This window comes from Thalassiella azotivora (assembly GCF_054781695.1).
Genome location: NZ_BAAGTX010000009.1, coordinates 1 through 56,683, shown reverse-complemented (window position 1 = coordinate 56,683; position 56,683 = coordinate 1). Strand labels below are relative to the sequence as shown.

57 protein-coding genes, 1 pseudogene and 1 riboswitch (1 of these 59 cut by a window edge) are annotated in these 56,683 nt (G+C 74.2%); of the genes and pseudogenes, 24 read left to right on the top strand and 34 right to left on the bottom strand.

Features of this window, described 5'->3' with window-relative positions; all coding sequences use genetic code 11:
- The 5 genes from ACYVQV_RS07790 to ACYVQV_RS07770 form a co-directional block, all read left to right on the top strand.
- On the top strand, positions 1-823 hold the 3' portion of the coding sequence (locus ACYVQV_RS07790; RefSeq protein WP_461022709.1) for a LysM peptidoglycan-binding domain-containing protein. The gene continues 644 nt to the left of window position 1, outside the view; only the last 823 of its 1,467 coding nucleotides appear in the window; its start codon lies beyond the left edge, outside the window; the stop codon is at positions 821-823.
- Between the two features lie 110 nt (positions 824-933).
- Positions 934-2,865 (top strand): Stk1 family PASTA domain-containing Ser/Thr kinase, encoded by a 1,932-nt coding sequence (gene pknB, locus ACYVQV_RS07785; RefSeq protein ID WP_461022708.1) that lies wholly within the window; start codon positions 934-936, stop codon positions 2,863-2,865.
- A gap of 13 nt (positions 2,866-2,878) precedes the next feature.
- Positions 2,879-3,826: a DMT family transporter gene (locus tag ACYVQV_RS07780; RefSeq protein WP_461022707.1), complete on the top strand. Its 948-nt coding sequence runs from the start codon at positions 2,879-2,881 to the stop codon at positions 3,824-3,826.
- Between the two features lie 97 nt (positions 3,827-3,923).
- Positions 3,924-4,616 carry a hypothetical protein gene (locus ACYVQV_RS07775; RefSeq protein ID WP_461022706.1) on the top strand — a complete coding sequence of 231 codons (693 nt, stop codon included), beginning with the start codon at positions 3,924-3,926 and terminating at the stop codon, positions 4,614-4,616.
- A gap of 64 nt (positions 4,617-4,680) precedes the next feature.
- Positions 4,681-5,577, top strand: coding sequence for a class I SAM-dependent methyltransferase (locus tag ACYVQV_RS07770; RefSeq protein ID WP_461022705.1), 897 nt, complete (start codon positions 4,681-4,683; stop codon positions 5,575-5,577).
- Here the strand turns inward: ACYVQV_RS07770 and ACYVQV_RS07765 are convergent.
- Positions 5,505-6,053 (bottom strand): GNAT family N-acetyltransferase, encoded by a 549-nt coding sequence (locus ACYVQV_RS07765; RefSeq protein WP_461022704.1) that lies wholly within the window; start codon positions 6,051-6,053, stop codon positions 5,505-5,507. The two genes, ACYVQV_RS07770 and ACYVQV_RS07765, sit on opposite strands and share 73 nt — an antisense overlap.
- Positions 6,054-6,354: 301 nt before the next feature.
- Positions 6,355-7,764: an aminotransferase-like domain-containing protein gene (locus tag ACYVQV_RS07760; RefSeq protein WP_461022703.1), complete on the bottom strand. Its 1,410-nt coding sequence runs from the start codon at positions 7,762-7,764 to the stop codon at positions 6,355-6,357.
- A 78-nt stretch (positions 7,765-7,842) separates the two neighbouring features.
- On the opposite strand from ACYVQV_RS07760, the gene ACYVQV_RS07755 reads away from it, so the two are divergent.
- Positions 7,843-8,571: a pyridoxamine 5'-phosphate oxidase family protein gene (locus ACYVQV_RS07755; protein ID WP_461022702.1), complete on the top strand. Its 729-nt coding sequence runs from the start codon at positions 7,843-7,845 to the stop codon at positions 8,569-8,571.
- Positions 8,572-8,661: 90 nt separating this feature from the next.
- Here the strand turns inward: ACYVQV_RS07755 and ACYVQV_RS07750 are convergent, their stop codons facing one another.
- From ACYVQV_RS07750 to ACYVQV_RS07740, 3 genes are read right to left on the bottom strand one after another with little or no spacing between them, the layout of a single operon-like run.
- Positions 8,662-9,264, bottom strand: a complete 603-nt coding sequence (locus ACYVQV_RS07750) for a molybdopterin-dependent oxidoreductase (protein ID WP_461022701.1) — start codon at positions 9,262-9,264, stop codon at positions 8,662-8,664.
- A complete protein-coding gene (locus tag ACYVQV_RS07745; RefSeq protein WP_461022700.1) occupies positions 9,261-10,322 on the bottom strand; it encodes a threonine aldolase family protein in 1,062 nt (353 codons plus the stop codon). The genes ACYVQV_RS07750 and ACYVQV_RS07745 overlap by 4 nt, the downstream gene beginning before the upstream one ends.
- Positions 10,323-10,358: 36 nt before the next feature.
- On the bottom strand, positions 10,359-11,699 hold the full coding sequence (locus ACYVQV_RS07740) for a class II 3-deoxy-7-phosphoheptulonate synthase (RefSeq protein ID WP_461022699.1): 1,341 nt from the start codon (positions 11,697-11,699) through the stop codon (positions 10,359-10,361).
- Positions 11,700-11,805: 106 nt separating this feature from the next.
- On the opposite strand from ACYVQV_RS07740, the gene ACYVQV_RS07735 reads away from it, so the two are divergent.
- Positions 11,806-13,017 carry a pyrophosphate--fructose-6-phosphate 1-phosphotransferase gene (locus tag ACYVQV_RS07735; protein WP_461022698.1) on the top strand — a complete coding sequence of 404 codons (1,212 nt, stop codon included), beginning with the start codon at positions 11,806-11,808 and terminating at the stop codon, positions 13,015-13,017.
- A 66-nt stretch (positions 13,018-13,083) separates the two neighbouring features.
- Here ACYVQV_RS07735 and ACYVQV_RS07730 read toward each other — a convergent pair whose 3' ends face one another.
- Positions 13,084-13,467 (bottom strand): VOC family protein, encoded by a 384-nt coding sequence (locus ACYVQV_RS07730; RefSeq protein WP_461022697.1) that lies wholly within the window; start codon positions 13,465-13,467, stop codon positions 13,084-13,086.
- Between the two features lie 81 nt (positions 13,468-13,548).
- Here ACYVQV_RS07730 and glpK point away from each other — a divergent pair, with 81 nt between their 5' ends.
- Positions 13,549-15,063: a glycerol kinase GlpK gene (glpK, locus tag ACYVQV_RS07725; RefSeq protein ID WP_461022696.1), complete on the top strand. Its 1,515-nt coding sequence runs from the start codon at positions 13,549-13,551 to the stop codon at positions 15,061-15,063.
- Positions 15,064-15,085: 22 nt separating this feature from the next.
- Here the strand turns inward: glpK and ACYVQV_RS07720 are convergent, their stop codons facing one another.
- A complete protein-coding gene (locus ACYVQV_RS07720; protein ID WP_461022695.1) occupies positions 15,086-15,643 on the bottom strand; it encodes a pyridoxamine 5'-phosphate oxidase family protein in 558 nt (185 codons plus the stop codon).
- A gap of 113 nt (positions 15,644-15,756) precedes the next feature.
- On the opposite strand from ACYVQV_RS07720, the gene ACYVQV_RS07715 reads away from it, so the two are divergent.
- The 3 genes from ACYVQV_RS07715 to ACYVQV_RS07705 are packed head-to-tail and all read left to right on the top strand — an operon-like array spanning position 15,757 to position 17,713.
- Positions 15,757-16,650 (top strand): NAD-dependent epimerase/dehydratase family protein, encoded by an 894-nt coding sequence (locus ACYVQV_RS07715; protein WP_461022694.1) that lies wholly within the window; start codon positions 15,757-15,759, stop codon positions 16,648-16,650.
- A 49-nt stretch (positions 16,651-16,699) separates the two neighbouring features.
- A complete protein-coding gene (locus ACYVQV_RS07710) occupies positions 16,700-17,293 on the top strand; it encodes a hypothetical protein (protein ID WP_461022693.1) in 594 nt (197 codons plus the stop codon).
- Positions 17,294-17,341: 48 nt separating this feature from the next.
- A complete protein-coding gene (locus ACYVQV_RS07705; RefSeq protein ID WP_461022692.1) occupies positions 17,342-17,713 on the top strand; it encodes a hypothetical protein in 372 nt (123 codons plus the stop codon).
- 18 nt (positions 17,714-17,731) lie between these two features.
- On the opposite strand, the gene ACYVQV_RS07700 is transcribed toward ACYVQV_RS07705, so the two are convergent.
- Together ACYVQV_RS07700 and ACYVQV_RS07695 are read right to left on the bottom strand one after the other, a co-directional pair.
- The gene (locus ACYVQV_RS07700; RefSeq protein ID WP_461022691.1) at positions 17,732-18,157 is read right to left on the bottom strand and encodes a PH domain-containing protein; all 426 of its coding nucleotides are present in this window, start codon (positions 18,155-18,157) and stop codon (positions 17,732-17,734) included.
- 58 nt (positions 18,158-18,215) lie between these two features.
- Complete coding sequence (locus tag ACYVQV_RS07695; RefSeq protein WP_461022690.1) at positions 18,216-19,361, bottom strand: winged helix DNA-binding domain-containing protein; 1,146 nt, start codon at positions 19,359-19,361, stop codon at positions 18,216-18,218.
- A gap of 176 nt (positions 19,362-19,537) precedes the next feature.
- Between ACYVQV_RS07695 and ACYVQV_RS07690 the strand changes: the two genes are divergently transcribed.
- Positions 19,538-20,167 carry a hypothetical protein gene (locus ACYVQV_RS07690; protein WP_461022689.1) on the top strand — a complete coding sequence of 210 codons (630 nt, stop codon included), beginning with the start codon at positions 19,538-19,540 and terminating at the stop codon, positions 20,165-20,167.
- Between the two features lie 21 nt (positions 20,168-20,188).
- On the opposite strand, the gene ACYVQV_RS07685 is transcribed toward ACYVQV_RS07690, so the two are convergent.
- Together ACYVQV_RS07685 and ACYVQV_RS07680 are read right to left on the bottom strand one after the other, a co-directional pair.
- The gene (locus tag ACYVQV_RS07685; protein ID WP_461022688.1) at positions 20,189-20,425 is read right to left on the bottom strand and encodes a ferredoxin; all 237 of its coding nucleotides are present in this window, start codon (positions 20,423-20,425) and stop codon (positions 20,189-20,191) included.
- Entirely contained in the window at positions 20,419-21,630 is a 1,212-nt protein-coding gene (locus ACYVQV_RS07680; protein WP_461022687.1) for a cytochrome P450, read from the bottom strand. The genes ACYVQV_RS07685 and ACYVQV_RS07680 overlap by 7 nt, the downstream gene beginning before the upstream one ends.
- Positions 21,631-21,853: 223 nt before the next feature.
- On the opposite strand from ACYVQV_RS07680, the gene ACYVQV_RS07675 reads away from it, so the two are divergent.
- Both ACYVQV_RS07675 and ACYVQV_RS07670 read left to right on the top strand, forming a co-directional pair.
- The gene (locus tag ACYVQV_RS07675) at positions 21,854-22,156 is read left to right on the top strand and encodes a helix-turn-helix domain-containing protein (RefSeq protein ID WP_461022686.1); all 303 of its coding nucleotides are present in this window, start codon (positions 21,854-21,856) and stop codon (positions 22,154-22,156) included.
- Complete coding sequence (locus ACYVQV_RS07670; protein WP_461022685.1) at positions 22,153-23,385, top strand: type II toxin-antitoxin system HipA family toxin; 1,233 nt, start codon at positions 22,153-22,155, stop codon at positions 23,383-23,385. The genes ACYVQV_RS07675 and ACYVQV_RS07670 overlap by 4 nt, the downstream gene beginning before the upstream one ends.
- Before the next feature lie 37 nt (positions 23,386-23,422).
- On the opposite strand, the gene ACYVQV_RS07665 is transcribed toward ACYVQV_RS07670, so the two are convergent.
- The 7 genes from ACYVQV_RS07665 to paaA form a co-directional block, all read right to left on the bottom strand.
- Positions 23,423-23,905 carry a dihydrofolate reductase gene (locus ACYVQV_RS07665; protein ID WP_461022684.1) on the bottom strand — a complete coding sequence of 161 codons (483 nt, stop codon included), beginning with the start codon at positions 23,903-23,905 and terminating at the stop codon, positions 23,423-23,425.
- Entirely contained in the window at positions 23,902-24,696 is a 795-nt protein-coding gene (locus ACYVQV_RS07660) for a thymidylate synthase (RefSeq protein WP_461022683.1), read from the bottom strand. The genes ACYVQV_RS07665 and ACYVQV_RS07660 overlap by 4 nt, the downstream gene beginning before the upstream one ends.
- A 135-nt stretch (positions 24,697-24,831) precedes the next feature.
- Positions 24,832-26,001 (bottom strand): 1,2-phenylacetyl-CoA epoxidase subunit PaaE, encoded by a 1,170-nt coding sequence (gene paaE / locus ACYVQV_RS07655; protein ID WP_461022682.1) that lies wholly within the window; start codon positions 25,999-26,001, stop codon positions 24,832-24,834.
- A 1-nt stretch (position 26,002) separates the two neighbouring features.
- On the bottom strand, positions 26,003-26,527 hold the full coding sequence (paaD, locus tag ACYVQV_RS07650) for a 1,2-phenylacetyl-CoA epoxidase subunit PaaD (protein ID WP_461022784.1): 525 nt from the start codon (positions 26,525-26,527) through the stop codon (positions 26,003-26,005).
- Positions 26,528-26,532: 5 nt separating this feature from the next.
- Positions 26,533-27,366 carry a 1,2-phenylacetyl-CoA epoxidase subunit PaaC gene (gene paaC, locus ACYVQV_RS07645; protein ID WP_461022681.1) on the bottom strand — a complete coding sequence of 278 codons (834 nt, stop codon included), beginning with the start codon at positions 27,364-27,366 and terminating at the stop codon, positions 26,533-26,535.
- Complete coding sequence (paaB, locus tag ACYVQV_RS07640; RefSeq protein WP_461022680.1) at positions 27,363-27,650, bottom strand: 1,2-phenylacetyl-CoA epoxidase subunit PaaB; 288 nt, start codon at positions 27,648-27,650, stop codon at positions 27,363-27,365. The genes paaC and paaB overlap by 4 nt, the downstream gene beginning before the upstream one ends.
- A complete protein-coding gene (paaA, locus tag ACYVQV_RS07635; RefSeq protein ID WP_461022679.1) occupies positions 27,647-28,726 on the bottom strand; it encodes a 1,2-phenylacetyl-CoA epoxidase subunit PaaA in 1,080 nt (359 codons plus the stop codon). The genes paaB and paaA overlap by 4 nt, the downstream gene beginning before the upstream one ends.
- 145 nt (positions 28,727-28,871) lie before the next feature.
- On the opposite strand from paaA, the gene ACYVQV_RS07630 reads away from it, so the two are divergent.
- From ACYVQV_RS07630 to ACYVQV_RS07615, 4 genes are read left to right on the top strand one after another with little or no spacing between them, the layout of a single operon-like run.
- Entirely contained in the window at positions 28,872-29,477 is a 606-nt protein-coding gene (locus ACYVQV_RS07630) for a GNAT family N-acetyltransferase (RefSeq protein WP_461022678.1), read from the top strand.
- Positions 29,474-30,196, top strand: coding sequence for an AzlC family ABC transporter permease (locus ACYVQV_RS07625; protein WP_461022677.1), 723 nt, complete (start codon positions 29,474-29,476; stop codon positions 30,194-30,196). The genes ACYVQV_RS07630 and ACYVQV_RS07625 overlap by 4 nt, the downstream gene beginning before the upstream one ends.
- Complete coding sequence (locus tag ACYVQV_RS07620; RefSeq protein WP_461022676.1) at positions 30,193-30,498, top strand: AzlD domain-containing protein; 306 nt, start codon at positions 30,193-30,195, stop codon at positions 30,496-30,498. Before ACYVQV_RS07625 ends, ACYVQV_RS07620 begins: the two co-directional genes overlap by 4 nt.
- 1 nt (position 30,499) lies before the next feature.
- On the top strand, positions 30,500-31,723 hold the full coding sequence (locus ACYVQV_RS07615; RefSeq protein ID WP_461022675.1) for a heparan-alpha-glucosaminide N-acetyltransferase domain-containing protein: 1,224 nt from the start codon (positions 30,500-30,502) through the stop codon (positions 31,721-31,723).
- Positions 31,724-32,015: 292 nt separating this feature from the next.
- Here ACYVQV_RS07615 and ACYVQV_RS07610 read toward each other — a convergent pair whose 3' ends face one another.
- From ACYVQV_RS07610 to ACYVQV_RS07560, 11 genes and pseudogenes are all read right to left on the bottom strand, one after another.
- The gene (locus ACYVQV_RS07610) at positions 32,016-32,477 is read right to left on the bottom strand and encodes a hypothetical protein (protein ID WP_461022674.1); all 462 of its coding nucleotides are present in this window, start codon (positions 32,475-32,477) and stop codon (positions 32,016-32,018) included.
- 7 nt (positions 32,478-32,484) lie between these two features.
- Positions 32,485-33,234 (bottom strand): 4-hydroxy-tetrahydrodipicolinate reductase, encoded by a 750-nt coding sequence (gene dapB, locus ACYVQV_RS07605; protein WP_461022673.1) that lies wholly within the window; start codon positions 33,232-33,234, stop codon positions 32,485-32,487.
- Between the two features lie 126 nt (positions 33,235-33,360).
- Positions 33,361-33,825 (bottom strand): annotated as a pseudogene (gene ribH, locus ACYVQV_RS07600) (6,7-dimethyl-8-ribityllumazine synthase); the annotation flags it as partial.
- Entirely contained in the window at positions 33,822-35,141 is a 1,320-nt protein-coding gene (locus tag ACYVQV_RS07595) for a bifunctional 3,4-dihydroxy-2-butanone-4-phosphate synthase/GTP cyclohydrolase II (RefSeq protein WP_461022672.1), read from the bottom strand. The pseudogene ribH and the gene ACYVQV_RS07595, both read right to left, overlap by 4 nt.
- Complete coding sequence (locus ACYVQV_RS07590) at positions 35,134-35,850, bottom strand: riboflavin synthase (RefSeq protein WP_461022671.1); 717 nt, start codon at positions 35,848-35,850, stop codon at positions 35,134-35,136. Before ACYVQV_RS07590 ends, ACYVQV_RS07595 begins: the two co-directional genes overlap by 8 nt.
- Positions 35,851-36,918: a bifunctional diaminohydroxyphosphoribosylaminopyrimidine deaminase/5-amino-6-(5-phosphoribosylamino)uracil reductase RibD gene (ribD, locus tag ACYVQV_RS07585; protein WP_461022783.1), complete on the bottom strand. Its 1,068-nt coding sequence runs from the start codon at positions 36,916-36,918 to the stop codon at positions 35,851-35,853.
- Between the two features lie 171 nt (positions 36,919-37,089).
- Positions 37,090-37,216: riboswitch (FMN riboswitch) on the bottom strand.
- A gap of 174 nt (positions 37,217-37,390) precedes the next feature.
- The gene (locus ACYVQV_RS07580; RefSeq protein WP_461022670.1) at positions 37,391-38,737 is read right to left on the bottom strand and encodes a M16 family metallopeptidase; all 1,347 of its coding nucleotides are present in this window, start codon (positions 38,735-38,737) and stop codon (positions 37,391-37,393) included.
- A gap of 1 nt (position 38,738) precedes the next feature.
- The gene (locus ACYVQV_RS07575) at positions 38,739-40,979 is read right to left on the bottom strand and encodes a polyribonucleotide nucleotidyltransferase (RefSeq protein ID WP_461022669.1); all 2,241 of its coding nucleotides are present in this window, start codon (positions 40,977-40,979) and stop codon (positions 38,739-38,741) included.
- Between the two features lie 242 nt (positions 40,980-41,221).
- On the bottom strand, positions 41,222-41,491 hold the full coding sequence (rpsO, locus tag ACYVQV_RS07570; RefSeq protein ID WP_461022668.1) for a 30S ribosomal protein S15: 270 nt from the start codon (positions 41,489-41,491) through the stop codon (positions 41,222-41,224).
- 130 nt (positions 41,492-41,621) lie between these two features.
- The gene (locus tag ACYVQV_RS07565) at positions 41,622-42,674 is read right to left on the bottom strand and encodes a hypothetical protein (protein WP_461022667.1); all 1,053 of its coding nucleotides are present in this window, start codon (positions 42,672-42,674) and stop codon (positions 41,622-41,624) included.
- Positions 42,671-43,663, bottom strand: a complete 993-nt coding sequence (locus ACYVQV_RS07560) for a bifunctional riboflavin kinase/FAD synthetase (protein WP_461022666.1) — start codon at positions 43,661-43,663, stop codon at positions 42,671-42,673. Before ACYVQV_RS07560 ends, ACYVQV_RS07565 begins: the two co-directional genes overlap by 4 nt.
- A 248-nt stretch (positions 43,664-43,911) precedes the next feature.
- On the opposite strand from ACYVQV_RS07560, the gene ACYVQV_RS07555 reads away from it, so the two are divergent.
- Genes ACYVQV_RS07555 through ACYVQV_RS07530 form a run of 6 tightly spaced genes read left to right on the top strand, consistent with a single transcriptional unit; the run spans position 43,912 to position 50,781 of the window.
- Complete coding sequence (locus tag ACYVQV_RS07555) at positions 43,912-44,703, top strand: ABC transporter ATP-binding protein (RefSeq protein WP_461022665.1); 792 nt, start codon at positions 43,912-43,914, stop codon at positions 44,701-44,703.
- 56 nt (positions 44,704-44,759) lie between these two features.
- Positions 44,760-45,533, top strand: a complete 774-nt coding sequence (locus ACYVQV_RS07550; RefSeq protein ID WP_461022664.1) for an ABC transporter ATP-binding protein — start codon at positions 44,760-44,762, stop codon at positions 45,531-45,533.
- Complete coding sequence (locus tag ACYVQV_RS07545; protein ID WP_461022663.1) at positions 45,530-47,395, top strand: AMP-dependent synthetase/ligase; 1,866 nt, start codon at positions 45,530-45,532, stop codon at positions 47,393-47,395. Before ACYVQV_RS07550 ends, ACYVQV_RS07545 begins: the two co-directional genes overlap by 4 nt.
- A 4-nt stretch (positions 47,396-47,399) precedes the next feature.
- Complete coding sequence (locus ACYVQV_RS07540; protein ID WP_461022662.1) at positions 47,400-48,290, top strand: branched-chain amino acid ABC transporter permease; 891 nt, start codon at positions 47,400-47,402, stop codon at positions 48,288-48,290.
- Positions 48,287-49,396: a branched-chain amino acid ABC transporter permease gene (locus ACYVQV_RS07535; protein ID WP_461022661.1), complete on the top strand. Its 1,110-nt coding sequence runs from the start codon at positions 48,287-48,289 to the stop codon at positions 49,394-49,396. The genes ACYVQV_RS07540 and ACYVQV_RS07535 overlap by 4 nt, the downstream gene beginning before the upstream one ends.
- A gap of 59 nt (positions 49,397-49,455) precedes the next feature.
- Positions 49,456-50,781 carry an ABC transporter substrate-binding protein gene (locus ACYVQV_RS07530; protein WP_461022660.1) on the top strand — a complete coding sequence of 442 codons (1,326 nt, stop codon included), beginning with the start codon at positions 49,456-49,458 and terminating at the stop codon, positions 50,779-50,781.
- Positions 50,782-50,871: 90 nt separating this feature from the next.
- On the opposite strand, the gene ACYVQV_RS07525 is transcribed toward ACYVQV_RS07530, so the two are convergent.
- The 5 genes from ACYVQV_RS07525 to infB all read right to left on the bottom strand — a co-directional run.
- On the bottom strand, positions 50,872-52,134 hold the full coding sequence (locus ACYVQV_RS07525; protein WP_461022659.1) for a S49 family peptidase: 1,263 nt from the start codon (positions 52,132-52,134) through the stop codon (positions 50,872-50,874).
- 99 nt (positions 52,135-52,233) lie between these two features.
- On the bottom strand, positions 52,234-53,139 hold the full coding sequence (gene truB / locus ACYVQV_RS07520) for a tRNA pseudouridine(55) synthase TruB (RefSeq protein WP_461022658.1): 906 nt from the start codon (positions 53,137-53,139) through the stop codon (positions 52,234-52,236).
- Complete coding sequence (rbfA, locus tag ACYVQV_RS07515; RefSeq protein WP_461022657.1) at positions 53,136-53,741, bottom strand: 30S ribosome-binding factor RbfA; 606 nt, start codon at positions 53,739-53,741, stop codon at positions 53,136-53,138. The genes truB and rbfA overlap by 4 nt, the downstream gene beginning before the upstream one ends.
- Before the next feature lie 166 nt (positions 53,742-53,907).
- Positions 53,908-54,204: a DUF503 domain-containing protein gene (locus tag ACYVQV_RS07510; RefSeq protein ID WP_461022656.1), complete on the bottom strand. Its 297-nt coding sequence runs from the start codon at positions 54,202-54,204 to the stop codon at positions 53,908-53,910.
- A 93-nt stretch (positions 54,205-54,297) separates the two neighbouring features.
- Positions 54,298-56,683 (bottom strand): translation initiation factor IF-2 (infB, locus tag ACYVQV_RS07505; RefSeq protein WP_461022655.1); only part of this gene is annotated, 2,386 nt, incomplete at its 5' end.

Below are 56,683 nucleotides of genomic sequence, written 5' to 3'. Positions count from 1 at the left end.
CGTCCGCGCCGGGGACACGCTGAGCCACATCGCCGTCCGCTCCGGCACCACCGTCGCGGCGCTTCGCGCCGCGAACCCCGGGTTGGACGCACGCGGCACGATCCGCGTCGGCCAGCGCCTCACGGTGCCGGGCGGATCGGGCGCCTCCGCACCGGCGTCCGCCCCCGCGGCCACCCCGACGTCGCGCTACACGGTCCGCAGCGGGGACACCCTCAGCCACATCGCGGCCCGCACCGGCACCACCGTCGCGGCGATCCGCGGCGCCAACCCGCAGCTCGACGCCCGCGGCACCATCCGCGTCGGCCAGACGATCTCGCTGCCGTCCGGCACGGCCGCGCCGATGGCGAACAGCTTCGCCGGGCGGACCTACCCCGACTCCACCGTCGCGGCGGCCACGGCCAACCGCGACGCGCTGGCGTCCCGGTCCGTGCCCAGCCGGGAGCAGATGCGGCAGATCATCGCCGACACGGCCCGGCGGTACGGGGTCGACCCGGCCCTGGCCCAGGCCATCGGCTTCCAGGAGTCCGGCTTCAACCAGCGGGCCGTCTCGCCCGCCAACGCCGTGGGGGCGATGCAGGTGATCCCCTCCTCCGGCACCTGGGCCTCGCAGATGGCGGGACGGCGGCTCGACCTGCTCGACCCGCACGACAACGCCCTGGCCGGCGTCCTCATCCTGCGGGCGAACCTGCGGGCCGCCGACGACGAGGCGCAGGGCATCGCCGCGTACTACCAGGGCCTCGCCGGGGTGCGGAAGAACGGGATGTACCCCGACACCCGCCGGTACGTCGCGAACGTCCAGACGCTCGCGGCCCGCTACCGCTGACCTCCCCCGGCAGGGGGCGCCCCTCTGACACGGCGCCCGGCGGCTCCTCGGACACCGCGCGCGGCGCCGCCTCCCCGGAGGCGGCGCCGCGTCGCCGTACACTCGCCGGCGTGGACAGCACGATCGCGGACCCCCTCGTCGGCCGGGTGGTCGACGGGCGGTACGCCGTCACGTCCAAGATCGCCCGTGGCGGGATGGCCACGGTGTACCTGGCCACCGACACGCGGCTGGAGCGCGAGGTGGCGCTCAAGGTCATGCACCCGCACCTCGCCGACGACGACCAGTTCGTCGCCCGCTTCCACCGCGAGGCCAAGTCCGCGGCCCGGCTCTCCCACCCGAACGTCGTCGCCGTGTTCGACCAGGGCGAGGACGGCGGCGCCGTCTACCTCGCGATGGAGATGGTCGACGGCCGGACCCTGCGCGACCACCTGACCCGGCACGGGCCGCTGTCCCCCGGGCAGGCGCTGGAGGTCCTCGACGCCGTCCTGGACGCCCTGGCCGCCGCCCACCGCGCCGGGATCGTGCACCGCGACGTCAAGCCCGAGAACGTGCTCGTCACCGACGACGGGCGGATCAAGGTCGCCGACTTCGGGCTCGCCCGCGCGGCGACCACCTCCACCAGCGGTGCCACCACCGGGATGCTGATGGGCACGGTGGCCTACCTGTCCCCCGAGCTGGTGACCCGGGGTGTGGCCGACGCCCGCAGCGACGTGTACGCGGCCGGGATCCTGCTCTACGAGGTGCTCACGGGCCGGCAGCCGATCACCGGCGACGTGCCCATCCAGGTCGCCTACCAGCACGTGAACTCCGGCGTGCCAGCGCCGTCCGGTGTCGACCCGGGCCTGCCGCGCGAGCTGGACGACCTGGTGCTCTGGGCGACCGCCCGCGACCCCGACGAGCGCCCCGCGGACGCCGGCGCGCTGCTCGGCGAGGTCCGGGCGCTGCGCCGCGGGCTGCCCGAGTCGGTGCTCGACCGCGACCCCGACCCGCAGGACGTCCCGGCGGTCGGAGCCGGCGACGACGTGCCCGGTGCGGGCGCGACCATCGCGATCCCCCGCGAGCGGCGTGCTCTGGCGCTGCCGGTCGACGAGGAGGACGACGGCGGGGTGGACGGCGGTGTGGCGCCCGGTGACTGGGGCTACGGGCCCGGCGGCCACCGTCGCCGGCGTGGCCTGGTGGCGCTCGTCGCGGTGCTCCTCACCGCCCTGCTGGCCGGCGTCACCGCCTGGTTCTTCACCGCCGGCCCCGGCGCGTACACCACGACACCGGACGTCGTCGGCCAGCCGGTCGCCCAGGCCGAGCAGGTGCTGCGCACCTCCGGGCTGGAGCCCGAGCAGGTGCCGCAGTACCACGAGGAGATCCCCGCCGGGACGGTCATCCAGACCCGGCCGGGGCCCGGCGGCGACGTCCGCAAGGGCGGCGGCGTCGAGCTCGTCGTCTCCCAGGGGTCGGCGTTCACGGCGATGCCCGACCTCGTGGGCAGCACCCGCGAGGACGCCGTGGCCGTGCTGGAGGAGAACGACCTCGCGGTCGGCGAGGTCACCGAGGACTGGAGCGAGGACGTTCCGCAGGGTTCCGTCGTCGCCCAGTCGGTGCCGGCCGGCGAGACCGTCCGTCGCACCCTCGAGATCGACCTGCAGGTGTCCCGGGGGCGCGAGCCCATCGACGTGCCGACCGTCACCGGCCAGCCGCGGGCCGACGCCGAGCGGGCGGTCACCGACGCGGGGCTGACCACCACGGTGCGCGAGGAGTTCTCCGAGACCGTCGAGCGCGGCACGGTGATCAGTCAGGACCCCGAGGGCGGGACGCTCTTCCGCGGTGACCCGGTGGAGCTCGTGGTCTCCGCCGGCCCCCCGCTGGTCGAGATCCCGCAGGTGCGCGGCAAGCAGTCCGAGGAGGCCACGCGCATCCTCGAGGCCGAGGGCTTCGTCGTCGAGGTCCAGCGGCTGGTGACCGGCGGCTTCGACACCGTGCTGGGCAGCTCGCCCGGCGCCGGCGAGCAGGCCCCGAAGGGCAGCACCGTCGTCCTGCGGGTCGTCTGAGGCGGACCCTGAGGTGACCACCGGGCTCCGGCCCTCCACGACGACGTCGGCGACGCTGGGCCTGACCCTCGTCACCGCCGTCTGGGGGTCCACGTTCTTCCTCATCAAGGACGTCCTGGTCGTCCTGCCGGTGCTGGACTTCCTCGCCGTCCGGTTCGTCGTCGCCGCCGCGGTCATGGTCGTGGTGTTCTGGCGGCCGCTGCGGGCGCTGGACGGCCGCGCCTGGCGGCGCGGCGCCGCCCTCGGGGTCGTGTACGGCGTCGCGCAGATCCTGCAGACGTGGGGGCTGGAGACCACCGACGCGTCCGTGTCCGGCTTCATCACCGGCATGTACGTCGTCCTGACCCCCGTCCTGGGGGCGGTGCTGCTGCGGCAGCGGACGCCCGCGACGACGTGGGTGGCGGTGGCGCTGGCCACCACCGGGTTGGCCGTCTTGAGCCTGCGCGGCCTCGCCGTCGGGACCGGTGAGCTCGTCACCCTCGCGTCGGCGCTGGTGTACGCACTGCACATCGTCGGTCTCGGCGCGTGGTCGACGCAGCGCGACGCCCTCGGCCTGTCGACCGTGCAGATGCTCGCCATCGCCGCGGTGTGCGTCGCCGGCGCGGCGCCGGGCGGCGTCGTCCTGCCCCCGGACGGCGCGTCCTGGGCGGCGGTGCTCTACATGGCGCTGGTGGCCGGTGCCGGCGCGCTCATCGTGCAGACGTGGGCGCAGGCGCACCTGACCGCGACCAGGGCCGCGATCGTCATGACGACCGAGCCGGTGTTCGCGGCCGTGTTCGCCGTGCTGCTGGGTGGGGAGTCCCTCACGGCGCGGCTCCTGGCGGGCGGCAGCCTGGTCCTGCTGGCGATGTACGTCGCCGAGCTCGGGCCACGGCTCGCCGCCAGACGGGCCGGACGGCGCGCCCGCGAGCCGCTGGCCGTCGAGGACCCGCCGTCGGAGGCGCTGCACCACGAGCCCTGACATGCCGTGGGGGCAGCGTCGGCGTATCAGGGGCACGCGTTCGCTGCTCATCTGCCCCGGCAGCGTGCCCGTGGGTGGCACGGCCGAGGGAGCGGACATGAGGAACGCGTTCGTGGGCACGCGGCGACGGCTGGGGCTGGCCGCCGCGGGGATGACCGGGCTGGCGCTGGTGGCGGCGGGGACGACGGCCGCTCCGGCGACCGCGATCCCCCTGTGCGACGTCCCCGAGCCGCCGCCGGTCTGCGACCCCTTCCCCGACCCCGAGCCGGACCCCAGCCCCTCGCCGACACCGACGCCCGTCACGAGGGCCGAGCTGGTCGGTGTGCAGCTGAACGGTCAGCGGTCGATCTACATCCAGGGTGCCTACGGGTACGCGCAGACCTACTCCGCCCGCATCGAGATCCGCCGCACCTCCGGCACGGGACCCGTCACGCTCGGGCCGTTCTGGCTGTGGGAGCGCGACGGCTCCCTGTCGAACGGGGACTTCCTCAACCGGATGGGCGACAGCTACCTCGGCGACGGCACCGGGTACGTCACGTTCGCGCCTGGGGAGACCGTCAAGTACCTCTACGGGCGGCTGAACTGCAAGGGCGACGCCGCCCGCCCCGACGAGAGCACCGTGTTCGGGGTGAACCCCGGTGGCGCGGAGGTCTCCAGCGGCGAGGGGTACGACCACTGGATCCTCGGGATCAACCCGGCCGAGGTGAACGTCCACTGGGGCGTCCCGGGCGCACCGCGGGACGTGTCGAACGAGCTGTCGGTGCGTTGCATCGTGCCGTACTACGGCTGAGCGTCGGACCGACCTGTCCGCGCCCGGCCGCGTCGCGTGGCGTCGCGTCGCTACCGTGGCGGGTGTGGACGACGGACGTCGAGGACCGCCGCGGGCGACCGCGGCGGTCTTCGACGACGCCGCTGCGACGTACGACGCGACCGGCACACCGTGGTTCGGCCCACTCGCCGTCCGGCTCGTCGAGCACGTGCAGCCGGCGCCCGGGGGCCGCGTGCTCGACATCGGGACCGGCAGGGGTGCGGTCCTGCGAGCCGCCTCCGACGCCGTCGGACCGAGCGGGCTCGTCGTCGGGATCGACCTGTCGCGGGAGATGGCCGCCAGGACCTCGGCCCAGCTGGTGACGGAGCCGGTGAGCACCCCCGCGGCCGTGGTCGTCGCCGACGCCGTCTACCCGCCGGTCGCCAGCGGCTTCGACGCGGTCCTCGGAGGCAGCGTCGCCCAGTTCCTGCCGGAGCCGGAGGCGGCGCTTCGCTCGTGGGCCGCCCTGGTCCGGTCCGGTGGTCGACTGGGGCTGAGCTGGTGGGTGAGCGAGGACGAGCGGTTCTCGGACCTCGAGGCCGCGGTCCTCCGGCACGTGCCCTCGCGGGCCCGTACCGCTCGGCCCTTCGCCGGTGACGTCGCAGCCACCGACGCACTCGTCGCCAGCGCAGGGTGGACGGGCGTCAGGACGGCGGTGGACGCGCACGAGACGGTGTTCGCCGACGTCGACGCCTGGTGGCGATGGACCTGGTCGCACGGCCAGCGGCGCGCGTGGGAGGCGGCCGCTGACTTCGAGGCGCTGCGCCGGGACGTCGACGCCGAGCTGGATCGGCTCATCGAGCCCGACGGCTCGTTGCGCTACCGCCCGCAGGCGGGGTTCACCACGGCCACGCGCGGTGGCTCGGACCGTCAGACCATCAGGTCCTCCCAGACGAGTGGTGTCGTCACCCCGGACTCCCAGTCCCGCCGCAGGATGCCGTAGGCCACCGAGGCGACCGGCTCGCCCCCCTCGACGGGCCAACCCTCCCGGTAGTGCGCCTCCTTCAGCCAGCCGCACCGCACGAACGTCTTACGCATCGCGATGTTGTCTTCACGGGTCTGGCCCTCGAACCGGTTGACGTCCGCCATGGTCTCGAAGACCAACGCCGTCGCTACCCGCAGCGCGTCGAGCCCCAGACCTCGACCGCGCACCGGGCCGTCCAGCCTGAGGTCGAACAGCGGTGCCCGGTCCGTGAGGTCCTCGAGCCTGAGCACCCCGATCCGGCCCAGGTCAGGGTGCTCGACCCAGTAGGCCTCGTTGTCCTCGGATCGGTAAGCGCCGTCGTGGATGGCCCGCTCGACGTCCTGCGCGGTCGGCCGGGTCCGGACGTGGAACGGGAACTCGTTGCGCGTCATGAAGTCCACGAGCGCGGGGCGGTCGGCGCCGTCCGGGTCGAGACGCGTCAGCGAAGTCGTCACGGTCGACCAGCGTAGGTGCCCCGAGCCGCACGCCGGGCGGGCTGGTGAGCGGGTGGTCGACAGCGCGGAGCCGCCTCGGCCTTGGACGGGATGCGGCTGCGGCTGCGGCTGCGGCTGCGGCAGAGTGGACGGGCGGCCGCCACGGTGACGCCGCGTCGCTCCGTTCTGCCGGACGAGGCCTCGCAAGACCTGCCGTCGTCGTACCGCACTCGCGTGCCTGGTCGTCGGCGCGACCGCGCCACTGAACCCGAACAGCGTTCGCCAGGCGACGGGGGCCGGCGGTTCGCCTGCGCAGACCTGCTCACCGAGCACTGACCCGTCCAGCGGAACTCATCCCTCGAAGGACCTCACACAGAGCCTCAGCGTCCTCGACGAGGACGCTGAGGTCGCGCGTCGCGTAGCCGAGGACCAGCGCTGGTGCGTGACGTCGGCTCTCCTGCGACCAGGTGTAGTCCCCGATGGTCCGGACGGTGATGCCGCAGCCGGCGGCGGCGGCCCGCGCGTCGTCCTCGCTGACCCCGGTGGGGAGGTCGACGACGAGGTGGGCGCCGGCCTCGTCGCCACGCACGAGCAGACCGTGCGCCGACAGCACGCCCACCAGGGCGCCTCGCGCGGCGGCGTGCACCCGACGGGCGCGGCGCACCTCGCGGTCCAGCTCGCCGGAGCGCACGAAGCGGCCCAGGGCAGCGGCGAGCAGCGGGTGCGCGACCTCGTGCGCGCGGGCTCCAGCGGCCAGCGTGGACACGACGTCGGTCGGGGCGACCAGCCAACCCAGCCTGCTGCCGTGGCCCAGCACCTGGCTGGTCGTGCCGAGGTGCACCACCCGGTCCGCGGCGAGTGACGCCAACGGCGGCAGCGGCCCGACGTCGTACCGGAACTCGCCGTCGTACTCGTCCTCGACCACCCAGAAGCGTTCTGCGGCAGCGCGTTCGAGCAGCTCACGTCGACGGTCGAGGCGCATCCGCCCACCGAGCGGGAACTGGTGGGCGGGTGAGCAGAGCACCGCGCTCACGCCCTCCGGGACCGTCTCGACCACCAGCCCGCCGCCGTCCACCGCGACGGGCACGCAGGTGGCACCGGCATCGGCGAGGGCCGAACGACCTCGCCCGTACCCCGGGTTCTCGACGGCCACCCGTGGGCGCTGACGGGCGCCGCCGAGCAGGACCCGACCGACCAGTCCGAGCGCCGCCGTCGTCCCGGCGGTGAGCAGCACCTGGCCCGCACCGACGGCCAGGCCCCGCGTGCGACGCAGGTGCTCGGCCACCGCGGCGCGAGCCGGTTCGGGACCGGCCGCGGGGAAGGCGGTGAGCGGGTCCTCACGCGATGCGGCGGCCAGAGCCCGGCGCCACGCCCGCTCCCCCGCCGGGGACGGCCTGCGCACGCCGAGGTCGAAGGCGTCCCGACCCCGGCTCGTCGCGGCCGGCGCGACGACGTCGACCGGTGGCGCGGATCGCAGCGGCGACCCCTCGGCCACGTAGGTGCCCGAGCCGTGCCGGCCGACGAGGTAGCCCTCGGCGTGCAGCTGGTCGTAGCCGGTGGAGACGACGATCCGGCTGGTACCGAGCGCGGCGGCGAGCCTCCGGGACGACGGCACCCGCTGGCCGGGGGCGAGCCGGCCGTCGTCCACGGCGGCTCGCACGCCGTCGGCGACCTGACGCCACAGCGGCACGTCCGACCCGTCGTCGAGGACCAGTGGCAGGTCGACGTCCACACCGCCCCCAAGTGGCCTGATCGGATCACACCGGAATGGACCTGTCGCCCAGTCCACTACGACCGTACCGTCCTGCTCGTGACCGACACCGCCGTTCCCACCACGACCTTCTCGCAGCCGCCCTCGTCCCTGGAGACCGAGCGCACGCGGCTGGGCCGCAGCCGCCACCGCGGGACCTTCGAGCGCGACGCCGTCCACGCCGTCCTGGACGCGGCGCTGGTCTGCCACGTCGGCGTCACCGCACCGCACGGCCCGCTGGTGCTGCCGACCGTCCACGGCCGCGAGGGTGACACCGTGTACCTGCACGGGTCGGTCGCCGCGCGCTGGTTCGACGCCGCCGGGACCGACGTGTGCCTGACCGCCACCGTCGTCGACGGGGTGGTGCTGGCCCGATCCGGATTCCACCACTCGATGAACTACCGCAGCGTCGTCGTCCTGGGCCGGGCGCGCGCGGTCACGGAGCCGGAGGAGGTGGAGCGGGCGTTGCGCGTCATCACCGACCACGTGGTGCCGGGCCGCTGGGACGCCGTGCGCGCACCGAACCGCAAGGAGCTCGCCGGGACGGCCGTGCTGGCGCTCGACCTGGTCGAGGCGTCGATGAAGACGCGCAGCGGTCCCCCGGTGGACGAGCCGGAGGACCACGGGCCCGACGCCGCGTGGGCCGGCGTCCTGCCGGTCGCGACGGTGTTCGGCGACCCGGTCCCGGACGACGACACGACCGTCGAAGTACCGTCGCACGTCACCGCCGTCGCCGGCCGCCCCACCACCGAGCGCCACCTCTCCGCGGGGGTTACCCCGAGCACCTGATCACTCGAGCTGCAAGATCGTCAGACAGGATCGGCTGCTATCACGACCACGAACGTCTGACGATCTTGCGGGAGGGCGGCGGTGGAAGGCTCACTCCTGGTAGGAGTACCGCTCCTCGCGCCACGGGTCGCCGACGGCGTGGTAGCCGCGCTGCTCCCAGAACCCGCGCACCGGCCCGCTGAGGTACTCCAGGCCACGCAGCCACTTGGGGCCCTTCCACGCGTAGAGGTGCGGGACGACGAGGCGCGCGGGCCGGCCGTGCTCGGGTGACAGCTCCGCCCCGTCCACGTGCGTCGCGATGACGGCCCGGGGACTGAGGACGTCCTCCATCCGCAGCAGCGCGGAGTACCCGTACTCGGCCCAGGCGAGGACGTGGGTCACCGTGTCGGCCGGCGGGACGAGGTCCAGCAGCGTCCGCACCAGCACGCCCTCCCAGCGCCGGTCGAGGACCGACCACTTGGTCACGCAGTGCACGTCCCCGAGGACGGTGGCGCGGGGCAGGGCGAGGAACTCCTCCAGCCCGAACCGGGCGTCGCGACCGTCACGGGTCGCACCGGTGACGGCGAGCGTCCACGTCTCGGGCCGGAACCGGGGCACGCGCCCGTAGTGCTGGACCGTCAGCCGGTCGGCCCGGCGCTGACCGGGTGGCAGGACGCGTGGGAGCCCGTCGGGCACCGTCCGCGGTCCCGTCATCGACCGTCGTCCGCCGGCTGCTCGTCCTGCAGGATCTCGCTCATGACCGACGCAGCGTAGGCGACGGCCTCGTCGTCGACGTCGAGGTGGGTGACCAGCCGCGCGACGCGGCGACCCAGGACGCTGACCAGCACCCCGCGCTCCCCCGCGCGGCGGGCGAGCCCGGCGGCGTCGTCGACGTCCAGCACGACGATGTTGGTCTCGACGGCGTCGGCGTCCACGCAGCCCGGACGGGCGGTCGCGCAGGCCGTGGCGAGGTCACGGGCGCGGCGGTGGTCGTCGGCGAGGCGCTCGACGTGGTGGTCGAGGGCGTGGTGGCCGGCGGCGGCGAGGATCCCGACCTGGCGCATTCCGCCGCCGAGCCGCTTGCGGCGCACGCGGGCCTCGGCGACCTGCTCCCGGGAGCCGGTCAGCACCGACCCGACCGGGGCACCCAGTCCCTTGCTCAGGCACACCGACACCGTGTCCGCGCAGGCCCCGTACTCCACCAGGGGCGTCCCGGTCGCCACGTGCGCGTTCCACAGCCGGGCGCCGTCGAGGTGGACGGCGACCCCCGCGTTCGCGGTGAGCTTGCGCAGCCGCTGCAGCTCCTCCAGCGGCTGCACGACCCCGCCACCGAAGTTGTGGGTGTTCTCGACAGCCACGGCTGCAGTGGACACCTGGTACGGACCGGCGTCGGGCACGAGCATCAGGGCGACGACGTCCGCGTCGAGCCGGCCGGTCGGGCGGCCGGGGACGACGGCCGGCCACGTCCGCGTCGTCACCCCCGCGACCGCGGCGTGGGCACCGAGCTCGGCCCGCACGACGTGCGCGAGCGCGTCGCACAGCAGCTCGCGCCCGGGCGCCACGTGCAGGCTGACGCCGAGGACGTTGGCGAGCGACCCGGTGGGGGTGAACAGCGCCGCCTCGTGCCCGAGCAGCGCGGCGACGCGCTCCTCCAGGGCGTTGACGGTGGGGTCCTCACCGAAGACGTCGTCACCGACGGGCGCCTGCGCCATCGCCTCCCGCATCGCGGGGGTGGGCCGGGTGACGGTGTCGGAGCGCAGGTCGACGGGCACGCCGGCGTCCGTACCCCGCAACGAGTCGGCCACGCGTCAGCGGTTCCCGAGCATGTCCGCGACGAGGAACGCCAGCTCCAGCGACTGCTGGTGGTTCATCCGCGGGTCGCACAGGGTCTCGTAGCGCGTCGCCAGCCGGGCGTCGTCGATCTTCTCGACGCCGCCGAGGATCTCGGTGACGTCGTCCCCGGTCAGCTCGACGTGCACGCCACCGGGCACGGTGCCCAGGCCGCGGTGCACCTCGAAGAACCCGCGCACCTCGTCGATGACGTCGTCGAAGCGGCGCGTCTTGTACCCGCTCGGGGAGGAGAACGTGTTGCCGTGCATGGGGTCGGTCACCCAGGTGACCTGCGCGCCGGAGGCCGTGACCTTCTCGACCAGCGGGGGCAGGGCGTCGCGGATCGTGCCGGCGCCCATCCGCGTGATGAACGTCAGCCGCCCCGGCTCGCGGGTCGGGTCGAGCTTGTCGATGAGCGCGAGCGCGTCGTCCGGCGACGTCGTCGGCCCGAGCTTGACCCCGATCGGGTTGCGGACCCGGGACAGGAAGTCGACGTGCGCGCCGTCGAGCTGGCGGGTGCGCTCGCCGATCCACAGGAAGTGCGCGCTGACGTCGTACGGCAGGCCGGTGCGCGAGTCGATCCGGGTCAGGGCGCGCTCGTACTCCAGCAGCAGCGCCTCGTGGCTGGAGAAGAACTCCACCGTCCGCAGCGCGTCGAAGTCGGCGCCGCAGGCGGTCATGAACGACATGGCGCGGTCGATCTCGGCGGCGAGCGCCTCGTAGCGGGCGTTCGCGGAGTTGCCGACGAAGCCGCGGTTCCACTCGTGCACCTGGCGCAGGTCGGCGAAACCACCCTGGGTGAACGCGCGGATGAGGTTCAGCGTCGACGCGGACGTCTGGTACATCCGCAGCAGCCGGCGCGGGTCCGGGACGCGGGACGCCTCGGTGAAGTCGTAGCCGTTGACGGCGTCACCCCGGTACGCGGGCAGCGTCACGCCGTCGCGGGTCTCGAGGTCGCTGGACCGGGGCTTGGCGAACTGCCCGGCCATCCGCCCGAGCTTGATCACCGGCATGCTCGCGCCGTAGGTGAGGACGACGGCCATCTGCAGGACCGTCTTGATCCGGTTGCGGATCCGGTCGGCGGTGGCGTCGGCGAACGTCTCGGCGCAGTCCCCACCCTGCAGCAGGAACGCCTTGCCCTGGGCCGCCTCGGCGAGCCGGTCGCGGAGCTTGTCCGCCTCACCGGCGAACACCAGCGGCGGCTGGGCGGCGAGCTCGGCATACACCTCGTCCAGGACGGCACGGTCGGGCCAGGTCGGCTGCTGCTGCGCGGGCAGCGACCGCCAGGCGTCGAGGTCGTGGTCGAGGTGCGTGCTCACGCCATCCAGGGTAAGCGCCGTCCGGCGGCCTGGTGCCCGCGCGTCCGCTGGCCGGACAGGCGCGCGAGCGGTGCCGATCACCTGCCGATCTCCCTACGATGGCGCCATGACCGTCCGCCGCGTCGCCCTGCTCACCGCGGGGGGTTTCGCCCCCTGCCTGTCGTCCGCCGTCGGCGGCCTCATCGAGCGCTACACCGAGGTCGCCCCCGACGTCGAGATCATCGCCTACCGGCACGGCTACCACGGCCTGCTGACCGGGACGAAGGTCGTCGTGGACGACGAGGCGCGCGCCCGCGCGTCCGTGCTGCACCGCTTCGGGGGCTCCCCGATCGGCAACAGCCGCGTGAAGCTCACGAACGACGAGGACTGCCGCAAGCGGGGGCTGATCTCCGAGGGCCAGACCGCGCTGAAGGTCGCCGCCGAGCGGCTCGAGGCGGACGGCGTCGACGTCCTGCACACCATCGGCGGCGACGACACGAACACGACCGCGGCCGACCTGGCCCGGTACCTGCAGGAGCACGGCTACGGCCTGACGGTCGTGGGGCTGCCGAAGACGATCGACAACGACATCGTCCCGGTCGGGCAGAGCCTCGGGGCGTGGACGGCGGCCGAGCAGGCGTCGCTGTTCGCGCAGAACGTGCTGGCGGAGAACGGGTCCAACCCGCGGATGCTCATCGTCCACGAGGTGATGGGCCGCGGGTGCGGGTGGCTGACCGCGGAGGCCGCGCGCCGGTACACCGCCTGGCACGCCGAGCAGGAGTGGGTGCCGAGCATCGGCCTGTCCCCCGAGCGCTGGGCCGTGCACGCCGTGTACGTGCCGGAGCTGCACGTCGACCTGGACGCCGAGGCGGAGCGCCTGCGCGCCGTGATGGACGAGGTCGGCTGCGTCAACATCTTCCTGTCCGAGGGCGCCGGGGTGTCCGACATCGTCGCCCAGCTGGAGGCCGCCGGCGAGGAGGTCGCCCGCGACCCGTTCGGGCACGTCAAGCTCGACACCATCAACCCGGGCAAGTGGTTCGCGAAGCAGTTCGCGAAGCGGCTCGGAGCGGACAAGACGATGGTGCAGAAGTCCGGGTACTTCTCGAGGTCGGCGGCCCCGAACGACGAGGACCTGGCGCTGATCCGGTCGATGACCGACCTGGCCGTCGACTGCGCCCTGCGCGGCGAGGCGGGGCTGATCGGCCACGACGACGACCGCGACGGCGAGCTACGGGCGATCGAGCTGGACCGGGTCGCCGGCGGCAAGCCGTTCGACACGAGCGTCGCGTGGTTCGGCGAGCTGCTCGACGGGATCGGCCAGCCGCGCCCGGCTGACTGACGGGTTCGACGGTGCGCCGGGTGGGCGTCGACCCGGAATAGCCCCCGGCCGAGTGCCCTAGCCGTCTCAGCGGGGAGGAGCCTCCTGCGATGAGGCGGATCCATGCACCGCCATCAGCTCCACCCGTCGACCATCGGGATCGAGGACGACCGCGCGGTAACCCCACGGTCCCGCCGCGGGGGCACGGTGCAGGACACCACCTGCAGCCACGGCGGCGTCCGTTGCTGCCTGGACGTCGTCCACGTCGAACCCGATCCGCGTCCCGTCGCCGCTCGGCTCACCGAAGCCCGCCGGACCGTGCAGCTCCATGACCACGTCACCCACCGACGCGCTGAAGTGCTCGGGGACGCCGGGGTGCTCCTCCGCCTCGAACACCAGCCCGAGCGCCTCGTAGAACGCCCTGCACTCCTGCCAGCGCCTGCACTTCAAGGACACGAAGCTGACCTTCACGTGGGGCAGTATGACGTGGCGTCGACCGTCCTCAGCGACGCTCCTTCCTTCGCCACGGGTGCCTGGTTAGGGTCGGCGACCATGGCGACCCGTGCGGCAGTGCTGGCGATCGACGAGGGCACGACCGGCGTCACGGCGCTGGTCGTGGACGACGAGGCGCGGGTCGTCGCCAAGGGGTACGAGGAGTTCCCGCAGCACTTCCCGCGGCCGGGGTGGGTCGAGCACCAGCCGGAGGAGATCTGGCAGGCCACGCTCAGCGCCTGCCGGGACGCCCTGGACGCCGCCGACGCGGCGGTCGACGGTGGCGTCGAGGTGAGGGCCGTCGGGATCACCGACCAGCGCGAGACCGCGGTGCTGTGGGACCGCGAGTCGCTGGCGTCCCCACGCCGGGCAGTCGTGTGGCAGGACCGCCGGTCCGCGCGCATGTGCACCGACCTCCGGGACGCCGGCCACGAGGACCGGGTGGCCGAGGTCACCGGCCTGCGGATCGACCCGTACTTCACGGCGACGAAGCTGCGGTGGTTGGCGGAGAACGACCGCCGGTCCTGGGCGGGCGTGGAGGACGGGTCCGTGGCCGTCGGGACCGTCGACGCCTACCTGGTCGCCCGTCTGTCCGGCGGGGCCCGGCACGCCACGGACGCCTCGAATGCGTCGCGCACGCTGCTGCTCGACATCACGACCGGCGAGTGGTCCGACGAGATGTGCGAGCTGTTCGGCGTCCCCCGGCCGGCGCTGCCGGAGGTCGTCCCGAGCTGGGGCGAGGTGGCGCGCACGGACCCGCGGTCGTTCCTCGGGCTGGACGTGCCGGTTGCCGGCATCGCGGGAGACCAGCAGGCGGCGCTGTTCGGCCAGGCCTGCTACTCGGTCGGCGACACCAAGTGCACGTACGGCACGGGGTCGTTCGTGCTCGTGAACACCGGGGACCAGGTGGTGCCGTCACGGCCGGGCGACCCGTCGGGCGGGCTGCTGTCGACGATCGCGTGGATGGCGCCGGACGGGGAGCTGACGTACGCCCAGGAGGGGTCGATCTTCGTCACCGGTGCGGCGGTGCAGTGGCTGCGGGACGGGTTGCAGGTGATCGGCAACGCCGCCGAGTCCGAGGCGATCGCCAGGACGGTGCCGGACACCGGCGGCGTGGTGTTCGTCCCCGCCCTCACCGGGTTGGGCGCCCCCGAGTGGGACCCGCAGGCCCGCGGGCTCATCGCCGGCATCACCCGAGGGACGACCAGGGCGCACATCGTCCGCGCGACGCTCGAGGCGATCGCCTACGAGGTGCGGGACGTCGTCGCCTCGATCGAGACGGACGTGCCGGTGCTGCGCGTGGACGGCGGCGCGTGCGACAACGACTTCCTCATGCAGCTGCAGGCCGACCAGCTCGGCGTCCCGGTGGAACGGCCCGAGGTCCAGGAGACCACCGGGCTGGGCGCGGCGATGCTCGCGGGCCTGGGCTGCGGCCTGTGGTCCTCCCGCGAGGAGCTCGCCGGGGTGTGGCAGCTGGAGCGTCGGTTCGAACCCGGTGAGCGGGACGACGCCGCGTACCGGCGGTGGCGCGAGGCGGTGCAACGGTCCAAGGGCTGGGCCGACCTGGTCGACTGACTCCTCACCGGAGCCCGGGGAGTCAGGGCCCGGCCACGTCCAGCCCGGGCAGCCCGTCGATGCTGCGGGCGTTCTTCTGCGCGCGGTAGGCGTCCATGCCGTCCGGGCCCTTCTTCACGGCGTGCAGGCGCAGCAGGTCGCGGTCCTGGGTGACGACGTCCATCACCGGCGTGCCGTAACCGCACGCCTCGCTCACCCGCTCCACCTCGACGGTGACGACGGCCCGGGTGGCGACGTTCGCGGGGTGCCGTGCCGCGACGTCCGTGAACTCGGCCGTCCCCGGCAGGTGCACCTGGCCCTGCCCGTGCAGGCGCACCACGCGCGGACGGCGGTCGAACGACGTGAACATGACGCACACCCGGCCGTTCTCGCGCAGGTGCGCGATCGTCTCCACGCCGCTGCCGGTCAGGTCCACCCACCCCACCCGCCGCGGTCCGAGGACGGACAAGCAGCCGCCGCCGCGCGCGGACACGTTCACGTGGCCGTCGGCGCCCAGCGGTGCGGTCGCGACGAACCACACCGGTTGCGCCTCGATCCAGCGCCCGAGCGTGTCGTCGATGCCGTCGAGGACCTTTCCCATGGCCGCAACCTAGGGGCTCGACGGCCCGCTGGTTCGCGGCGCCCGCCATCCGGGCGCACCGCCTGACGGGCACGTCCGCTGCGCGCGCGCCCGACCGGTGGTGTGATCGACCCATGCGGATCTTCTTCACCGGGGCCAGCGGCAAGGCCGGCCGGCACGTCGCGACCTACCTGGCCGAGCAGGGCCACCAGGTCACCAACGCCGACCTGGTGCCCCTGGGTCACCCGGCCGTCGCCGACCTGCGGGTCGACCTCACCGACGCCGGCCAGACCTACTCGGCGCTGGCAGGGCTGGCGAGGTTCGAGGAGCTCGACCTGGAGTCGAAGCCCGCGTACGACGCCGTCGTGCACTTCGCCGCGGTGCCGGCGATCCTGTTGACGTCCGACGCCAGGACCTACGAGACCAACGTGCTCAGCACGTACAACGTGCTCGAGGCCGCGACACGGCTCGGCGTCCGCAAGGTCGTCTTCGCGTCCTCGGAGACGACGTACGGGATCTGCTTCGCCCAGGGCGAGCGGCGACCGCGGTACCTGCCGGTGGACGAGGACCACCCGACCGTGCCCGAGGACTCCTACGCCATGTCCAAGGTGGCCAACGAGGTGACGGCGCGGTCGTTCCAGGCGCGCACCGGCGCCGACGTGTACGGCCTGCGGATCAACAACGTCATCGAGCCGCACGAGTACGCCGAGATGTTCCCGGCCTTCCTCGCCGACCCGTCGCTGAGGCGCCGCAACGTGTTCGGCTACATCGACACCCGGGACCTCGGTCAGCTGGTGCGACGCTGCCTGGAGGTCGACGGCCTCGGCTACGAGGTCTTCAACGTCGCCAACGCGGACACGTCCGTCGCCCTGACGAGCGAGGAGGTCCGGGACCGCTTCTACGACGGCGTGGAGCTGCGTCGTCCGATGGGCCGTGACGAGACCTTCTACTGCATCGACAAGGCTCGAGAGCTCCTCGGGTACGCGCCGCAGCACTCGTGGCGCGACGTCCTCCCCGTTCACCGCTAGGCACCGTCCCACAACCACTCGTCAGGGAGGCCCCGTGTACGCGCGCAGCATGGCCTGGTCCGGGAGCGACGACGCGCTGGGCCGCCTCGTGGAGCGGCTCTCCGACGACGTCGCACCCGCGTGCCGCGAGGTACCTGGACACGGCTGGGTGACCGCCGTCCGCATGGACGGCGAGGACGCCGTCACCGTCACCAGCTTCTGGGAGTCCGCGGACGCCGCCGCGCCGGGTGGGGTCGGCGAGCAGCGGCTCTCCGTCCTCGGCGGGGTCGACGGCTGCGTGGTCGTCAGCAGCAGCCGGTACGACGTCCGGCACGTCCTGCGTCACGGGGCGACGCTGCCGGGCTTCGTCGTCAGCGCCGCGTCGTTCCCCTACGACGCGGGCCGGGAGGACGAGGCGGTGCGCTGGGCCACGGAGGTCTCGCAGGACGCCGCGGCGCTACCCGGCTTCACGTACGGCGTCGTCGAGCTCGCCGACGGACCGCGCGTCATCAGCGTGACGACCTGGCGGAGCCGACCGGCCTTCGACTCGGCGGAGCCGATGCTGCGTCAGCGGTACGACCACGCACCGGACGCGGTCGACACCAGCGACCGCCAGTGGCGGCGAGGCACCGTCGTGTTCAGCTCCAGCGGCGACCCCGCCTGATCGGTGCCTCCCGTGGCAGACGCGGTGGGAGCGTCCGAGGGTCCGTTCGTGCTCGTCATCGGACTCGACCCCTTCCGGGTGCCTGGCCCCTGGGACCCGCAGCCCGTCGCTGCGGCGATCGAGACGGGCATGCGCACGCTGGCCGACGACGGCTACGTCGCCGAGACCTGCCTTGTCGGGCTGGACGGCGGCACCGACGTCGTCGCCGAGGTGGTCACCGCGCTCACCTCCCGTCCCTGGAGCTGCGTGGTCGTCGGCGGTGGCCTGCGCACGGACGACGACCAGCTGGAGCTCTTCGAGGCGGTCGTCAACCTGGTCAGGCGCCACGCACCGCAGGCGGCCATCGCCTTCAACAGCCGCCCGGACGACCTGGCACGTGCCGTGGCACGGTGGGTCCCGGCGGGCGGCGAGGCCCCGTAACGGCAGGGCCGCCGCCGCTCACCTCTCGGCGAGAACCGCTCGCAGGCGGCGGTGGTCGCCATCCGACAGTCCTGTCAGCGGTACCTGCCGACCGTCCCGCATCTTCAGGCGGACCGTGCGCTGGCCACCGGCCGGGTCGACGGTGACGTCGAGGACGTCGTCCCACGGCAGCAGCCGGCTCCCGCCCCACCTCCTGACCTGCCGGACCCCTTCGGTGTCGACCGCGGTCCACAGGTACTGGCGGCACCAGAAGCCGATCGACCCCAGGGCCACCGGGCACGCCGTCGCGACACCAGCGACCACCGCGACCGGGAACCGATCCATTCCCGTGAACAGCAGGTCGACGAGCACCACTCCCACGACGGCGCACAGGAACGCCCCGAACGTCAGCGCCACCTCACTCCGCCCGATGTGCGGCGCGGTCTTCGGCGGTCGGTCCCTCATGCCGTCGAGTGTGCCGCAGGTGCCCACGTCAGGTGAGAGATCAAGCACCGTCACTCACTCACTCGCCGTCGACGACCACGTCGACCGACGGCACGCCCCGCAGCTCGCCCAGCCGGACCGCCGGCTCCTGAACCCCCTCGCGGACGACTGCCGTGAGCCGTTCCCACGGTGAGACGGCCACCGTCAGCCGGCGACCCGAGGCCCGTGGCCGCCAGGTGCCGACGAGCCGCTCACCCGCGAGGACGGCGCCCGGACGGCCCAGCACCGGCCACAGCTCCTTGTGCCGGGACGCCGGCGCGATGACGTCCCGGTCCCGCCCCTGCAGGTAGAGGTCGTACGGGCCGACCAGCCGGACCCGGTGCGCGTCGAACGGCTCCGCGCCCACGAGCGCAGCGAGGTCGTCCGCCAGCACCCAACGCCGGTCGGGCTCGGCCGCCACACCGTCGTGGTCCGGCACCACGTCGACGGGCACCGCCTCCTGCGGCCACCGGCGCTTGACCTCCGCGACCGGTGCGTCGAGGTAGGCGGCGACCTGCTTCGGCGTCGCCGGACCGAGCAGGTGCAGGTACAGCCGGACGACGTCCCACTCCCCCGGCACCTCGTCGACCGGACGGAAACCCCGCATCGGCTGCAGCACCGGTGGGGACGTCCGCGGCTGCAGCTCCAGCCCGGCGCGCAGGGCCGCGAACCGGAACGGCTGCTCGTACAGGTGCCTGGCCCTGCACGGCCTGCAGTCGCGCAGGTACGGCTCGGGCACCACCTCGGCCAGCCGCCCCGACACCTCGCCCTTGACCATCGGCTCGCGAACGAGGTCCCGCATCAGCCCGGCGATGACGTCCAGCGCCTCCAGCACCGGGATCCCCGCCTCCCGCAACGGCTTCGACGCGTCGAAGACCCGCTTCGCGGCGTCCGACTCGGAGAACGGCTGCACCGCTCCTGCGACCACCGGCAGGTCCGCGCGACGGTGCACGTGCGGTGCCCCGCGCAGCGTCCACACCGTCACCAGCGACTCCGAACGGATGTCCTCCACCGGGACGCCGCGCACGGCGAGCGCCCACGGGGCGCCGTCCGGGCCGGTGTCCTGGACACCGATCGACAGGGCCGCCGTGTCGTCGAGGCTCCCTGTGTCGCGGTCGAGCTGCTGGACCAGGTACCGGCGCGTCAGCGCCTGCCGTCCGGTCACCACGGGGACGTCGTCGGCCATGACCGCACGCTACGACCCGACGGTGACAGCACGCAGCGGTCGGAGCAGGATGCGCTCGTGAGCCCCCCAGCCCACCGGGTTCGAGGTCGAGCTCGTCGCGGACGACGCGACCTGACGACGTGGCGCGGGACCTTGGTCCTCTGGGTCCGGGTCCCGTTCGGCGGTCCACTGGACCGGTGAACACGACCGAGGTCCTGCTGCACTGGCTGCCGCTCGGCGCGGGTGGGCACGTCGTCCGCCGCAACGGCCGCGCGTACGAGCGCCTCGTCGCCCGGCGCGAGCACCGCCCGCCGGCGGACCTGTACCACTGCGCGCTCACGACCCGCGTGGACGACGTCGCGCACGTCCTCGAGGTGGCACCGGCGTGGGGTGGGTCGGCCGTCGTCGCCGGGGTGGACCGCGGCGCGGTGGTCACCGGCCCCGTCGGCTTCCGCTCGCTCGGCCGGTCGGTGCTGTTCCGCTACGAGGTGCGGTGCTGGCGGGACGGCGTGGTCCCCGACCTCGACGCGCAGGTCGGCCCACCCGTCCGCCTGGACGACGACCCCGACCGCGCCCGCCGGTTGCTGGCCCTCGCGCCGACCGTGCCGGCGCTGACGTGGGGGCGGGACGAGACGCGCACCGGCGAGATGTGGAACAGCAACTCGGTGGTCGCCTGGCTGCTCGCCCGGGCCGGTTACCCCGTCGCCGACCTGGCGCCGCCACGCGGCGGGCGCGCCCCCGGCTGGGGTGCGGGGGTCGCGCTCGCGGGCCGCTGCCTGCCGGCGGGTCGACTCACCCGCCGGCACTCCCTGGTCCCCGCGTGCTGACGTCGTCCCCGTGCGGCACGGTCAGGGTTCCACGACCTGCCCGGTCTCGACGTCCGTCACCGTGATCGCCTCGGCCGGGCAGGAGGCGGCGGCGTCCAGGACGGACTCGTCGGGGGCGAACGTCCCCTCGACCGCGCGTGAGCGGTTCCCCTCGGCGGGCTGGAACCGGTGCGGCGCCAGCGCCACGCAGCTGCCCGAGCCGATGCACTCCGGCCCGACCTCCGCCCGCCACGCGCCGCCCACGGGCGCCGTCACCACGTCACCGGCATCGTCTGCAGGCTGCGCACGACCATCCCGGGCTTGAACACCAGCTCGGACTCGGGGACGGCGAGCCGCAGGCCGGGCAGCCGGGTCACCAGACCTCTGAGTGCCTCCTGGAGCTCCGCGCGGGCGAGCTGCGCCCCCAGGCAGTGGTGCACGCCCGCACCGAACGACAGGTGCGGCACGTCGGTGCGGTGCACGTCGAGCCGGTCGGGGTCGTCGAAGACCCGCGGGTCGCGGTTCCCGACGGCAGCGGCGGGCAGCACCATCGCCCCGGCGGGGACGACGATCCCGCCGAGCTCGACGTCCTCGGTCGTCACCCGCGCCAGCGCCGCCACCGAGCTGCCGAGCTGCACGAACCGCATGAGCTCCTCGACCGCCCCCGGGATCCGGTCGGGGTCGGCGCGCAGCCGGTCGAGCTCCTCCGGGTGGTGCAGCAGGGTCAGCAGACCCATGGTGATCTGGTTCGCGGTGGTCTCGTGCCCGGCGACCAGCAGGCTGAAGCAGAGGACGACGAGCTCCTGCTCGGTGAGCCTGTCCTGCTCGTCCCGGGCGGCGATCAGCGCGGTCACCAGGTCGTCGGCGGGGTGGGCGCGCTTCCCGGCGATGTGGGTGGCGAAGTACGCGCTCAGGCTGACCACGGCCTCGCGGGCCCGCTCCGGGTCGCTCTCCAACGCCCCCATCGCCGCGTCCGACCACCCGTGGAAGAGCTGCTGGTCGGACGCCGGCACACCGAGGAGCTCGCAGATCACCTGCACCGGCAGGGGCAGCGAGAAGGCCTCCACGAGGTCCACGGGCGGCTCCCGGCGCAGCAGGTCGTCGAGCAGGTCGTCCACGAGACCGGCGATGCGCGGCCGCAGGGCCTCCACCCGGCGGGCGGTGAACGCCCCGGCGACCAGGCGACGCAACCGGGTGTGCTCGGGTGGGTCCATCCCGAGGATCGTCCCGCCCAGGATGCCGGCGAGTCCTCCCTGCGACGCCTGCGCGGCGGCCGCAGCGGCCCGGCTGAACCGCGGGTCGCGGAGCACGAGGCGCACGTCCTCGTACCGGGTGACCAGGTACGCCTCTGCGCCGTCCGGGAACCGGACGCGGGCCACCGGCCGCTCCTCGCGCAGCGCACCGAACTCGGGTGCGGGGTGGTAGAGCGACGTGTCGGTGGCGATCGGCAGGTCGATCGGTGCGTCGTGCTCCTGCAGCGTCATACCGGCTCCCCAGGTCGGTGGGCCGCGTGGCGGCCCCGTCCGCGTCGACGTCCGTCCGAGCGTAGGTCGGGCCGCGCGGGCCCAACAGGTCCGCTCACGGGCAGGTCCGGGCCACCCTGCCGTCACGAGAGGCGCGAATCATCACGCCTTGCCTGCGTCCGATGGCAGCGGAGATTGCCGTTATCTGCTCTAATGGTCGAAGGGACTGCCCTAAGGAGGCGTCATGGTGCAACGAGCACTGCCCGCGAAGGTACGCCACTCCGCCAACCAGCTGGGCGAGCACCTCACCACCTGGCGGAAGCTCCAGAACCTGACCGCGGAGCAGGTCGCGGAGCGCGCTGGTCTCTCCCGCCCCACCTTGCGCAAGCTCGAGCACGGGGACGTCAGCGTGGGGATGGAGAGCTTCCTGAAGGTGCTGTGGGCCCTGGGCCAGCTGGACCGCGTGACCGAGGCCTTGGACCCGTACGAGACCGACCTAGGTCGAGCCCGCGCCGACGCCCAGCTGCCCTCGAGGGTGCGTCGGTGAACCGACCTGCCCCGGCGCAGCTCGGGGTGCACGTCGAGCTCGACGGTGCCACGGTCCGCGCTGGCCGGGCGTTCATCACCGAGCGTCGAGGAGTGGTCAGCACGACCTTCGACTACGACACGGACTACCAGCGCCGACCGGACGCCTACCCCATCAGCCCCGACCTGCCCCTCGACGCGAGCCGCCACCACGTCGCGGGCCTGCCCGGAGGCTTCGCGGACGGGGCTCCGGACCGCTGGGGGCGCAACCTCATCCGGAAGCGGCTCCTGGCCCTGGCCCGCGCCGCCGGAGGCACACCACGGTCCGTCGCCGAGGTCGACTACCTTCTGGGCGTCTCGGACCTGTCCCGTCAGGGTGCGTTGAGGTACACCACCGCCGACGGAGGGCCGTACCTCGCCGACGAGGCTGACGTCCCCAAGCTCCTCGAGCTGCCACGGCTCCTGGCCGCCGCGGACGAGGTGGCCGCAGGTGGCGAGGACATGGCCGCTGTGCAGGTGCTACTGGACGCCGGCTCCGGCTCCCTGGGTGGGGCGCGACCCAAGGCGTCGGTGCGCGCAGGCCGCCGGCTGATGATCGCCAAGTTCCCGCACCACGCGGACGAGTGGGACGTCATGGCCTGGGAGAAGACCGCCCTCGACCTGGCCGCAGCCTGCGGCGTCGACGTCCCGGAGCGCCGGCTCGTGGATGTCGGCGGCCGCTCGGTGCTGCTCCTGGACCGATTCGACCGAGCCCGTGGTGCGCGCGTCGGGTACGTCAGCGCGATGACGCTGCTGGGCGCCCAGGACGGCGGCCCGGCGGACTACCTCGAAGTCGCGGAGGCGCTCGGCGAGCACGGCGCTCGAGTGCGTGCGGACCTGTCACAGCTGTGGCGCCGTGTGGCTTTCTCCGTCGCCGTCAACAACACCGACGACCACCTGCGCAACCACGGGTTCCTCCGGGCGAGAGGCGGGTGGGTGCTGTCACCCGCCTTCGACGTCAACCCAGAGCCGGACCCGGCACGGGGCCGCGTCACCTCGATCGGTTTCGTGAACGACCCGGCCGGGTGCCGGGCGGCACTCCGGGACGTCGTCGACGCGTTCCGGCTGACGTCGGAACGCGCCGAGCAGATCTGGACCGAGGTCCGCAGGGCCGTCGCCGGGTGGCGGGACGTCGCAGAGCGCAACGGCATCCCCGCCGCGGAGCGTGACCGCTTCGCGGACGCTCTGGACCGCTTCGTCCTCGCTTCCTGAGTCCGTCAGGAGTCCGCGGCGGCCACGCGGCGGCAGGTCACCTGTCCCCGGCGGGCACCCGCTCGTACGTGACCACCTCGAACCCCTCGCGCGGCACCCGCGACACCTCGCGCCACACCGCCGGGTCCAGGCCCGGCCAGAACGTGTCGCCGTCCGGCTCGGCGTCCACCTCGCTGACGACCGCCCGGTCGGCGAGCGCCAGCGCGTCCGCGTAGACCTGCGCGCCGCCGGCGACGTAGACGTCCTGGCCGGCGGCGACGGCGTCGGCCACGGCGCGCTCGACGGACGGCGCGACGTCCACGCCGTCCGCGGCCCAGTCGGCGGAGCGGGTGACGACGACGGTGCGCCGGCCGGGCAGCGGCCGGCCGATCGACTCGTACGTGCGGCGTCCCATCACCAGGGTCCCGCCGAGCGTGACGGCCTTGAAGTGGGCGAGGTCGTCGGGCAGGTGCCAGGGGATGCCGCCGTCGCGGCCGATGACGCCGCCCCGCGCCACGGCCACCACCAGGGTGACGCTCATACGGCCACGGGCGCCTTGATCGCAGGGTGCGGGTCGTAGCCGTGGACCTCGACGTCCTCGAGCTCGAACGCGTCGAGCGAGCGCACGTCGGGGTTGAGCTGCAGCGTCGGCAGCGGCCGCGGGTCGCGGGTGAGCTGCTCGCGGGCCTGGTCGAGGTGGTTGGAGTACAGGTGGGTGTCGCCGAAGGTGTGCACGAACTCGCCCGGCTGCAGGTCGCAGACCTGGGCGACCATGTGCGTCAGCAGCGCGTACGAGGCGATGTTGAACGGCACGCCGAGGAAGACGTCGGCGGACCGCTGGTACAGCTGGCACGACAGCCGGCCGTCGGAGACGTAGAACTGGAACATCGTGTGGCACGGCGGCAGGGCCATGTCGTCGACGTCGGCGGGGTTCCAGGCGGTCACGAGGTGCCGCCGCGAGTCGGGGTTGGTGCGGATCGACTCGACGACCTTCGAGATCTGGTCCACCGAGCCGCCGTCCGGCGTCGGCCAGGACCGCCACTGGTACCCGTAGACCGGGCCGAGATCACCGTCGGCGTCGGCCCACTCGTCCCAGATGCTGATGCCGCGCTCCTGCAGCCAACGGATGTTCGTCGACCCCTTGAGGAACCAGATCAGCTCGCCGACCACGGAGCGCACGTGCACCTTCTTCGTGGTGACGAGCGGGAAGCCGTCGGCCAGGTCGTACCGGTTCTGGTAGCCGAAGACGCTCAGCGTCCCGGTGCCGGTGCGGTCGGACTTGGGGGTGCCGTTCTCCAGCACGTGGCGGAGCAGGTCGTGGTACTGGCGCACCCGCCGATCGTAGGCCCCGCAGCCCGGCGTCCCGAGGATCCCCTCGCCGTGATCATGCAGAAGTGCACGCGGGCGGGCAGAACTGCAAGATCACGCGAGGTGGCGTGGGGTGTTGGCGGGTGGGGCGTTGCCGGGTCAGGCGTCGTAGTCGAGGACGACGCGGTCGGTGACGGGGTGCGCCTGGCACGCCAGCACGATCCCGTTGTCGACCTCCTCGGGCTCCAGGGCGAAGTTGCGGTCCATCCGCACCTCGCCCTCCACGACCCGCGCCCGGCAGGTGCCGCAGACTCCGCCGGTGCAGGAGAACGGTGCGTCCGGGCGGACCTGCAAGGTCGCCGCGAGGATCGTCTGCGACCGGCTCGACATCCGGATCGTGCTGGTCCGCCCGTCGAGGCTGACGACGACCTCGGCCTCGGCGGCGTCGCGCTCCCGCTCGGCGGCGGACCGCTCGACCGGCGGCGCGTCGTCGACGTGGAACAGCTCGGCGTGCACCCGCTCGGCCGGCACCCCGCGCCGGGCGAGCAGGTCGCGGACGCCGGTGACCATCCCGAACGGGCCGCACAGGTAGAACGCGTCGACGTCGTCGACGGACAGGAAGGCGTCGAGCAGCCGCTCCACCCGCTCCGCCTCCAGGCGGCCGGTGAGCAGCTCGGCGTCCTGCGGCTCCCGGCTCAGGACGTGCACGACCTGCAGCCGGTCGGGGTAGGTGTTCTTCAGGTCCGCGAGCTCCTCGAGGAACATCACGGACGACGTCCGGCGGTTGCCGTACAGCAGCGTCACCGCGCTGCGCGGCTCGTCCCGCAGGACGGTCGCGACGATCGACAGCACCGGGGTGATGCCCGAGCCCGCCGCGACGGCGACGTGGTGGCGCCGGGCGGTGGGGTCGGGGACCACACCGAAGTGCCCCTGCGGCGTCATCACGTCGACGACCTGCCCGGCCCGCAGCGACTCGTGCACCCATCCGGAGAACGCGCCGCCGGACAGCCGCTTCACGCCGACCCGAAGCGTCCGCGGACCGTCGGGGCCGGGCGCCGGGTCGCAGATCGAGTAGCTGCGCCGGACGGGGTGACCGTCGACCTCGACCCGGAACGTCAGGTGCTGGCCGGCGGTGAACGCGTACGCCGCGCGCAGCTCGGCCGGGACGTCGAACGTCACGGTGACCGCGTCGTCCGCGAGCGCCTCGACCGCCCGCACCGGCAGCGGGTGGAACGTCGCCCGGGCCCGCCGGGCGGACCGCTCGTCGCCGGCGGCGGGGTCGTCCTCGCCGCGGGCAGGGGCGGGCGCGGCACCGAAGGAGTACGTCATCTCAGATCGCCTTGAAGTGCTCGAAGGGCTCCCCGCACGCGCTGCAGCGCCACAGCGCCTTGCACGCGGTGGAGCCGAAGCGGGAGAGCTCGCGGGTGTCGGTCGACGCGCAGCGCGGGCAGGGCAGGCCGGTCGTGGCCCGTCCCCGGGACAGCGACACCGCGACCGGCCCGGCGGGTGCGCGCCCGGTCGGCGGGGCGATGCCGTACGCGGCGAGCTTGCGGCGTCCCGCCTCGCTCATCCAGTCCGTCGTCCACGCCGGGTCCAGCACGGTCCGGACGTCGGCGCGCGCGCCGTGGCGCTCCACCTCGCGGCGCACGGCGGCGGCGATCACCTCGGTCGCCGGGCAGCCGGAGTACGTCGGCGTCAGGTCGACCTCGACGACGGGAGGGTCCTGGGCGTCCCGCAGCCGCACGTCGCGCACGATCCCGAGGTCACCGAGCGTCAGCACCGGGACCTCCGGGTCCGGGACGCCCTCGACGGCACGCCGGACGGCGTCCAGGTCGAGAGCGGGCAGGGTCACCATCGGCGTCACCACGTGGCTCCGGGGTGGGACCGGGCGATGTGCTGCATCTCGGCGAGCAGGTACCCGAGGTGCTCGGTGTGCACGCCCCGCCGTCCCCCGCGGGAACGCCCCCTCGGCTCCGGCAGCGTGCACGTGGACTCGGCCACGACGGACGCCCAGCGCCGCTCGCACTCCTCGCGCAGCGTCGAGGGGCGGACGGCGTACCCGGCGCCCACGAGCGCACGCGCCGGTTCGTCGTCCAGCGTCTCGTCGTCGTCGAACAGCTCGGCGACGTACGGCCAGACGGCGTCCAGCGCCGCCTGCATCCGACGGTGGCTCTCGTCGGTGCCGTCACCGAGGCGCAGCACCCACTGCTCGGCGTGGTCGCGGTGGTAGTCGACCTCCTTGGCGGCCTTGCGCGCCAGGGCGGCCAGCGTCGGGTCGGCGCTGTCGGCCAGCCGCCCGTACAGCGCGCACTGGTACGTGGAGAACACGAGCTGGCGGGCGGTGGTCAGCGCGAAGTCGCCGCGCGGCAGCTCGACGAGGTGGACGCAGCGGAAGGCGCGCTCGTCGCGCAGGTACGCCAGGTCGTCCTCGGTCCGCGGCTGCCCGCCGCTCGCCCGCGCCTCCAGCGCCCCGGCGTGGGTGAGCAGCGCCCGTGCCTGGCCGAGCAGGTCCAGCGACAGGTTGCCCAGCGCCATGTCCTCCTCGATCTGCGGCGCCCGGCTCAGCCACTCCGCGAGCCGCTGGGCGAGGACGAGCGCGTCGTCCCCCAGTGCCAGGCAGTACCGCGACAGCGCGGCCGCGACGTCCGGCTCGAGGTCCGTGGCGGTGGTGGTGGCCGTGGCCTGCTCGCTCACAGGTACTCCACGTCCTCGGGGACGTCGTAGAACGTCGGGTGCCGGTACACCTTGTCGGCGGCCGGGTCGAAGAAGGAGTCCCGCTCGTCCGGGCTGGACGCGGTGATCTGCGCGGCGGGCACCACCCAGATCGACACGCCCTCCCCGCGGCGGGTGTAGAGGTCGCGGGCGTTGCGCAGCGCCAGCTGGGCGTCGGGCGCGTGCAGCGAGCCGACGTGGGTGTGGTTGAGGCCGCGCTTGCCGCGCACGAAGACCTCCCACAGCGGCCAGGGACGCTCGCTCACGCGACGGACTCCTCTCGCTCCGCCCGCTGCCGGGCGCGCTGCTTGTCGGCGTAGGCGTTCGCGGCCTCGCGCACCCACGCCCCCTCCTCGTGGGCGGCGCGGCGGTGCGCCATCCGCTGGGCGTTGCACGGGCCGTCACCGGACAGGACCCGCATGAACTCGTCCCAGTCGATCTCGCCGAACCGCCAGTGACCGGACTCCTCGTCCCAGGTCAGGTCGGGGTCGGGCAGGGTGATGCCGAGCTTGTTGGCCTGCGGCACGGTCATGTCCACGAACCGCTGCCGCAGCTCGTCGTTGCTGAACCGCTTGATCCCCCACGCCATCGACTGCGCAGAGTTCGGCGACTGGTCGTCCGGCGGGCCGAACATCATCAGCGACGGCCACCACCAGCGGTTGACGGCGTCCTGCGCCATCTCCCTCTGCGCGTCGGTGCCGCGGGCCAGCACCCACAGGATCTCGAAGCCCTGCCGCTGGTGGAAGGACTCCTCCTTGCAGACGCGGATCATCGCCCGGGCGTACGGGCCGTAGGAGCAGCGGCACAGCGGGACCTGGTTCATGATCGCCGCGCCGTCGACGAGCCAGCCGATCGCGCCGACGTCCGCCCAGGTCAGCGTCGGGTAGTTGAAGATCGTCGAGTACTTCTGCCGGCCGGCGTGCAGCAGGTCGAGCATCTCGTCGCGGGACGTGCCGAGGGTCTCGGCGGCGGAGTACAGGTACAGGCCGTGCCCGGCCTCGTCCTGGGACTTGGCGATGAGGATCGCCTTGCGCCGCAGGCTGGGGGCACGGGTGATCCAGTTGCCCTCCGGCTGCATGCCGATGATCTCGGAGTGCGCGTGCTGCGCGATCTGGCGCACGAGGGTCTTGCGGTACCCCTCGGGCATCCAGTCCCGCGGCTCGATCCGCTGGTCGGCCGCGACGAGGGCGTCGAACTCCTCCTGGCGACGGGCGACCTCCGCCTCGTCGAGCACCTCGCGGCGCCGGTCGGGTGCGGCCAGGGCCGCCTCGACACCACCGGTCTCGGCCGCGTTGAGCGGCTCGTCGGGGGTGCCGGGCGCGGAGAAGTCGTTGCCGTACACGGGGCCTCCTCGGACGCGGACGGTCGGCGCTCCCACTCTCGCACCGCGTGACAGCTTCGCGCAAGAACGTCACTCAGGTGTCATGTTCGGGGCCGGGCTGCGGCCCGCGGCCCACGGCAGCCCCGTCCTGGGTGAGGATGGGCGCGTGGAGACCGTCGACGTCCTGTCCCCCGCCGCCGCGGACGCCTCCGTCCGCCCAGCGACCCGCGCGGACCTGCCGGCCATCGGCGGCGTGCACGCGCGAGCCTGGACGACGACGTACCGCGAGCTCGTCCCCGCCGGCGTGCTGCCGCAGATCACCCCCGAGGCGATGACCGGGGCGTGGGCACCGCACCTCGACGCGGCCGGCGCGCCCCGGCACCACCTCATCGTGGCGTGCACGGGGCCAACGGTCGTCGGGTTCGCGGCGTTCGGACCCGAGGGGGACGACGGCGCCGAGGTCGTCACGCTGCTCGTGGACCCCACGCACCACCGCCGCGGGCACGCCTCCCGGTTGCTCGCCGCCGGCGTCGACCTGCTGCGCGAGGACGGCGCCACCCACCTGACCTGCTGGGTCCCGGTCGCCGACGAGCCGCGGCGCGCCTTCCTGCGGTCCGCCGGGTTCGGCGAGGACGGCGCATGGCGACAGCTGGCCACCGACGACGCACCGGACGGTGGAACCGAGAGCGGCGCTGACGGTGGAGCCGACGAGCAGGCTGACGGCGGGGCGCGCCTGCGGGAGGTGCGCCTGGTGGCGTCGCTCGGGACGTGAGCACCGGCGTCCCCGCGCGGACGGAGCCCGACGAGGCGCACGGCCGTGCGGCCACCCTGCGGCAGGCCGTCTCCGTGGGCCTGGCCACCGGCGCCTACGGCGTCTCCTTCGGCGCGCTGTCCGTCGCCGCCGGCTTGAGCGTCCTGCAGACGTGCGCCCTGAGCCTGCTGATGTTCACCGGCGGGTCGCAGTTCGCCTTCGTCGGCGTCGTCGGGGCCGGCGGGTCCGGCGCCGCCGCCGCGGCGACCGCGGCCCTGCTCGGCGCCCGCAACGGGCTGTACGGGCTGCAGATGTCGCGGGTCCTCGGCGTGCGCGGTGCCCGGCGGCTCGCCGCGGCGTGGCTGACGATCGACGAGTCCACCGCCGTCGGGAGCCTGCAGCCCACCCCCCGGCTGCAGCGGCTCGGGTTCTGGGCCACCGGCCTGGCCGTCTTCACCTTCTGGAACCTCGCCACCCTCGCCGGCGCCCTGCTCGGCAACGCGCTGGGCGACCCGCGCGCCTGGGGGCTGGACGCTGCCGCCGCCGCGGCGTTCCTGGCGCTGCTGTGGCCGCGGTTGCGCGACGGTCAGGCCCGGGCGGTCGCCGCGGCGGCGGTCGTCGTCGCGACCGCGCTGACGCCGGTGGCACCCGCGGGCCTCCCGGTGCTCGCCGCGGCCGCCGCGGCCCTCGCGCTCGGCTGGCGGACCCGGCGCCCCGCGCCCGCGCAGGTCGCGTCGTGACCGGCTGGGTCGCCGTCCTGGTCGCGTGCGCGGCGTGCGTGGTCCTCAAGGCGGCCGGGTACGTCGTCCCCGACCGCCTGCTGGAGGGTGAGCGCGCCACCCGCGTCGCCGGACTGGTCACCGTGGCGCTGCTCGCGGCCCTCGTCGCCGTCCAGACCGTCGGCGACGGTGCCGCCGTCGTCGTGGACGCTCGCGTCGCCGCCCTGGGGGTGGCTGCCGTCGCCCTCTGGCTGCGCGCGCCGTTCGTCCTCGTCGTCGTCCTCGCCGCCGCCACCGCGGCGCTGCTGCGGGCGGTGGGCTGACGTGGCCTTCGACCGGCTGCTGGCCCCCACGCGGCTGCTCGGGCTGGACGTCGCCCGCGGCCTGGCCCTGCTCGGGATGATGGGCACGCACATCGTGCCGCCCGTGCTCGGCGGGTCGGTCAGCTGGGCGTACACGGTGGCGTCGGGGCGCGCGTCGGCGCTGTTCGCCGTCCTCGCCGGCGCCTCGCTGGTGCTGTCGACCCGGGCCCGCCGTCACCGCGACGGGTCCTCGGCCGGGCCGGACAGCACCCTCCTGGTGCCCGGCGCGAGGCGCGGCGTGCTGGCCCGGGCGGGGATCATCGCCGTCATCGGCCTGACGCTGGGGATGCTGGAGTCCGGTGTCGCCGTCATCCTCGTGCACTACGCACTGCTGTTCGCCGCGGGCAGCCTGGCCCTCGGGCTGCCGCTGCGGGTGCTCGCCCCCCTCGCCGCGACCTGGCTCGTCGTCTCGCCCGTCGTGGCCCACGCCCTGCGCGACCCGCTGCCCGCCGGCCCGGGACCGGTCACGTCGTGGCTGACGCTGGCGGACCCCGCCGAGCTCGTGACGACCCTGCTGCTCACCGGGTACTACCCGGTGCTGCAGTGGGTCGGGTACCTGCTCGTCGGGATGGCCGTCGCCCGCCTCCCCCTGCGCCGGGCGGCGACGGCGGCGGCCCTGCTGCTCGGGGGCCTCCTGCTCGCCGCCGCCGCGAAGGTCGCGTCGTCGCTGCTGCTGGACGCCGCCGGGGGGCTCGACCGGCTGACGGTCCCCGCCGACTCGGTGCTCGCCTACCAGGACCTCGCCACCGCGCTGCAGACCGGTGCCTACGGGACGACGCCCACGACGACGTGGTGGTGGCTCGCCGTCTCCGGCCCGCACACCGGCACGCCGCCGGACCTGCTGCACACGACCGGGACCTCCCTCGCCGTGGTCGGCGGCTGCCTGCTGCTCGCCGCGGCCGGTGACCGGGTCCGGCTGGGGCTGCTGCCCCTCGCCTCCGCCGGCGCGATGACGCTGACGCTGTACACGGCGCACGTGCTGGCTCTGGCCGTCACCCGGGTCGTCGCCGACCCCAGCGCCGAGACCGCCACCACCGGCGTCTGGGCCGTCCACGCGGTCACCGCCCTCGCGGTGGGGACGCTGTGGCAGCTCACCGGCCACCGCGGCCCCCTGGAGGCCCTCACCGCCGAGGCCAGCGCCTCCGCCCGCCGCGCTGCCGACGAACGCTCCCCCGCCCCCTCCTGAACCACCGCCCTTCCTGAACCACCGCCCTTCCTGAACCACCGCCCTCACTCCACCCCGCCCCCGCACCTTTCCACCAACCTGCGGTCGAACGCGGCCCCTGGGCAGCAGGTTGGTGGAAACGTGCGGTCAGGAGCGGGCGTGGGGCAGCAGGTTGGTGGAAACGTGCGGTCAGGAGCGGGCGTGGGTCAGCAGGTTGGTGGAAACGTGCGGTCAGGAGCGGGCGTGGGGCCGCAGGTTGGTGGAAACGTGCGGTCAGGAGCGGGCGGGCAGACGGGGCGGCCGGGCCCGCGGGTCAGGCGGTGGGGTCGCCCGCGCCCGGGCCGCCGTGCAGCTCGAGCGCGTGCCGCATCGCCGCTCGGGCGCGCTTGCGGTCCCCGGCGGCGTCGTAGGCGCAGGACAGCCGGAACCAGGCCCGCCAGTCCCGCGGGGCGGCCTGCGTCTCGGCCAGGTACCGCTCGAACGCGGCGTCCGCGGCGCCGCGGACGACCCGGCCACCGGGGGTGCGGGGCAGGTCGTCGACGGGCAGACCGCCCTGCGCGTCGAGCTCACGGGCCAGGCGCTCCGTCGCCGCACCGAAGCGCAGCTCGCGCCACGCACCCCAGGCGGCCACGAACGGCAGCACCAGCACCCCGACCCCGAGCAGGACGGCGGTCCACTCCCCCGTACCGATGAGGACGACCCCACGGGCGCCGAGCAGGACCAGGTAGGCCAGCAACGCGACGGTCAGCGCCAGCGCCACCCACTTCGCCCTCACCGGCGGCTCACAGGTCCAGGTACCCGTCGAGCCCGACGGTCAGGCCGGGGTGCTCGCCGACCTTGCGCACCCCGAGCAGGACGCCGGTCATGAACGACACCCGGTCGAACGAGTCGTGGCGGATCGTCAGCTGCTCGCCCACCCCGCCGAGGAGGACCTCCTCGTGGGCGACGAGCCCGCGCAGGCGCACCGCGTGCACCCGCACCCCGTCGACGTCCGCGCCGCGGGCGCCGTCCAGCGCGGTGGTCGTCGCGTCCGGGGACGGCCCCAGCCCGGCGTCGCGCCGGGCCGCCGCCACCAGCTCGGCGGTGTGCCGGGCGGTCCCGGACGGCGCGTCGACCTTGTCGGGGTGGTGCAGCTCGACGACCTCGACGGACTCGAAGTACGGCGCGGCGGCCGCGGCGAACCGCATCGCCAGCACCGCGCCGATGGCGAAGTTCGGGGCGACGAGGACGCCCACCCCCGGCGCCTCGGACAGCCGTCGCCGCAGGTCGCCGAGCCGGTCGTCGTCCCACCCGGTCGTGCCGACGACGGCGTGCACGCCGTGCTCCACGCAGAACGCCACGTTGCCCGGCGCCGAGTCGGGGACGGTGAACTCGACCGCCACCTGCGCCCCCGCCTCGACGAGCGCCTGCAGGTCGTCACCGGCGTCCAGCCGGGCCACCAGCTCCAGGTCGTCGGCGGCCTCGACGGCCTCGCACGCCTGCCTGCCCATCCGACCGGCCGCGCCGATCACCGCCACCCGCGTCGTCGTCACGTCGGCACCCTAGCCAGCGGCGCCCTCGCCGGGCGTACCCGGCACCGGCGCCCCCGCCGCGGACGCGGCGGCCCGCGCCGACCCGGCCGGGGCGAACCCGACCTGCTGGGTCCCGCCCGACGGCGCACCGGCGTCCCGCAGCGCGAGCGCCGTCAGGACGGCGGCCTGCGCCGCCTCGTGGCCCTTGTCCTCCGAGGACCCGGGCAGCCCGGCCCGGTCGAGGGCCTGCTCCTCGTCGTCGCAGGTGAGCACGCCGAACCCGACCGGGACGCCGGTCCGTACGGACACCTCGGTCAGCCCGGTCGTGGCGGCCGAGCAGACGTAGTCGAAGTGCGGCGTCCCACCGCGGACGACGACCCCGAGCGCCACGACGGCGTCGTGCGTGGCGGCGAGGCGGGCCGCGGCGACGGGCAGCTCGAACGACCCCGGCACCCGGACGACGGTCGGCTCCACCCCGGCGTCGGCCAGCGCGCGGCGGGCCCCGTCGAGCAGCCCGTCCATCACCGTGGTGTGCCACTGGGCGGCCACGACCGCCACCCGCAGGCCGTCGGCCCGCGGCGTCCTCAGGTCCGGCGACCCGACCTTGCTCACAGCGTCCCTCCCAGGGTCCGGCTCTCGTCCACGACGTCCTCCAGGTGCGGCAGGTGGTGGCCCATCCGCTCGGCCTTCGTCCGCAGGTACCGCAGGTTCTCCGGGTGCGGCACGGGCAGGACGCCGACGCGGTCCACCACGTCGACGCCGAGGCTGGCCAGGCCGTGCACCTTGCCCGGGTTGTTCGTCATCAGGCGCACCTCGCGCACACCGAGGTCGGCCAGGACGTGCGCGGCCACGGCGTAGTCGCGGGCGTCCACGGGCAGCCCCAGGTCGAGGTTCGCGTCGACCGTGTCCCGGCCGGAGTCCTGCAGCCGGTACGCCGACAGCTTGGCCATCAGCCCGATCCCGCGACCCTCGTGGCCGCGCAGGTACACGAGCACGCCGCGGCCCGCGGCACCGATCGCCGCCAGGGCCGACTCGAGCTGCGGGCCGCAGTCGCAGCGCACGGAGCCGAGGACGTCGCCCGTGAGGCACTCGCTGTGCACGCGGACGGGGACCGGGCCGGCGGTGGCGTCGGCGACATCCCCGGCGACGAGCGCGACGTGCTCCGTGCCGGTGGCGTCGACGTACCCGTGGGCGGTGAACTCGCCGAACCGGGTGGGCAGTCTGGTGACCGGGCCGCGGTGCAGCTCCGCCTCGATCGGGGCCGCCTCACGAGCACCGTCGGCCGCGACCGCGTCCAGCGCGTCGTGCCCGCCGAGGTGGTCGACGAGCTCGGCGATGGTGACGACCGCCAGGCCGTGCTCGTCGGCGAACCGACGGCAGGACTCCGCCCGCCGCATGCTGCCGTCGTCGTCGACGAGCTCGACGATCGTGCCGACCGGGCTCAGCCCCGCCATCCGGCACAGGTCCACCGAGGCCTCGGTGTGCCCGGGGCGGGCGAGCACGCCGCCCTCGCGGGCGCGCAGCGGCAGCACGTGCCCGGGCCGGACCAGGTCGGTCGCCACGGTCGCCTGGTCGGCGAGCAGCCGGACGGTGGTGGCGCGGTCCGCGGCGCTGATGCCGGTGCTGACGCCCTCGCGCGCGTCCACGGTCACCGTGAACGCGGTGCTCATGGACTCCTCGTTCTCGGCGACCATCAGGGGCAGGTCGAGGGCGTCGGCGCGCTCACCCTCCATGGGCACGCACACGTAGCCGCTGCCGTGCCGGACGAAGAACGCCAGCCACTGCGGCGTCACGAGCTCGGCGGCCATCACCAGGTCGCCCTCGTTCTCGCGGTCGGCCGCGTCGAGGACGACGACCGGCCGGCCGGCGGCGATCTCCGCCACCGCGCGGTGCACGCCGTCGGTGCGGATGGGCTGCTGCTCAGCCACGGTGGGCCTCCTCCTGCTGGTGCCCGTCGGCGGCGGGCCGCTGCGCATCGGGCTGGGCGCCGGTCTGGATGCCGGGCCGCGCGTCGGGATGGGTGGTGAACGCGGAGATGCGCTCGACGTACTTGGCGAGGACGTCGACCTCGAGGTTGACGGGGTCGCCCGGGCCCCGGGTGCCGAGCGTCGTCGCCGCGAGGGTCGTCGGGATGAGGCCGACGGTGAACCACGGCTCGGCCTCCCCGGGCGGGCTGACCTGGACGACGGTCAGGGACACGCCGTCGACGGTCACCGACCCCTTCTCCACCAGGTAGCGGGCCAGGCCGGCCGGGACGGCGAACCGCACGGTGTGCCAGCGCTCCCCCGGGACGCGCTCGACCACGCGGCCGACGCCGTCGACGTGCCCCTGGACGACGTGACCGCCGAACCGGCCGTCGGCCGCCATCGCGCGCTCGAGGTTGACGGGGTCACCGGGACGCAACCCGGCGAGGGACGAGCGGCGCAGCGTCTCGGCCATGACGTCGACCGTGAACGTCCCGTCCCCGTCGGCCGGCTCGGCGTCGGTGACGGTCAGGCAGACGCCGTTGACGGCGATCGACGCGCCGTGCGTGGCGTCGCTGGTGACGAGCGGCCCGCGCACGGTCAGCCGCGCGCTGTCGGACTCGGGCTCGACGGACACGACGGTGCCGAGCTCCTCGACGATCCCGGTGAACACTCACGGCCTCCTGGTCGGGGTGGCGCCGGCGGTGACCTGCGCGCCGGTCGGTGCCGCCGCTGGCGCGGCGGGCGGTGTCAGGGGGACGGCGGTGACCCGCACGTCACCGCCCACGACGGTGACGTCGGTGACGTCGAGCCGGACGGCCTCGTCGATCGTGGTGACCCCGGCGTCCGCGAGCGCCGCGGGCCCGGCCCCGAGCAGCGCCGGGGCGACGTAGCCGACGACCCGGTCGACGGCGCCGGCGCGCACGAAGGCCCCCGCGAGGGTGGGACCGCCCTCCAGCAGCACCCGGCGCACGCCCCTGCCCCACAGGTCCGCCAGGACGTGGGCGGGCTCTCCGGCGGGCAGCTGCACGAACGGACCGGTGCGGTCGCGGAGCCGGGCGCCGGGCGGGACCGGCCGGTCCCCGACCGCCACCCGCAGCGGCTGCAGCTCCACCGGCAGCGGGCGGTCGCGGTCGTCCCGGGCGGTGAGCTGCGGGTCGTCGGCGAGCACCGTGCCGGTCCCCACGACGACGGCGTCGGCCGCGGCGCGCAGCGCGTGCACCTCGCGCCGGGCGGCGGGGCCGGTGATCCAGCGGCTCGTGCGGTCCGCGGCGGCGGACCGTCCGTCCAGCGTCGCCGCGTACTTCCACGTCACGTGGGGGCGGCCGAGCCGCGTCGCACGGGTCCACTCGGCGTTGAGCCGTTCCGCCTCGCCGGCCAGCAGGCCCGCGTCGACGTCGACACCCGCGGAGCGCAGCGTGGCGGCGCCGCCGGCGGCGACGGGGTCGGGGTCGGTCTGGGCGAAGACGACCCTGGCCACGCCGGCGCGCAGCAGCGCCTGGGTGCACGGGCCGGTGCGGCCGGTGTGGTCGCACGGTTCGAGGGTGACCACGGCGGTGGCGCCGTGGGCGGCGGTCCCGGCTGCGCTCAGGGCGTCCACCTCGGCGTGGGGGGTCCCGGCTCCGCGGTGGACGCCCTCGGCGACGACGTCACCGTCGCGCCCGATCAGCACGCAGCCGACGCGCGGGTTGGCGCCGGGGCGGATCGCGGGGTCGGCCGCGAGCTCGAGGGCGCGGCGCATCGCGGCGTGCTCGCGCGCGTCGTAGTCCCCGACGTCGTAGTCGTCGACGCCGTGGCCGTCGGCTGCTGCCACCGCTCGTCACCACCCTGGTCCGGTCCGGTCACGGACTCCGGGGGTGGGCTGCGAGAGCCTGCGCGCCTGCGCTCGGGGACGACCCCGTGCGGCAGCGCGGCGTGCTTCCTCCCATCCGGACTCTCACCGTCGGTCCCGGAGTTCCACCGGGTCAACCGGCCGCTGGCTGCGGTCGGGTCGCGGACTGTCACCGCCGGTTCGGAATTGCACCGACCCCGGAGCACGCGCACGTCTGTCGACGTGCGGGTCCATCATCACACGATCCGCGGGTCGAGCCCAGCGCCGCGGGCGGTGAGGGCGCCCACACGTGCCGCACGGCGGAACGGCTCTGCGGTGACCGGGTCCGGGCCGGCGCCGTCCCACCGGCCCGGAGCACCCGGGCGGCGGGACGGCGCACGCGTCACGGCACGCGGCTGACCGGGTCCTCGGTGAACGGGCCGACCACGACGAGCGAGCGCGGCCGGGAGGCGAGCTCGGCGGCGAGCGCCCGGACGTCGTCCGCGGACACCGCGCGGATGCGCCGGAGCGCCTCGTCGAGGTCGACGAACTCGCCGTACACGAGCTCGGCCTTGCCCAGGCGGGACATCCGCGAGCCGGTGTCCTCCATGCCGAGCACGAGGCCGCCGGCGAGCTGGCCGGTCCCCCGGGCCAGCTCGACGTCGGTGATCCCGTCGACGGCGATCTTCTCCCACTCCGCGGCGAGCAGGTCGACCACCTCCGCCACCCGCGCCGGGGCGCACCCGGCGTACAGGCCGAAGTACCCGGAGTCGGAGTAGCCCGCCGCGAACGAGTAGACCGAGTACGCCAGGCCCCGCTTCTCCCGGACCTCCTGGAACAGCCGGCTGCTCATGCCCCCGCCGAGGACGGCGTTGAGCACGCTCATGGTGAACCGGCGCTCGTCGGTCGCGAGCAGCCCGAGGCCGCCGAGCATGACGTGGGCCTGCTCCGTGGTGCGGTGGACGGTGCGCAGCCCGCCCCCGGAGGGCCCGGCGACCGGTCCGCTGTCCCCGGCGTGCACGCGGATGGGCAGCGGCTCGCGTCCGGGCTGCGCCGGCCAGCCGGCCACGGACAGCGCGTCGGTGACCAGACCGCACAGGACGTCGTGGTCGACCCCGCCGGCCGCGGTGATGACGAGCCCCTCCGGGCGGTAGTGCTGCTGGTAGTGCTCCCAGATCGCCTGCCGCGGCACGTCGCGGATGGTCTGCGGCGTGCCGCCGATGGGCCGGCCCAGCGGGTGGTCGCCCAGGACGAGCTCGGCGAACTTCTCGTGGACGACGTCGGCCGGGTCGTCCTCGTTCATCGCCAGCTCCTCGAGGATGACCCCGCGCTCGCTGACGACGTCGTCCTCGTCGAGGACCGCCGAGGTGACCATGTCGGTGATGACGTCCACGGCCATCGGCAGGTCGGCGTCGAGCACGCGCGCGTAGTAGCACGTGTACTCCTTGCCGGTCGCCGCGTTGGCCTCGCCGCCGACCTCGTCGAACGCCGAGGCGATCTCCATCGCGTCCCGGCGCGCCGTCCCCTTGAACAGCAGGTGCTCGAGGAAGTGCGTGGACCCGTGGTGGCCGTCGGCCTCGTCCCTCGAGCCCACCCCGACCCAGGCGCCGATGGTGGCGGAGCGCAGGCCGGGCATGTGCTCGGTCAGGACCCGGACACCGCCGGGCAGGACGGTCCGGCGCACGGTGGCGCCGTCCGTCTGCCCGGCGGTGCCGGTCGTCCGACCGCTGGTCGGCTCGGTGCTCGTCACGTCAGGCGTCGGCCCCGGCCTCGGCGGCCGCGGACTCGCCCGCGGCGGACTCCTCCAGCACCGGCTCGAGCGACAGCTTGCCGCGCGGGTCGATCTCGGCGATCTGGACCTGGACCTTCTGGCCGACGCCGAGGACGTCGTCGACGCTGTCGATCCGCTTGCCGCCGACCATCTTGCGGATCTGCGAGATGTGCAGCAGCCCGTCCTTGCCCGGCGTCAGGGAGACGAACGCGCCGAACGTCGTGGTCTTGACGACCGTGCCGACGTAGCGCTCGCCGACCTCGGGCATCTGCGGGTTGGCGATGGCGTTGACCATCGACCGCGCCGCCTCGGCGGACGGGCCGTCCGTCGCGCCGATGTAGACCGTGCCGTCGTCCTCGATGGAGATCTGGGCGCCGGTCTCGTCCTGGATCTGGTTGATCATCTTGCCCTTCGGGCCGATGACCTCGCCGATCTTGTCGACCGGGACGGTCACCGCGATGACCCGCGGGGCGTGCGGCGACATCTCGTCCGGGGCGTCGATCGCCTCGTTCATGACGTCGAGGATGTGCAGACGCGCGTCACGGGCCTGGGTCAGCGCGCCGGCCAGCACCGAGGCGGGGATGCCGTCGAGCTTGGTGTCGAGCTGGATGGCGGTGACGAACTCCCGCGTGCCGGCGACCTTGAAGTCCATGTCACCGAACGCGTCCTCGGCGCCGAGGATGTCGGTCAGGGCGATGTACTCGGTCCTGCCCTCCACCTCGTCGGAGACCAGACCCATCGCGATCCCCGCAACCGGGGCGCGCAGCGGCACGCCGGCGTTGAGCAGCGACAGGGTCGAGGCGCAGACCGAGCCCATCGAGGTGGACCCGTTGGAACCGAGCGCCTCGGAGACCTGGCGGATCGCGTAGGGGAACTCCTCGCGCGAGGGCAGCACCGGCATCAGGGCGCGCTCGGCGAGCGCGCCGTGGCCGATCTCGCGCCGCTTCGGCGAGCCGACGCGGCCGGTCTCACCGGTGGAGTACGGCGGGAAGTTGTAGTTGTGCATGTAGCGCTTGCGCGTCTCGGGCGACAGCGTGTCGAGCTGCTGCTCCATGCGGAGCATGTTCAGCGTGGTGACACCCAGGATCTGGGTCTCGCCGCGCTCGAACAGCGCCGAGCCGTGCACGCGCGGGATGACCTCGACCTCGGCGGACAGCGTCCGGATGTCGGCCAGGCCGCGGCCGTCCATGCGCACCTTCTCGGTGAGCATCCGGCGGCGCACGGAGGACTTGGTCAGCGAGCGGAACGCCGCGGAGACCTCCTTGTCGCGACCCTCGAAGCGGTCGGCGAGCTTGGCCTTGACGGCGTCCTTGATCTCGTCGAGGCGCGCCTCGCGCTCCTGCTTGCCGGCGATGGTGATGGCCTGCTGGACGTCGGCCTCGCCCGCCTCGCGGACGGCCTCGAGCACGTCGTCCTGGTAGTCCAGGAATCGCGGGAACTCGACGGTCTCCTTGGCGGCCTTGTCGGCGACCTCCTGCTGGGCCGCGCACAGCTGGGCCAGGAACGGCTTGGCCGCCTCGAGCCCGGCGGCGACGACCTCCTCGGTCGGCTTCTGCGCGCCCGACTGGATGAGCTCCCAGGAGCCCTCGGTGGCCTCGGCCTCGACCATCATGATCGCGACGTCCTGCTGGCCGTCGGCACCCGTGACGACGCGGCCGGCGACGACCATGTCGAACACGGCGCGCTCGAGCTCGGAGTGCCGCGGGAAGGCGATCCACTGGCCGTCGACGAGGGCGACGCGGACGCCGCCGATGGGGCCGGAGAACGGCAGGCCGGACAGCTGCGTCGACATGGACGCGGCGTTGATGGCCAGCACGTCGTACGGGTCGTCGGGGTGAAGGGCCATCACGGTGATGACGACCTGGACCTCGTTGCGCAGCCCGGACACGAAGGACGGGCGCAGCGGGCGGTCGATCAGGCGGCAGGTGAGGATCGCGTCGGTCGAGGGGCGGCCCTCGCGACGGAAGAACGAGCCGGGGATCTTGCCCGCGGCGTACATGCGCTCCTCGACGTCCACCGTCAGGGGGAAGAAGTCGAAGTGCTCCTTGGGGTGCTTGCCGGCCGTGGTGGCCGACAGCAGCATCGTCTCGCCGTCGAGGTAGGCGGCCACGGAGCCCGCGGCCTGCCGGGCCAGGCGGCCGGTCTCGAAGCGGACGGTGCGCGTGCCGAACGAGCCGTTGTCGATGACCGTCTCGGCGTAGGTGATCTCGGGACCCTCCACGGGTCGCCTCCGTTCTCTCGAGGAGCGGGGCGCAGGGCCGGGCGTGGTTCCGATCTTCGATCGAGGCCCACGGCCACCCCGAGGGGTTCCGGAGGCCACTACCGAGGACCGGCGTCCGACTCCGCCGCGCTCCTGGTGGGTGGTGCGTGTTCAGCTGTGGTTCTCGTGCTGCCGCGGGCGGCGCGCGCCGCCCGTGACGCAGGACGCGGCCCCCTCCACGGGGAGGGGGCCGCGTCCGCGGGTCACCGCCGCAGGCCGAGTCGCTCGATGAGCGACCGGTAGCGGTTGATGTCCTTCTTGGTCAGGTACTGCAGCAGGCGGCGACGCTGGCCGACCAGCAGCAGCAGGCCGCGCCGGCTGTGGTGGTCGTGCTTGTGCTCGCGCAGGTGCTCGGTCAGGTCCTTGATCCGCTGCGTGAGCATCGCGACCTGGACCTCGGGAGAGCCGGTGTCGCCCTCGTGGGTCGCGTACTCGGACATGATCTTCGCCTTGGTGGCGGCATCGAGGGGCACGGTGTCTCCTTCTGGGTCGTTGCGCGGCGCTCCGGGGCGGGTTCACCCGGGCACTCTGGGTCCGCGGCCGTTCTGACGGCCCAGCCAGGCTATCAGCGCGGGCCCGACCCACCGAATCGCCGGCCCGACCTCAGCGGGCACCGCCCGGATCGCCGCCCGCCCCGGTGCGCTCGCGCAGGTCCACGTACGCGGCGCGCACCCCGACGGCCCGCTCGAGCTCGGAGCTGATCTGGGTGAAGAACTGCTCCTTGTACGTCGGGTCGGTCACCGCCGAGACGGTGAAGTACAACCCCGAGAACGCCGCGAGGAAGACGGCCACCTTGACCAGCTCGACGCTGACGGGGAGCCCGAGCGTCACCGCCCCCCACCCCAGGGGGGTCGGCGGGGCACCGAGCCAGGAGTCGACGATCTCGGGCCGGATGGCGACGACCCCGAAGCCGACGAAGAAGGCCAGCACCGCGAGGGCGAGCAGGAGCACCTGGGTGGCCTGCACGACGAGCAGCACGAGCAGGAGGTTCACCCGCTGCACGTGCGTCAGCGGCACCCCGACGCCCTCACCCCGGTCCGCGAGCTCGGCGCCTGCCCGCTCCAGCGGCGTCCCGCGGGTGGCGCGGCGGACCCGCTCGGCGTCCACGTGCTGGACGACGGCGTCCACCTCCTCCGGGAGCCGGGCTCCGAGGAACACCGCCGCGAGCCCGCCGAACAGGAGCACGGTCAACCACAGCACGCCCGGGGGCAGGGACGCGGCGACCTGCCACACCTCGGTGTTGATGAAGAAGAACACGGTGAAGATCAGCAGGAGCGGCAGCGCGCGGGTGACCAGGGGCACGAGCAGCCCCACCTGGCGCAGCGACCGCGCGGCGGCCCAGCGGGCGACCACGGACAGCCGGAGCCGGGCGGCGGAGTGGACCACGGCCAGCAGGCCCAGGACGGTCGCCCACACGGCGACCCCGGAGGACGGACCGGACCACCAGCCGACGGCGGCGCCGACCGGCAGGGCGAGGACGGCGAAGGCCAGCCCGCGCAGCAGCAGCCGGCGGGGCGCCACCAGGGAGCGGACCCGGTCGTGCTCGTCGTCGACGAACCAGGGCAGGCCGTGGCCGTCGAACCAGTGCTCCGCCGCGCGCAGGGCCGTCGCCGGGTCGCGCGGGGGCTCCTGCGGGCGGGGCGCGCGCTGCCTCACGCCCGGGCGTCGGCGGCCAGCACCTGCCGGCAGCGCTCGACGTCCTGGGCCATCTGGGCGACGAGGGCCTGCACGCCGTCGAACCGCAGGGTCTCCCGGAGCCGGTCGACGAAGTCCACGGCGACCTGCTCGCCGTACAGGTCGAGGTCGTCGCGGTCCAGGACGTAGGCCTCCACCCGGCGCTGCGTGCCGTCGAACGTGGGGTTGGTCCCGATCGACACCGCCGCGGGCAGCACCCGCCCCGGGTCGCCGTCGGGCAGCCCGAGCCGGACGAGCCGGCCCGCGTAGACGCCGTCGGCGGGCACCATGCCCTCGGAGTCCGGACCGAGGTTCGCCGTGGGGTAGCCCAGCTCGCGGCCGCGGTGGTCGCCGTGCACGACGGTCCCCGACACCCGGTGCGGGCGACCGAGCACCTCCGCGGCGGCCGCGACCTCGCCGGCGGCGATGAGCTCGCGCGTCCACGACGACGACCAGCGCCGGTGGGTCTCCTCCTCGCTGACGTGCCCGGCGACGGGTCCGAGCACGTCCTCGAGGACGACGACGTCGAAGCCGTGCTCGCGGCCGAGCTCCTGCATCGTCCCCAGGTCGCCGGAGTTGCGGTGGCCGAACCGGATGTCGTGGCCGACGACGACCGCGCTGGCCCCCAGGGCCCGGACGATGACGTCGGCGACGAACCGCTCCGGGCTCCACCCGGCGAGCTCGTGGGTGAACCGCATGACCAGGACGGCGTCCAGGCCCGTCTCCGCCATCAGCGCGGCCCGGTGCTCCAGGCCCGTGATGATCGGCGGGGCCTGCTCCGGTCGCAGCACGTGCAGCGGGTGCGGGTCGAAGGTGATCGCCACGGCGGCGGCGCCGCGCGAGCGGGCCTCGCCGACGAGGCGGCCCAGGACGCTGCGGTGGCCCCGGTGGACGCCGTCGAAGTTGCCGATGGCGACCACGGACGGGCCGTGGTCGGCGGGCACCTCGGACAGGTCGTTCCAGCGCTCCACGTGGGGTCTCCGAGCAGGTCGACGTCGTGCGCGGCGGCTGCGGCGCGGCCCTACTCTGCCAGCCCGCCGGCCTCCCCCCCGCGCGGACCTCCGCGCCCGGTGCTCGAGCTGGCGGACGCGGCCGCGCCCGGGGCGCCGGCGCGAACTCGTCCCACGTCACGAGTTGATCTCGACCGTCGACCCGGGCGCCCATGCTTTGTAACCTCCGTCACACTCCGCCCTCCCCTGGGGCGAGGAAGGGCGGGCCCGTGCTCTCGGTTCGGAACCTCGAGGTCGTCTACAACGACGTCGTGCTCGTCCTGCGGGGCGTCAGCATCGAGGTGCCGCGCGGGCAGGTGGTCGCGCTGCTCGGAGCGAACGGCGCCGGCAAGACCACCCTGCTGCGCGCGGTCAGCGGCCTGCTCGACGTCCACGACGGCCGGGTCACCAAGGGGACCGTCACCCTCGACGGCGACGACGTGACCGGCAGCCCGCCGGCGGGCATCGTCCGGCGCGGGGTCAAGCAGGTGCTCGAGGGCCGTCGGGTCTTCGCCGAGTTCACGGTCGAGGAGAACCTGCGCGTCGGCGCCCACACCCGCCGGGGGTGGAAGGACGCCGCGGAGCGGGTCTACGCGATGTTCCCGGTGCTCGCCGACCGCCGTCAGCAGGTCGCCGGCTACCTGTCCGGCGGCGAGCAGCAGATGCTGGCGATGGGCCGGGCGCTGATGTCCGACCCCACGGTGCTGCTGCTCGACGAGCCCAGCCTCGGCCTGGCACCCCGCATGGTCGAGCAGGTGCGCGACCTCGTCGCCGCCATCAACGCCCAGGGGACCACCGTGCTGCTCGTCGAGCAGAACGCCCGGATGGCGCTGTCCGTGGCCCACCACGGCTACGTCCTGGAGACCGGCCGGGTCGTCATGGACGCCCCGGCCGCCACCCTGCTGGCCGACGACGACGTGCAGGAGTTCTACCTCGGCCTGCACGGCGAGGGCGCCGACGGCGCCCGCCGGTCCTTCCGAGACGTCAAGCACTACCGCCGGCGCAAGCGGTGGCTGTCGTGACCGCCGTCCCCGCCGACCGACCGACCGACCGCCCGAGTGACGCGACGGGCGAACCGGTGCTCTCGGTCCGTGACGTGCACCTCGCCTTCGCCGGCGTGGTCGCGGTCGACGGCGTCTCGTTCGACGTCGACCCCGGCGAGCTGTTCGCCGTCATCGGCCCGAACGGCGCCGGCAAGACGTCGATCTTCAACGTCCTGTCCGGGGTGTACCGCCCGCAGCGCGGCAGCGTCGTCTTCGACGGCCGGGACCTGGTCGGCACGCCACCGCACCGCATCGCCGCGCTGGGGATGAGCCGCACCTTCCAGAACATCGAGCTGTTCTCCAACCTGACGCTCGTCGACAACCTGATGCTCGGCCGGCACACCCACGTCCGCTACGGCACCGCCGCGGCGCTGACGTGGTGGGGCAGGGCCCGGCGCGAGGAGGTCCGCCACCGCGCCGCCGTCGAGGAGATCGTCGACTTCCTCGAGCTCGAGCAGTGGCGCCGCCACCCGGTGGGCCTGCTGCCGTACGGCGTGCAGAAGCGTGTCGAGCTCGGCCGGGCGCTGGCGATGGAGCCCCGGCTCCTGCTGCTCGACGAGCCGGTGGCGGGGATGAACCTCGAGGAGACCGAGGACATGGCCCGGTTCGTCCTCGACGTCCGGGACGAGCTGGGGATCGCGATGATCATGGTGGAGCACGACATGGGGCTCGTGATGGACCTCGCCGACCGGGTGATGGCGATCGACTTCGGCCGTCCGATCACCACCGGCACACCCGAGCAGGTGCAGCGCGACCCCGAGGTGGTCCGCGCCTACCTGGGCGACGCGGGCACCGGTGAGGCGTCGTGACCGCCGCGCCGGCCACCGCCACGACGGTGACGACCATCGCCACGCGCGTCGCCGAGCGGGCCGCGGCCACGCCCGACGCCACGTCGCTGCTGGTCAAGGACCGCGGCATCTGGCGGCCCGTCACGTGGGCCGCGTACTGGGACGCCGTCCAGGACGTCGCGCACGGCCTGCTCGCCCTCGGCCTGGAGCCCGGTGACCGGGTCGCGATCCACTCCGAGAACCGGCCCGAGTGGCTCTACACCGACCTGGCCTGCGTGGCGCTGCGGGCGGTCAGCGTCGGGCTCTACCCGACGAACCCCCCGGCCGAGGTGCTGCACCTGCTGCGCGACTCCGGGGCGCGCGTCCTGGTCGCCGAGGACCAGGAGCAGGTCGACAAGGCGCTGGCCGTCGCCAACGAGTTGCCGGGCCTGGAGCGCGTCGTCTACGTCGAGCCCCGCGGCATCGCCCACCACTACGACGACCCGCGGCTGCTCGCCTGGTCGGACCTGCTCGCGCTCGGCCGCGAGCACCGTGCCGGGCACCCCGACGCCGTCGCCGAGTCGATGTCGCGGGCCCGCTCGCAGGACGTGGCCACCCTGATCTACACCTCGGGGACCACCGGGCCCCCCAAGGGCGCCATGCTCACCGTCGGCAACGTCGAGTTCGCCGTCAGCACGCTCATCACCGCCGGCGGCTTCGTGCACCCGCCCGCCTCCGCCGACGACGTGCTGCTGTCCTACCTGCCGCTCTGCCACGTCGTGGAGCGCACCTTCACCACCTGGCACAACGCCGCCGCCGGCGTCCAGGTGGCCTTCGCCGAGTCCGTCGACACGGTGCAGGCGAACCTGCGCGAGATCCAGCCGACCATCCTGTTCGGCGTCCCCCGCATCTGGGAGAAGGTGATGGCGGGGATCCAGGTCCGGGCCGGCAACGCCACCCCGCTCAAGCGGGCGCTGCAGCGGGTCGGGTTCGCGCTGGCCGACCGGATCGGCCGTGACCTCGAACGCACCGGGGGCACGCCGACCGCCCGCACCCGGGTGCTGTCCGCGATCGGCCACGTGCTGGTGTTCCGCGCCCTGCGCGACCGGGTCGGGATGCGCAAGGTCCGGTTCGCCGTCAGCGGCGCCGCGCCCATCGCGCCGGAGGTGCTGCGGTTCTTCACCGGGATCGGGGTGCCCGTGCACGAGGCCTACGGGATGACCGAGAACTGCGCCGTCGCGACCGCGAACCGGCCGGGCCGCGTCCGGATCGGCACCGTCGGCGAACCCCACGACGGCGTCGAGGTGCGCGTCGACGAGACCACCGGGGAGGTCCTGACCCGGCACGCCGGGGTGTTCGCCGGGTACTGGGGCAACCCCACCGCGAGCGCCGAGGCCGTCGACGCCGACGGCTGGCTGCACACCGGCGACGTCGGCGAGTGGGTCGACGGGACCCACCTGCGGATCACCGACCGGATGAAGGACGTCATCATCACCGCGGGCGGCAAGAACGTCTCCCCCTCGGAGATCGAGAACGCCCTCAAGGCCTCGCCGTACGTCAAGGAGGCCCTCGTCGTCGGTGACCGCCGTCCGTACCTCGTCGCGCTCGTCGGGGTGGAGGCCGACACGGTGGGCGACTGGGCGCAGCGGCGCCGTCTGCCGTACACGACGTACGCGGACCTCACCCGCCGTCCCGAGGTGGTCGAGCTCGTGCGCGGGGTGGTGGCCGACGTCAACAGCCGCCTCGCCACCGTCGAGCAGGTCAAGCGCTTCCACCTCATGCCCAAGGAGCTCGACCACGAGGACGGTGAGCTGACCGCGACGCAGAAGGTGAAGCGGGCCGCGCTCGTGCAGCGCTTCGCCGACGAGGTCGAGGCGATGTACGCCACCGGACGGGAGTCGTGACCGGGTGCTGACCGAGCTGCTGCAGAGCCTGACCCGCGGCCTGGGCAACGGCAGCGCGTACGCGCTGCTCGCCGTCGGGTTCGTCATCATCTACAAGTCCACCCGCGTGATCAGCTTCGCCCAGCCCGCGCTGATGGTGGCCGGGGCGGTGCTCGTCAGCTACCTGGTGCTGTGGCTGCCGTTCGCGCTGGCCGTGCCTGCCGCGGCGCTGGCCGTCGCGGTCCTCGCGCTGGTGCTGGAGCGGGTGACGCTGCGCCCCATGGTCGGCAAGCCGGTGTTCATCATCGCGATCATCACCCTCGGGCTCGACATCGTCATCCGCGTCGTGGTGAACGCGTTCATCGGGTTGGACGTGCGCCAGGTCGGCGACCCGTGGGGGCTGCGGACCGTGGACGTCGGCGGCGTGCTCGTCCAGCAGCGGCACCTGGCGATGGTGGCGACGACCGTCGTCGTCGTGGCCGCGCTGTTCGCGTTCTTCCGCTGGTCGCGGTACGGGCTGGCCATGCGCGCCACGGCGATGGACCAGGAGACCGCCCTGGCGCAGGGCGTGTCCGTCGGCGCGGTGTTCGCGCTGTCGTGGGCGATCGCCGGCGGGCTGGCCGCGGTCGCCGGGACGTTCGTGGCCACCGGCGCCGGGGTCGACCAGGCCACCTGGGTGATCGCGCTGAAGGCGCTGCCGGCGATCATCCTCGGGGGCCTGGACTCGGTCGGCGGGGCCGTCGTCGGCGGTCTGGTCGTCGGCGTGACCGAGTCCCTGCTCAGCTCCTACCAGCCCGAGCACCTGCCCTGGCTCGGCAACAACTTCGCGCTGGTCTCCGCGTACGTGGTGATGCTGCTGGTCCTGCTCGTCAGACCGTACGGGCTCTTCGGGACGCCGGAGGTCGAGCGGGTGTGAGCGTGCTGCGCGGACGTCCCGAGCTGGTCACCAGCTACGAGCAGGACATGGCCCTGCTCAACACCCGGCCCAAGCGCGTGTGGACCGCGCTGCTGCTCCTGGTCGCCCTGGCGCTGCCCTTCCTCGTGCAGGACGACCTGCTGCGCCTGCTCGCGCTGGGGTTCGTCGCGTCCATCGGCGCGATCGGCCTCAACGTCGTCACCGGGTACGCCGGGCAGGTGTCCCTCGGCCACGCGTTCTTCCTCGCGGTCGGCGCGTACACCGCCGCCGCGATCAGCGGCGACCCGGACGGGCGGGTCACCGGGTTCGGCGTGACCTCGATGCTCGTGTGGCTGCCCGCCGCCGGGCTCGTCGCGGCGCTCGCCGGCTTCCTCTTCGCACCCCTGGCCACGCGGCTGCGCGGGCTGTACCTGGCGATCGTCACGCTCGGGCTGGTGTTCCTCGGCGAGCACGTGTTCAAGGAGTGGCGCAGCCTGACCGGCGGCCCCGGCATCGGCCGCCGCGCCGCCGTCCCGGAGCTGTTCGGGTACCGCTTCGACGTCGACAGCGCCTACCTGACCGCCGAGCAGAACCTCTACCTGCTGATGCTGGTGCTGCTCGTCGTGTTCGCCGTCGTCGCCCGCAACCTCGCCCGCTCGGCGGTGGGGCGCTCGCTGGCGGCCGTCCGCGACCGGGACGTCGCCGCCGCCGTGATCGGGGTGGACCTGGCCCGGGCCAAGCGGCTGGCGTTCACCGTCTCGTCGTTCTACGCCGGGTGCGCGGGTGGGCTGCTGTACACGGTGTCGGGGTTCTTCGAGCCGACCTCGTTCAACCTGCTGCTGTCCGTGCAGTACATCGCGATGGTGCTCATCGGCGGGGTCGCCACGATCTCCGGCTCGATCATGGGCGCCCTGTTCATCACGCTGCTGCCGCGGCTGACCCGCGAGCTGCCGGCCCTGTTCCCCTTCATCAGCAGCCGGCCGACGGAGGTCCCGAACGTCTTCCAGCTCGAGACGGTCCTCTACGGCCTGCTCATCATCGCGTTCCTCGTGTTCGAGCCACGAGGGCTGTTCGGGCTCTGGCTGCGCGCCCGCGCGTACTGGAAGTCCTACCCGTTCTCCTACTGAGGCGCCTGCCCCCACCCGTCCGTCCGACAGCCCGTCCGGTGACCAGAGAGGAACTCACCATGAACGCTCGTCCTGCGAGGTGGCGGGTCGCCACCGCCGTCGCCCTCACCGCGCTCGTGCTGGCCGGCTGCCGCTCCGGCGGCGACGACGGCGGGGGCGAGGCCGACGGCGGCGACGGCGGCGTCGCCACCGACAACGGCGTCACCTCCGAGCCCTGCCCGGAGGCCGTCAACCCCGACAACGGCTGCATCTACCTGGGCACCATCTCCGACCTGACGGTCGGCCCGTTCGCGGCGCTGGCGGTGCCCATCACCGAGGCGCAGGCGGCGTTCTGGCAGCGCGTCAACGAGGACGGCGGCATCGGCGGGTACGACGTGGACGTCACGACCTACGTCAGCGACAACCTGTACCAGCCCGAGGTCCACAACCAGGTGTACCAGGAGATGAAGGACGACGTGCTGGCGCTGGCCCAGACCCTGGGCTCCCCCACCACCGCGACGATCCTCGACGACCTGGAGGCCAGCGACATCCTCGCCGTCCCCGCCGCGTGGACGTCGGAGTACGCGTTCACCGACATCATCCTGGAGTCGGGCGCGAGCTACTGCGTCGAGGCGATGAACGCCGTCGACTACGCGGTCGAGGAGCTCGGCGTCCAGTCGATCATGGCGGTCCACTACCCGGGTGACTACGGCGGAGACGCCGCGGCCGGGGCCAAGCTCGCGGCCGAGGCGAACGGCCTGCAGTTCACCAACGTCGAGACCGGTCAGGGCAGCGAGAGCCAGGGCGGCGCGGTCGACGCGATCCTGTCCGCCTCGCCGGACCTCGTCGTGGTGACCGCCGGCCCGGCGGACACGGCGACGATCGTCGGCCAGGCCGCGGCGCGCGGCTTCCAGGGCCGGTTCATCGGCAGCGGCCCGACCTGGAACCCCGCGCTGCTGCAGAGCCCGGCGGCCCCGGCGCTGCAGGGGCTGTACCTGCACGCCGGCCCGTGGGGGTCCTTCGACTCCGACACCCCCGGTCACGAGGCGATGCGCGAGGCCCTCGGCGACGTGCAGCCCAACGACGGCTACACGTCCGGCTGGGTGTGGAGCTACCCGCTGAAGGCGGCCATCGAGCAGGCCGTGGAGAACGGCGACCTGACCCGGGCCGGGCTGGTCGAGGCGGTCGGGTCGCTGGAGTCGGTGGACTACGAGGGGATGCTGCCGGAGGGGGCGGGCAACTTCGCCGGAGAGCCGGACGAGTCGGTCGTGCGCGCCTCGCTGGTCAGCCGGCCGGACCCCGCGGGCGCGGCGGGCCTGACGACGATCCGGGAGTTCTTCACCGGGCCGACCGCCGAGGCCCACGAGTTCGACGGCGCCTGCTACACCACCGTCTCGCTCGACTGACACCGGGACCCCGCTCCCCCGTGGCCGGCCCGACGGACGTCGAGGCCGCCACGGGGGACCCGGGACCGCGGGACGGGAGCGCTGCGCTGCTCAGCCGCGGCAGACGGCGGCGAGGTCGCCGTGGAGCGCCAGCACGATCGGCGTGCCCGTGCACAGGACGCCGGGGCGGGCGCCGGTCGACGGGCCGGCGTCCTGCGCGGCGCCCGGGTCCGCCGACGCCCCGAGCAGCAGCGTGAGGAAGTCGTCCGAGGCGACGCGGTCGACGCGGGTGTCGTCGGGGTCCACGTCGTTGAGCTCGGCCGCGCGGCGGAACGCCTCGTCCCGGTTCATCACGTCGTCCACCAGCCCGTTCTCGACGGCGGTGCGCGGGTCGAAGACGTAGGCACCCAGCTCGTCGCGGATCGTCTGGGCGGGGATCCCCCGGGCCTGGGAGACCCAGTCGACGAACTGGGTGTACTCCGACTCCAGGCCGGCGTCGAGGACGGCGCGCTCCTCCGCGGTCATGTCGCGGTACGGGTTGCCCAGGTCCTTGCCCTTGCCCTTGGACAGGTACTCCTGCGTGACGCCGCCCTGCGTCTCGACGCCCGGCTCCAACAGGGATCCGGGGATGCCCGTGACGTCCCGGTAGCGGTCGAACGGGCCCATGATGACCCCGATGCTGCCGACCAGCGTCCCGTGGTCCGCGACGACCTCGTCCGCGCCCGACATCGCGTACACGCCGCCGGACGCCGACGTGCCGCGCACGTACGCGAGCACCGCGTTGCCGGTCCGCTCCTGGTAGCGCTCCACCGCGTCCGCGATCGCCTTCGAGCCGTAGATCGTCCCGCCCGGCGTGTTCAGCTCCAGCACCAGGCCGTCGGCGTCCTCCGCGTCGAGGCCGTCGATGACGTCGGCCACCTCGTACCCGTAGGTGCCCCCCACGAACGCGCCGCCGTCGGAGGCGTCTCCGAGGATGACCCCGGTGACCTCGACGGACACCAGTCGGTGCGCCGCGTCGTCCTCACCCCAGACGGTGGTGGTGACCGGCTCGTCCACCGACCCGGCGCCCGCCGCCGCACCGACCAGGCCCACGAGGGCGATGGTCCCCAGCAGGGTCGCGACGGTGCCGACCGCCGCGAGGACGAGACCTGCCCCCAGGCTCACGCCCGCGCCCCAGCCGAACCCGCGGCGGAACGACCCGGGGCGGTGCGCCGGCTGGGTGGCCACGGGCTGCGGACCCCACGGCGGGCCGGAGGGGGCGCCGGGCGGCGGGCCGGCCGGGGCCGGACCGGCCGCGACCGGGGCGTCGGTGGGCCGGTCGGCTGCGGGCCGGTACGGCGGTTCGTGCGGGGGGTGCGGTGGGCGGCTCGTCATGCCCCAAGCATCACGCACCCGCCCGGCGCCGCCGACCACGGGTCGGTGGGGCCGACGCGCGAGGTGCGGGTCCGCGGGTGCGGGTCAGCGGGTTGCGGGTCAGCGGGCGCGCAGGACGACCTCGGGCCGGGCCTGCCCGCCCTGCTCGCGCAGGACGGCGACCAGCCCGCCGTCGGGTGCGACGGCGGCGACCGGCCCCACCGCGCCGCGCGCCTCCAGCCGCTGGCCGTAGCCGAGGGCGACGACCTCCTCGTCGGTCAGGTCGCGCACCGGCATCGCCGCCGCCGCGGCGGTCGCGAGCGGGAGCACGGTGAGCTCGGCCTCGAGCTGCTCGAGGGTGCGGGCGACGTCCAACCCGTAGGGTCCGACGGCGGTGCGGCGCAGCGCGGTCAGGTGACCGCCGACCCCCAGGGCGGCGCTGAGGTCACGAGCCAGGGCCCGGACGTAGGTGCCGCTGCTGCACCGCACGACGACGTCCACGTCGAGGACGTCCACGTCGCCGTCGCGGGTCCGGCGCGCGGCCAGCACCTCGAAGGCGTGCACCGTGACCGGCCGGGCGGGCAGCTCGACGGCCTCACCGGCCCGGACTCGGGCGTAGGAGCGCCGGCCGTCGACCTTGATCGCGCTGACGGCGCTGGGGACCTGCTGGATGTCGCCGGTCAGCCGGCGGACGGCGGTCTCGACGTCCTCGAGTCCCACCCCGCCCGCGCCGGCCCGGGACGTCACCTCCCCCTCGGCGTCGTCGGTCACGGTCCCCACGCCCAACCGGACGGTGGCGGTGTACGTCTTGTCCGCGCCGACCAGGTAGGTCAGCAGCTTCGTGGCCTTCTCCACCCCGACGACCAGGACGCCGGTCGCCATCGGGTCGAGCGTGCCGGCGTGGCCGACCCGCCGGGTGCCCGCCAGGCGCCGGACGCGGCCGACCACGTCGTGGCTGGTCCACCCCGCCGGCTTGTCGACGACGACCAGGCCGTCGGGGGCAGGGGGACGGTCCCGACCGCTCACCTGCTGCGCGAGGCGTCGCCCGGGGACCGCTCGTCGACCTCGTCACCCAGGTCGTCGCCGTCGAGGTCGTCGCCGGGGTCGTCACCGTCGTCGGGGTCGTCACCGTCGTCGGGGTCGTCACCGTCGTCGGGGTCGATCCGGTCGGCGTCGTGCCCGAGGAGGGGGGACTCCTCGTAGCCCTCCTCGTCGGGGTGGCGGTAGGGGTCCGGGTCGCCGGCGTACTGCGCGCTGGTGGCCAGTGCCGCGACCTCGGCGTCACGCTCACGCGCCCGGCGCAGCAGGTCGTCGATCGCCGCCGCGTTCTCGGGTACCGCGTCGGCGACGAACTCCAGGGTCGGGGTGAGCCGCGTCCCGGTCCGGCGACCGACCTCGGAGCGCAGGACGCCGCGGGCGCTCTCCAGCGCCGCTGCCGTCGACGCCTTCTCGGTGTCGTCACCGAAGACGGTGTAGAAGACCGTGGCGTGCTGCAGGTCGTTGGTGACCCGGGCGTCGGTGACGGTGACGAAACCGAGCCGGGGGTCCTTCACCCTGCGCTCCAGGGTCTCCGCGACGACCACCTTGATCCGGTCCGCCAGCTTGCGGGCTCGCGCGGGGTCGGCCATGGCTGCACCTCCTGCTCGTGGGGGGTCCACCCTGCCACCAGGGCGGACCGTCGGCGCGTGCACCTGCCGGTGCCCGCGTGCTCGTGGCGGGGCGCGCCGTCCGTCGGGGCCGACGGACGCGCCGCGCGGCGGTCGAGGCTACTCGGCCGGCGCGCGTGACCCGGTCCTACTCGTCCTCGTCGTCCCAGACCCGGGTCCGCGCGGACAGCAGCTCGACCTCTGGGCGGTCGGCCACGAGGCGCTCGCAGCGGGCCAGCACGTCGGTGCAGTGACCGGCGTCGGCCGCCACGACGCTGACCCCGACCTCCGCCCGCCGGTGCAGGTCGAGGTGACCGGTCTCGGCGGCGGCCACGTCGAAGCGGCGTCGCAGCTCGGCGACGACGGGGCGCACGAGCGCCCGCTTCTGCTTCAGCGAGTGCACGTCACCCAGGACCAGGTCCAGCCGCAGCGACCCGATGAACACCGGCACCTCCTCGTCGGTGACACGTCCCCGCCGGCGACCCGGCGCGCGGGCGACCCCGCACCCGTCGGGTGCGGGGCCGCCTGCGGCACGCGGTCAGGCGCGGGGCTTCTCCCGCATCTCGAACGTCTCGATGACGTCCTCGACCTTGATGTCGTTGAACGACCCGAGGCCGATACCGCACTCGAAGCCCTCGCGGACCTCCGTGGCGTCGTCCTTGAACCGCTTCAGCGACTCGATCGCCAGGTTCTCCGCGACGACCTTGCCGTCGCGCAGCAGCCGGGCCTTGGAGTTGCGGCGCACCTCGCCGGACCGCACGAGGCAGCCGGCGATGTTGCCGAACTTGGAGGAGCGGAACACCTCGCGGACCTCCGCGGTCCCGAGCTGCACCTCCTCGTACTCCGGCTTGAGCATCCCCTTGAGCGCGGCCTCGATCTCGTCGATCGCCTGGTAGATGACCGAGTAGAAGCGCATGTCGACGCCCTCGCGCTCGGCCAGGTCGGCGACCCGCTCGGCGGGCCGCACGTTGAAGCCGATGATGATGGCGTTGTCGACCGTGGCCAGGTTGACGTCGTTCTGCGTGATCGCACCGACACCGCGGTGGATGATCCGCAGCCCGACCTCGTCGCCGACCTCGATCTTGAGCAGCGCCTCCTCGAGGGCCTCGACCGAACCGGACCCGTCACCCTTGAGGATGAGGTTGAGGTTCTCGACCTTGCCGGCGGCCAGGGCCGCGGTGAGGTCCTCGAGGCTGACCCGCTTGCGACGCTTGGCCAGCATGGCCGCGCGCTCGCTCGCCTCGCGCTTCTCCGCGATCTGCCGGGCGGTCCGGTCGTCCGGTGCCACCAGGAAGGTGTCACCGGCTCCCGGCACGGACTGCAGGCCGAGCACCTGGACCGGGCGGGACGGGCCCGCCTCCTCCACGTTCTCGCCGTGCTCGTCGAGCATGGCGCGCACGCGCCCGTAGGCCGCGCCGGCGACGATGCCGTCACCGACCCGCAGGGTGCCGGACTGGACCAGGACGGTCGCGACCGCGCCGCGGCCCTTGTCCAGGTGCGCCTCGATGGCGACACCGCGGGCGTCCTTGTCCGGGTTGGCCCGCAGGTCGAGGGCCGCGTCGGCGGTGAGCAGGACGGCCTCGAGGAGGTCGTCGATGCCCATCCGCTTCAGCGCCGAGACCTCGACGAACATCGTCTCGCCGCCGTACTCCTCGGCCACGAGGTTGTACTCGGTCAGCTGCTGCTTGACCTTGTCCGGGTTGGCGCCGTCCTTGTCGACCTTGTTGACCGCGACGACGATCGGGACGCCGGCCGCCTGGGCGTGGTTCAGCGCCTCGATGGTCTGCGGCATCACGCCGTCGTCCGCCGCCACGACGAGGATCGCGATGTCGGTGACCTTCGCACCGCGGGCTCGCATGGCCGTGAAGGCCTCGTGACCCGGGGTGTCGATGAACGTCAGCGCGCGGTCGGCGCCCTCGTGCTCGGTGTGCACCTGGTAGGCGCCGATGGCCTGGGTGATGCCACCGGCCTCGCCCGCGACGACGTCCGCGTGCCGGATCGCGTCCAGCAGCTTCGTCTTACCGTGGTCGACGTGGCCCATCACGGTCACGACCGGGGGACGCGCCTCGAGCTCCTCGTCGCCCTCGGCCTCCAGCTCGCCCGCGAGGTCGATGTCGAAGGACGCGAACAGCTCGCGCTCCTCGTCCTCGGGCGACACCAGCTGGATGTCGTAGCCGAGCTCGGCCCCGAGCAGCTGGAAGGTGTCCTCGTCGAGGGACTGGGTGGCGGTCGCCATCTCACCGAGGTGGATGAGCACCGTCACCAGGCTCGCCGGGTTGGCGTCGATGCGCTCGGCGAAGTCCGTCAGCGAGGACCCGCGACGGATCCGGATGACCGTCGAGCCGTCACCGCGAGGGACCTGCACGCCGCCGACGCTCGGCGCCTGCATCGCCTCGTACTCCTGGCGCTTCGCGCGCTTGGACTTGCGCCCCCGCACGGGCCGCCCGCCGGCGCGACCGAACGCGCCCTGCGTGCCACCGCGACCACGGCTGCCCTTGCCGAAGCCGCCGCCGGGGGGACCCCCCGGGCGACCGCCGAAGCCGCCGCCACCACCGGGACGACCCCCGCCGCCACCCGGACGACCGCCGGGCCCGCCGCGCCCGGGAGCGCCGGGGCGCCCCACGGTCGAGCGGTTCGGCATCATCCCCGGGTTCGGGCGCGGACCACCGGCACCGGCACCACCGGGGCGCGGGGCCGGGCGCGGACCGCCGGCACCGGCGCCGGGGCGCGGGCCACCGGGACGCTCGCCGCCCTGCGGGCGGCCACCAGGCCGGGGCATGCCCTGGCTCGGCGCGAACGGGTTGTTGCCCGGACGGGCCCCCGGACGCGGACCGCCCGAGCGCTCCTCGCCGCCGGGGCGGCCCCCGGGTCGGGGCATGCCCTGGCTCGGTGCGAACGGGTTGTTGCCCGGGCGCGTCCCCGGG

Bases quoted from the DNA above. Each gene is read 5' to 3' on its own strand.
- ACYVQV_RS07665 (WP_461022684.1), bottom strand. From the start codon at position 23,905: ATGAGCGTCACCCTGGTGGTGGCCGTGGCGCGGGGCGGCGTCATCGGC.
- ACYVQV_RS07530 (WP_461022660.1), top strand. From the start codon at position 49,456: ATGAACGCTCGTCCTGCGAGGTGGCGGGTCGCCACCGCCGTCGCCCTC.
- ACYVQV_RS07695 (WP_461022690.1), bottom strand. From the start codon at position 19,361: ATGGCCGACGACGTCCCCGTGGTGACCGGACGGCAGGCGCTGACGCGC.
- rbfA (WP_461022657.1), bottom strand. From the start codon at position 53,741: ATGGCCGACCCCGCGCGAGCCCGCAAGCTGGCGGACCGGATCAAGGTG.
- ribD (WP_461022783.1), bottom strand. From the start codon at position 36,918: ATGCGCCGCGCCCTCGAGCTCGCGGCCGACCCCGCGATCCGCCCCGGC.
- ACYVQV_RS07775 (WP_461022706.1), top strand. From the start codon at position 3,924: ATGAGGAACGCGTTCGTGGGCACGCGGCGACGGCTGGGGCTGGCCGCC.
- ACYVQV_RS07525 (WP_461022659.1), bottom strand. From the start codon at position 52,134: ATGACGAGCCGCCCACCGCACCCCCCGCACGAACCGCCGTACCGGCCC.
- glpK (WP_461022696.1), top strand. From the start codon at position 13,549: ATGGCGACCCGTGCGGCAGTGCTGGCGATCGACGAGGGCACGACCGGC.
- ACYVQV_RS07700 (WP_461022691.1), bottom strand. From the start codon at position 18,157: ATGAGGGACCGACCGCCGAAGACCGCGCCGCACATCGGGCGGAGTGAG.
- ACYVQV_RS07710 (WP_461022693.1), top strand. From the start codon at position 16,700: ATGGCCTGGTCCGGGAGCGACGACGCGCTGGGCCGCCTCGTGGAGCGG.
- ACYVQV_RS07675 (WP_461022686.1), top strand. From the start codon at position 21,854: ATGGTGCAACGAGCACTGCCCGCGAAGGTACGCCACTCCGCCAACCAG.
- paaD (WP_461022784.1), bottom strand. From the start codon at position 26,527: ATGGTGACCCTGCCCGCTCTCGACCTGGACGCCGTCCGGCGTGCCGTC.
- ACYVQV_RS07680 (WP_461022687.1), bottom strand. From the start codon at position 21,630: ATGACGCTGCAGGAGCACGACGCACCGATCGACCTGCCGATCGCCACC.
- ACYVQV_RS07720 (WP_461022695.1), bottom strand. From the start codon at position 15,643: ATGGGAAAGGTCCTCGACGGCATCGACGACACGCTCGGGCGCTGGATC.
- ACYVQV_RS07750 (WP_461022701.1), bottom strand. From the start codon at position 9,264: ATGACGGGACCGCGGACGGTGCCCGACGGGCTCCCACGCGTCCTGCCA.
- ACYVQV_RS07715 (WP_461022694.1), top strand. From the start codon at position 15,757: ATGCGGATCTTCTTCACCGGGGCCAGCGGCAAGGCCGGCCGGCACGTC.
- paaE (WP_461022682.1), bottom strand. From the start codon at position 26,001: ATGACGTACTCCTTCGGTGCCGCGCCCGCCCCTGCCCGCGGCGAGGAC.
- ACYVQV_RS07735 (WP_461022698.1), top strand. From the start codon at position 11,806: ATGACCGTCCGCCGCGTCGCCCTGCTCACCGCGGGGGGTTTCGCCCCC.